Annotated in this window: 61 protein-coding genes, 1 tRNA gene and 1 pseudogene (1 of these 63 running past the window's edge); 42 read left to right on the top strand and 21 right to left on the bottom strand. The window is 57.6% G+C overall.

Annotation, left to right across the window (positions count from 1 at the left end; genetic code table 11):
• Window positions 1–156 carry the final stretch of a S49 family peptidase gene (locus F451_RS0111550; RefSeq protein ID WP_020681527.1) on the top strand. The gene continues 852 nt to the left of window position 1, outside the view, so only the last 156 of its 1,008 coding nucleotides appear in the window; the start codon falls outside the window, past its left edge; it ends in the stop codon at window positions 154–156.
• A 68-nt stretch (window positions 157–224) separates the two neighbouring features.
• On the opposite strand, the gene F451_RS0111545 is transcribed toward F451_RS0111550, so the two are convergent.
• Entirely contained in the window at window positions 225–806 is a 582-nt protein-coding gene (locus tag F451_RS0111545; protein WP_020681526.1) for a Maf family nucleotide pyrophosphatase, read from the bottom strand.
• Window positions 807–929: 123 nt separating this feature from the next.
• Here F451_RS0111545 and F451_RS0111540 point away from each other — a divergent pair, with 123 nt between their 5' ends.
• The 15 genes from F451_RS0111540 (at window position 930) to F451_RS0111470 (ending at window position 13,592) form a co-directional block, all read left to right on the top strand.
• A complete protein-coding gene (locus tag F451_RS0111540; RefSeq protein ID WP_026291707.1) occupies window positions 930–1,454 on the top strand; it encodes a YceD family protein in 525 nt (174 codons plus the stop codon).
• 18 nt (window positions 1,455–1,472) lie between these two features.
• Window positions 1,473–1,655, top strand: coding sequence for a 50S ribosomal protein L32 (gene rpmF / locus F451_RS0111535; protein ID WP_020681524.1), 183 nt, complete (start codon window positions 1,473–1,475; stop codon window positions 1,653–1,655).
• A gap of 2 nt (window positions 1,656–1,657) precedes the next feature.
• Window positions 1,658–2,674 (top strand): phosphate acyltransferase PlsX, encoded by a 1,017-nt coding sequence (plsX, locus tag F451_RS0111530; RefSeq protein WP_020681523.1) that lies wholly within the window; start codon window positions 1,658–1,660, stop codon window positions 2,672–2,674.
• A gap of 144 nt (window positions 2,675–2,818) precedes the next feature.
• On the top strand, window positions 2,819–3,751 hold the full coding sequence (gene fabD, locus F451_RS0111525) for an ACP S-malonyltransferase (RefSeq protein ID WP_020681522.1): 933 nt from the start codon (window positions 2,819–2,821) through the stop codon (window positions 3,749–3,751).
• Window positions 3,752–3,771: 20 nt separating this feature from the next.
• The gene (gene fabG / locus F451_RS0111520) at window positions 3,772–4,515 is read left to right on the top strand and encodes a 3-oxoacyl-ACP reductase FabG (RefSeq protein WP_020681521.1); all 744 of its coding nucleotides are present in this window, start codon (window positions 3,772–3,774) and stop codon (window positions 4,513–4,515) included.
• A gap of 168 nt (window positions 4,516–4,683) precedes the next feature.
• Entirely contained in the window at window positions 4,684–4,917 is a 234-nt protein-coding gene (gene acpP, locus F451_RS0111515) for an acyl carrier protein (protein WP_020681520.1), read from the top strand.
• A gap of 90 nt (window positions 4,918–5,007) precedes the next feature.
• Window positions 5,008–6,246 carry a beta-ketoacyl-ACP synthase II gene (gene fabF / locus F451_RS0111510; protein ID WP_026291706.1) on the top strand — a complete coding sequence of 413 codons (1,239 nt, stop codon included), beginning with the start codon at window positions 5,008–5,010 and terminating at the stop codon, window positions 6,244–6,246.
• 60 nt (window positions 6,247–6,306) lie between these two features.
• Window positions 6,307–7,152: an aminodeoxychorismate lyase gene (gene pabC / locus F451_RS0111505; protein WP_020681518.1), complete on the top strand. Its 846-nt coding sequence runs from the start codon at window positions 6,307–6,309 to the stop codon at window positions 7,150–7,152.
• An 8-nt stretch (window positions 7,153–7,160) separates the two neighbouring features.
• Window positions 7,161–8,180, top strand: coding sequence for an endolytic transglycosylase MltG (mltG, locus tag F451_RS0111500; RefSeq protein WP_020681517.1), 1,020 nt, complete (start codon window positions 7,161–7,163; stop codon window positions 8,178–8,180).
• A 3-nt stretch (window positions 8,181–8,183) separates the two neighbouring features.
• A complete protein-coding gene (gene tmk / locus F451_RS0111495) occupies window positions 8,184–8,825 on the top strand; it encodes a dTMP kinase (protein ID WP_020681516.1) in 642 nt (213 codons plus the stop codon).
• The gene (locus tag F451_RS0111490; RefSeq protein ID WP_020681515.1) at window positions 8,818–9,825 is read left to right on the top strand and encodes a DNA polymerase III subunit delta'; all 1,008 of its coding nucleotides are present in this window, start codon (window positions 8,818–8,820) and stop codon (window positions 9,823–9,825) included. Before tmk ends, F451_RS0111490 begins: the two co-directional genes overlap by 8 nt.
• Window positions 9,826–9,847: 22 nt before the next feature.
• The gene (locus F451_RS0111485; RefSeq protein ID WP_020681514.1) at window positions 9,848–10,198 is read left to right on the top strand and encodes a PilZ domain-containing protein; all 351 of its coding nucleotides are present in this window, start codon (window positions 9,848–9,850) and stop codon (window positions 10,196–10,198) included.
• A gap of 32 nt (window positions 10,199–10,230) precedes the next feature.
• Complete coding sequence (locus F451_RS0111480) at window positions 10,231–11,007, top strand: TatD family hydrolase (protein ID WP_020681513.1); 777 nt, start codon at window positions 10,231–10,233, stop codon at window positions 11,005–11,007.
• A gap of 230 nt (window positions 11,008–11,237) precedes the next feature.
• On the top strand, window positions 11,238–12,338 hold the full coding sequence (locus tag F451_RS0111475) for a malate dehydrogenase (protein WP_020681512.1): 1,101 nt from the start codon (window positions 11,238–11,240) through the stop codon (window positions 12,336–12,338).
• Between the two features lie 219 nt (window positions 12,339–12,557).
• Window positions 12,558–13,592 (top strand): MBL fold metallo-hydrolase, encoded by a 1,035-nt coding sequence (locus F451_RS0111470; RefSeq protein ID WP_020681511.1) that lies wholly within the window; start codon window positions 12,558–12,560, stop codon window positions 13,590–13,592.
• A gap of 222 nt (window positions 13,593–13,814) precedes the next feature.
• Here F451_RS0111470 and F451_RS25430 read toward each other — a convergent pair whose 3' ends face one another.
• The 4 genes from F451_RS25430 to F451_RS0111455 form a co-directional block, all read right to left on the bottom strand.
• Entirely contained in the window at window positions 13,815–14,765 is a 951-nt protein-coding gene (locus F451_RS25430; protein WP_338040029.1) for an MFS transporter, read from the bottom strand.
• A gap of 83 nt (window positions 14,766–14,848) precedes the next feature.
• Window positions 14,849–15,001 (bottom strand): hypothetical protein, encoded by a 153-nt coding sequence (locus F451_RS27740; protein ID WP_020681510.1) that lies wholly within the window; start codon window positions 14,999–15,001, stop codon window positions 14,849–14,851.
• Window position 15,002: 1 nt separating this feature from the next.
• Complete coding sequence (locus tag F451_RS0111460) at window positions 15,003–15,395, bottom strand: carboxymuconolactone decarboxylase family protein (protein WP_020681509.1); 393 nt, start codon at window positions 15,393–15,395, stop codon at window positions 15,003–15,005.
• On the bottom strand, window positions 15,392–16,375 hold the full coding sequence (locus F451_RS0111455; protein WP_020681508.1) for an aldo/keto reductase: 984 nt from the start codon (window positions 16,373–16,375) through the stop codon (window positions 15,392–15,394). Before F451_RS0111455 ends, F451_RS0111460 begins: the two co-directional genes overlap by 4 nt.
• A gap of 97 nt (window positions 16,376–16,472) precedes the next feature.
• Between F451_RS0111455 and F451_RS0111450 the strand changes: the two genes are divergently transcribed.
• The gene (locus tag F451_RS0111450) at window positions 16,473–17,363 is read left to right on the top strand and encodes a LysR family transcriptional regulator (RefSeq protein ID WP_020681507.1); all 891 of its coding nucleotides are present in this window, start codon (window positions 16,473–16,475) and stop codon (window positions 17,361–17,363) included.
• A gap of 36 nt (window positions 17,364–17,399) precedes the next feature.
• Complete coding sequence (locus F451_RS0111445) at window positions 17,400–17,924, top strand: secondary thiamine-phosphate synthase enzyme YjbQ (RefSeq protein WP_020681506.1); 525 nt, start codon at window positions 17,400–17,402, stop codon at window positions 17,922–17,924.
• 30 nt (window positions 17,925–17,954) lie between these two features.
• Here F451_RS0111445 and F451_RS0111440 read toward each other — a convergent pair whose 3' ends face one another.
• Window positions 17,955–18,692, bottom strand: a complete 738-nt coding sequence (locus tag F451_RS0111440; protein ID WP_026291702.1) for a helix-turn-helix domain-containing protein — start codon at window positions 18,690–18,692, stop codon at window positions 17,955–17,957.
• 198 nt (window positions 18,693–18,890) lie between these two features.
• On the opposite strand from F451_RS0111440, the gene F451_RS25425 reads away from it, so the two are divergent.
• Window positions 18,891–19,658, top strand: a complete 768-nt coding sequence (locus F451_RS25425) for a ceramidase domain-containing protein (RefSeq protein WP_020681504.1) — start codon at window positions 18,891–18,893, stop codon at window positions 19,656–19,658.
• Here F451_RS25425 and F451_RS25420 read toward each other — a convergent pair.
• From F451_RS25420 to F451_RS0111405, 6 genes are all read right to left on the bottom strand, one after another.
• The gene (locus F451_RS25420; RefSeq protein WP_020681503.1) at window positions 19,655–20,587 is read right to left on the bottom strand and encodes an NAD(P)-dependent oxidoreductase; all 933 of its coding nucleotides are present in this window, start codon (window positions 20,585–20,587) and stop codon (window positions 19,655–19,657) included. The two genes, F451_RS25425 and F451_RS25420, sit on opposite strands and share 4 nt — an antisense overlap.
• A gap of 54 nt (window positions 20,588–20,641) precedes the next feature.
• Window positions 20,642–20,977 (bottom strand): TusE/DsrC/DsvC family sulfur relay protein, encoded by a 336-nt coding sequence (locus tag F451_RS0111425; RefSeq protein ID WP_020681502.1) that lies wholly within the window; start codon window positions 20,975–20,977, stop codon window positions 20,642–20,644.
• A 1-nt stretch (window position 20,978) separates the two neighbouring features.
• On the bottom strand, window positions 20,979–21,266 hold the full coding sequence (gene tusB, locus F451_RS0111420) for a sulfurtransferase complex subunit TusB (RefSeq protein ID WP_020681501.1): 288 nt from the start codon (window positions 21,264–21,266) through the stop codon (window positions 20,979–20,981).
• A gap of 2 nt (window positions 21,267–21,268) precedes the next feature.
• Window positions 21,269–21,634: a sulfurtransferase complex subunit TusC gene (gene tusC / locus F451_RS0111415; protein WP_020681500.1), complete on the bottom strand. Its 366-nt coding sequence runs from the start codon at window positions 21,632–21,634 to the stop codon at window positions 21,269–21,271.
• A gap of 1 nt (window position 21,635) precedes the next feature.
• The gene (tusD, locus tag F451_RS0111410) at window positions 21,636–22,028 is read right to left on the bottom strand and encodes a sulfurtransferase complex subunit TusD (RefSeq protein WP_020681499.1); all 393 of its coding nucleotides are present in this window, start codon (window positions 22,026–22,028) and stop codon (window positions 21,636–21,638) included.
• A 175-nt stretch (window positions 22,029–22,203) separates the two neighbouring features.
• The gene (locus tag F451_RS0111405; protein WP_020681498.1) at window positions 22,204–22,869 is read right to left on the bottom strand and encodes a Bax inhibitor-1/YccA family protein; all 666 of its coding nucleotides are present in this window, start codon (window positions 22,867–22,869) and stop codon (window positions 22,204–22,206) included.
• A 119-nt stretch (window positions 22,870–22,988) separates the two neighbouring features.
• On the opposite strand from F451_RS0111405, the gene F451_RS0111400 reads away from it, so the two are divergent.
• From F451_RS0111400 to F451_RS0111370, 7 genes are all read left to right on the top strand, one after another.
• A tRNA-Ser gene (locus tag F451_RS0111400) sits at window positions 22,989–23,076 on the top strand.
• A gap of 43 nt (window positions 23,077–23,119) precedes the next feature.
• Window positions 23,120–23,854 carry a pseudouridine synthase gene (locus tag F451_RS0111395; protein ID WP_020681497.1) on the top strand — a complete coding sequence of 245 codons (735 nt, stop codon included), beginning with the start codon at window positions 23,120–23,122 and terminating at the stop codon, window positions 23,852–23,854.
• A gap of 255 nt (window positions 23,855–24,109) precedes the next feature.
• Complete coding sequence (mtnN, locus tag F451_RS0111390) at window positions 24,110–24,868, top strand: 5'-methylthioadenosine/S-adenosylhomocysteine nucleosidase (protein ID WP_020681496.1); 759 nt, start codon at window positions 24,110–24,112, stop codon at window positions 24,866–24,868.
• Window positions 24,869–25,709: 841 nt separating this feature from the next.
• A complete protein-coding gene (locus tag F451_RS0111385) occupies window positions 25,710–27,587 on the top strand; it encodes an ABC transporter ATP-binding protein (RefSeq protein WP_205624008.1) in 1,878 nt (625 codons plus the stop codon).
• The gene (locus tag F451_RS0111380; RefSeq protein WP_020681494.1) at window positions 27,584–29,500 is read left to right on the top strand and encodes an ABC transporter substrate-binding protein; all 1,917 of its coding nucleotides are present in this window, start codon (window positions 27,584–27,586) and stop codon (window positions 29,498–29,500) included. Before F451_RS0111385 ends, F451_RS0111380 begins: the two co-directional genes overlap by 4 nt.
• Before the next feature lie 2 nt (window positions 29,501–29,502).
• Entirely contained in the window at window positions 29,503–30,501 is a 999-nt protein-coding gene (locus F451_RS0111375; protein ID WP_020681493.1) for an ABC transporter permease, read from the top strand.
• Window positions 30,498–31,673 (top strand): ABC transporter permease, encoded by a 1,176-nt coding sequence (locus tag F451_RS0111370; protein WP_020681492.1) that lies wholly within the window; start codon window positions 30,498–30,500, stop codon window positions 31,671–31,673. The genes F451_RS0111375 and F451_RS0111370 overlap by 4 nt, the downstream gene beginning before the upstream one ends.
• A 13-nt stretch (window positions 31,674–31,686) precedes the next feature.
• On the opposite strand, the gene F451_RS0111365 is transcribed toward F451_RS0111370, so the two are convergent.
• The gene (locus F451_RS0111365) at window positions 31,687–32,172 is read right to left on the bottom strand and encodes a TlpA disulfide reductase family protein (RefSeq protein WP_020681491.1); all 486 of its coding nucleotides are present in this window, start codon (window positions 32,170–32,172) and stop codon (window positions 31,687–31,689) included.
• 134 nt (window positions 32,173–32,306) lie between these two features.
• Between F451_RS0111365 and F451_RS0111360 the strand changes: the two genes are divergently transcribed.
• Window positions 32,307–33,170: an NAD(P)-dependent oxidoreductase gene (locus tag F451_RS0111360; RefSeq protein WP_020681490.1), complete on the top strand. Its 864-nt coding sequence runs from the start codon at window positions 32,307–32,309 to the stop codon at window positions 33,168–33,170.
• A 319-nt stretch (window positions 33,171–33,489) separates the two neighbouring features.
• Window positions 33,490–33,642 (top strand): hypothetical protein, encoded by a 153-nt coding sequence (locus tag F451_RS27735; RefSeq protein ID WP_020681489.1) that lies wholly within the window; start codon window positions 33,490–33,492, stop codon window positions 33,640–33,642.
• Between the two features lie 68 nt (window positions 33,643–33,710).
• Here F451_RS27735 and F451_RS0111350 read toward each other — a convergent pair whose 3' ends face one another.
• Window positions 33,711–34,793, bottom strand: a complete 1,083-nt coding sequence (locus F451_RS0111350; protein WP_020681488.1) for an ABC transporter substrate-binding protein — start codon at window positions 34,791–34,793, stop codon at window positions 33,711–33,713.
• Window positions 34,794–34,935: 142 nt separating this feature from the next.
• Here F451_RS0111350 and F451_RS0111345 point away from each other — a divergent pair, with 142 nt between their 5' ends.
• Genes F451_RS0111345 through F451_RS0111335 form a run of 3 tightly spaced genes read left to right on the top strand, consistent with a single transcriptional unit; the run spans window position 34,936 to window position 38,071 of the window.
• On the top strand, window positions 34,936–35,991 hold the full coding sequence (locus F451_RS0111345; protein ID WP_026291698.1) for a FecCD family ABC transporter permease: 1,056 nt from the start codon (window positions 34,936–34,938) through the stop codon (window positions 35,989–35,991).
• A complete protein-coding gene (locus tag F451_RS0111340; RefSeq protein ID WP_020681486.1) occupies window positions 35,991–36,815 on the top strand; it encodes an ABC transporter ATP-binding protein in 825 nt (274 codons plus the stop codon). Before F451_RS0111345 ends, F451_RS0111340 begins: the two co-directional genes overlap by 1 nt.
• Window positions 36,815–38,071 carry an MFS transporter gene (locus tag F451_RS0111335; protein ID WP_020681485.1) on the top strand — a complete coding sequence of 419 codons (1,257 nt, stop codon included), beginning with the start codon at window positions 36,815–36,817 and terminating at the stop codon, window positions 38,069–38,071. The genes F451_RS0111340 and F451_RS0111335 overlap by 1 nt, the downstream gene beginning before the upstream one ends.
• Window positions 38,072–38,136: 65 nt before the next feature.
• Here F451_RS0111335 and F451_RS0111330 read toward each other — a convergent pair whose 3' ends face one another.
• Window positions 38,137–39,204 (bottom strand): 3-deoxy-7-phosphoheptulonate synthase, encoded by a 1,068-nt coding sequence (locus F451_RS0111330; protein WP_026291697.1) that lies wholly within the window; start codon window positions 39,202–39,204, stop codon window positions 38,137–38,139.
• Window positions 39,205–39,462: 258 nt separating this feature from the next.
• Between F451_RS0111330 and dsbD the strand changes: the two genes are divergently transcribed.
• Window positions 39,463–41,373 (top strand): protein-disulfide reductase DsbD, encoded by a 1,911-nt coding sequence (gene dsbD / locus F451_RS0111325; protein WP_156826454.1) that lies wholly within the window; start codon window positions 39,463–39,465, stop codon window positions 41,371–41,373.
• Window positions 41,374–41,430: 57 nt separating this feature from the next.
• Here the strand turns inward: dsbD and F451_RS0111320 are convergent, their stop codons facing one another.
• From F451_RS0111320 to F451_RS0111310, 3 genes are read right to left on the bottom strand one after another with little or no spacing between them, the layout of a single operon-like run.
• Window positions 41,431–41,976, bottom strand: a complete 546-nt coding sequence (locus tag F451_RS0111320; protein WP_020681482.1) for a hydrolase — start codon at window positions 41,974–41,976, stop codon at window positions 41,431–41,433.
• 11 nt (window positions 41,977–41,987) lie between these two features.
• Complete coding sequence (locus F451_RS0111315; protein ID WP_020681481.1) at window positions 41,988–42,422, bottom strand: MaoC family dehydratase; 435 nt, start codon at window positions 42,420–42,422, stop codon at window positions 41,988–41,990.
• Window positions 42,423–42,482: 60 nt separating this feature from the next.
• Window positions 42,483–43,709: an EAL and HDOD domain-containing protein gene (locus tag F451_RS0111310; protein WP_020681480.1), complete on the bottom strand. Its 1,227-nt coding sequence runs from the start codon at window positions 43,707–43,709 to the stop codon at window positions 42,483–42,485.
• Window positions 43,710–43,856: 147 nt separating this feature from the next.
• Here F451_RS0111310 and ylqF point away from each other — a divergent pair, with 147 nt between their 5' ends.
• The 6 genes from ylqF (at window position 43,857) to F451_RS0111280 (ending at window position 47,981) form a co-directional block, all read left to right on the top strand.
• Window positions 43,857–44,768, top strand: a complete 912-nt coding sequence (ylqF, locus tag F451_RS0111305; RefSeq protein ID WP_026291696.1) for a ribosome biogenesis GTPase YlqF — start codon at window positions 43,857–43,859, stop codon at window positions 44,766–44,768.
• Entirely contained in the window at window positions 44,765–45,112 is a 348-nt protein-coding gene (locus F451_RS25415; RefSeq protein WP_020681478.1) for a hypothetical protein, read from the top strand. Before ylqF ends, F451_RS25415 begins: the two co-directional genes overlap by 4 nt.
• 275 nt (window positions 45,113–45,387) lie before the next feature.
• Window positions 45,388–45,666, top strand: coding sequence for a CDGSH iron-sulfur domain-containing protein (locus tag F451_RS0111295; protein ID WP_020681477.1), 279 nt, complete (start codon window positions 45,388–45,390; stop codon window positions 45,664–45,666).
• A gap of 165 nt (window positions 45,667–45,831) precedes the next feature.
• Entirely contained in the window at window positions 45,832–46,962 is a 1,131-nt protein-coding gene (locus F451_RS0111290; RefSeq protein ID WP_051103934.1) for a BaiN/RdsA family NAD(P)/FAD-dependent oxidoreductase, read from the top strand.
• An 88-nt stretch (window positions 46,963–47,050) separates the two neighbouring features.
• The gene (locus F451_RS27730; protein ID WP_156826453.1) at window positions 47,051–47,200 is read left to right on the top strand and encodes a hypothetical protein; all 150 of its coding nucleotides are present in this window, start codon (window positions 47,051–47,053) and stop codon (window positions 47,198–47,200) included.
• Window positions 47,201–47,390: 190 nt separating this feature from the next.
• A complete protein-coding gene (locus tag F451_RS0111280; protein ID WP_020681474.1) occupies window positions 47,391–47,981 on the top strand; it encodes an NADPH-dependent FMN reductase in 591 nt (196 codons plus the stop codon).
• A gap of 527 nt (window positions 47,982–48,508) precedes the next feature.
• Here the strand turns inward: F451_RS0111280 and F451_RS0111275 are convergent.
• Entirely contained in the window at window positions 48,509–49,438 is a 930-nt protein-coding gene (locus F451_RS0111275; RefSeq protein ID WP_020681473.1) for a LysR family transcriptional regulator, read from the bottom strand.
• 178 nt (window positions 49,439–49,616) lie between these two features.
• Between F451_RS0111275 and F451_RS0111270 the strand changes: the two genes are divergently transcribed.
• Window positions 49,617–50,792, top strand: coding sequence for an MFS transporter (locus tag F451_RS0111270; RefSeq protein WP_020681472.1), 1,176 nt, complete (start codon window positions 49,617–49,619; stop codon window positions 50,790–50,792).
• Between the two features lie 936 nt (window positions 50,793–51,728).
• The gene (locus F451_RS0111265) at window positions 51,729–52,484 is read left to right on the top strand and encodes a DUF1571 domain-containing protein (protein ID WP_020681471.1); all 756 of its coding nucleotides are present in this window, start codon (window positions 51,729–51,731) and stop codon (window positions 52,482–52,484) included.
• A 278-nt stretch (window positions 52,485–52,762) separates the two neighbouring features.
• On the opposite strand, the pseudogene F451_RS0111260 reads toward F451_RS0111265, so the two are convergent.
• A pseudogene (locus F451_RS0111260) lies at window positions 52,763–53,053 on the bottom strand (IS110 family transposase); the annotation flags it as partial.
• Window positions 53,054–53,242: 189 nt separating this feature from the next.
• On the opposite strand from F451_RS0111260, the gene F451_RS28830 reads away from it, so the two are divergent.
• Window positions 53,243–53,452, top strand: coding sequence for a GNAT family N-acetyltransferase (locus F451_RS28830; protein WP_169434504.1), 210 nt, complete (start codon window positions 53,243–53,245; stop codon window positions 53,450–53,452).
• Window positions 53,453–53,642: 190 nt separating this feature from the next.
• The gene (locus F451_RS27220; RefSeq protein ID WP_083928414.1) at window positions 53,643–54,131 is read left to right on the top strand and encodes a cupin domain-containing protein; all 489 of its coding nucleotides are present in this window, start codon (window positions 53,643–53,645) and stop codon (window positions 54,129–54,131) included.
• Here F451_RS27220 and F451_RS25410 read toward each other — a convergent pair.
• Window positions 54,054–54,629: IS3 family transposase (locus F451_RS25410; protein ID WP_020681469.1), on the bottom strand; the 576-nt coding region annotated here is incomplete at its 5' end. The two genes, F451_RS27220 and F451_RS25410, sit on opposite strands and share 78 nt — an antisense overlap.

Below are 54,629 nucleotides of genomic sequence, written 5' to 3'. Positions count from 1 at the left end.
AGCATGGTGGCGCGGGATATCGTGGGTGAGGAAGAGCTGGTTCAGTACGGCTCCAAGCTATCGCCACTGGAAAAACTGATCGACCGGCTCGGTGTCAGTTTCTCCAAATCCATGGCCGCCGAGCTGGGGCTTGGGGGCATGGGCGGGCTGCGCTAATCGACAGCCCCCCATCATTGGGGCTATGAGGGAGGCCAGGCCTCCCTTTTTGCTGGCTGCGATTTGATTCAGAGTACCTGGACACCGGCATTTTCCAGCATGCGAACCAGACGTATCAGTGGCAATCCGATCAGGCTGTTGGGGTCATCGCCCTCCAGGCGCTCAAACAGCGCAATACCGAGCCCTTCCGCCTTAAAGCTGCCAGCGCAATGATAGGGCTGTTCCCGTTGCAGATAGTGCTCTATCTGTTGCTCGCTCAAGCGACGAAAGTGCACGTAAAAGTCAATCGCATCGATCTGGCTATGCTGGCTGTTGCTGTTCAGCAGGCACAGGCCCGTGATGAAACGTACGCTGCGACCCGATGCGCGCCGTAACTGCGCGAACGCCCGGTCGTGCGTCAGCGGTTTGCCGATGATGTCTCCATCCAGCACGGCGACCTGATCGGAACCGATGATAAGTGCGTTAGGGGTCGTTTTGGCGACGGCACGGGCTTTGTCCAGCGCCAGGCGCCGTACCAGATTTTCAGCGGACTCGCCGGGGTGGGCGGCTTCGTCAATATCGGGGCTGATGCATTCATAGGGCAGCTGTAATTTGTCGAGCAGGGCGCGCCTGTAGACGGAGCTCGATGCCAGGATCAGTTTATTCATCATTGAATGCCATTTCAGCGTTACAGGGGATTCTATCCGGCGTAGAATACTAACCCGAATTAATCCTGTGGAAGACCCCTGTTTTTCTTTGACAGTCAGGGTTTTGCACCCTAGAATTGCGCGCTTATGTCGTACGGACCATTACCGAAAAGAGTTGACCCGCGAAAGCTTGCCGAACGGGAAGTACGTATCCAGGGGCTTGCCAGCCTGAATGGAATGCCGCGCTTGCAGTCTTATCTCGTTGAGAAAGACGGTGAGATCACCGTGGATCTTCTGTTTTCGCTGGATCCGCAACGTATTCGTACTGTTTCCGGCAGTGCTGAAGGCAGGGTCCAGATGGCGTGTCAGCGTTGTCTGGAGCCCGTCGAGGTTGACGTCGAAGCCAGCTTTAATCTGGCAGTCGCGCCCAGCGAGGAAGTGGCTAAAACATTGCCACGTCATTATGATCCGCTGATCGTTGAGGATGAAGATGTCGAGCTCTGGTCTGTCGTGGAGGAGGAGTTAATCCTCAACCTCCCGGTAGTGCCTTATCATGACGACTGTAGTATTCAGACCTCTTTCGGGGAAGTCGCCCCGGAAGATGTGAAGCCCAAAAAACCTAACCCGTTCAGTGTATTGGCCAAGCTGAAGGCCGACGCTGACAAGAGTTGAACTAGGAGTTATCTCACCATGGCAGTACAGAAGAACAAAAAGTCCCGGTCTAAGCGTGACATGCGTCGTTCCCATGACGCTCTGGGCACCCCGAGTCTTTCTGTTGAAGCCACCACTGGCGAAACTCATATGCGTCACCACGTGAGCGCCGATGGTTTTTACCGTGGTCGTCAGGTTGTTACCAAGCAGGACGAAATCTAAGCTTGTCCGGCTTTTATACCATTGCGGTTGATGCGATGGGTGGGGACTTCGGTCCCCGCGTTACGGTTCCCGCCACCGTTGAGGCGCTAGAGCGATACCCCCGTCTGACCATTAAACTGGTTGGTCAAACTGATTCCTTTACTCCCTACCTGCGTGATATCCCGGCATCCGTGCGCGAACGGCTGCAGTCTGTTCAGGCTGATGGCGTTATTGCCATGGATGAAAAGCCTTCCCATGCGTTGCGCAAAGGACAGAACACGTCTCTTGGTATAGCGTTGCAGCTGGTCGCCGATGGTCAGGCCAATGCCTGTGTCAGTGCCGGTAATACCGGCGCGCTGATGGTCATCGGCCGTCGCGTGCTGCGTATGCTGGAAGGTATCGACCGGCCGGCCATCGTCACTGCTGTGCCTACGCAGGACGGGCACTGCTACATGCTCGACCTGGGTGCCAATGTGGATTGCTGCGCCGAGCATTTGTTGCAGTTTGCCATTATGGGCTCTGTCATGACCCAGGCGGTGGATGGACTTGCCGCGCCCCGTGTTGGATTGCTGAATATCGGTCAGGAGGCAATCAAGGGTAATGAGCAGGTCAAGCTCGCGTCCACGCTGATCAAGGCGTATGGGCGGCTTAACTATATTGGCTATGTGGAAGGTGATGATATTTTCGCCGGGAAAGCCGATGTGGTGGTCTGTGACGGCTTTGTGGGCAATATTGCTCTCAAGAGTAGCGAGGGTGTTTCCCGGCTGGTTGCGCATGGGCTGGGTGCGGCGTTTAGGCGCACTCTTTATCGGCGCATGCTTGCCTGGCTGGCGCGCCCGGTGTTGAAGGAGCTGCAGCAGCAGCTCGATCCGTCTCGGCGTAACGGTGCGAGTTTGCTGGGGCTGCAGGGTATCGTAGTCAAGAGCCATGGTGGGGCGGGCCGTGCCTGCTTTGGTTACGCGATCGATGAAGCGGTGGCCGAAGTAAAGATGGATGTGCCAAGTCGAATCAGCGAGCAGCTTGCTGCGTCTCTCGTCTGAGTGCCTATACTGTGTTCCGATGTGTCGGGTTAAGGCGGCTCGCGGGGCGGTTCGGTCTGCCAAGCATCCGTTATTCATGTAAACTACCGCTCCTTTATGCCCGTAGGGCGGTTATCGCAATAAGATTGCAAAGACGAGGAATCCATGTCGCAGGCGCTTGCTTTTGTTTTCCCCGGACAGGGTTCCCAGCATTTGGGTATGCTGGCTGAACTCTCCGAACAGTATCCTGTTATTCAGGAAACCTTTGCCGAGGCGTCCCAGGCGCTGGGGTATGATCTCTGGGCGCTGGTGCAGCAGGGGCCTGAGGACGAACTTAACAAGACTGAAGTGACCCAGCCGGCGCTGCTGGCTGCCGGCGTCGCATTATGGCGCCTGTGGCAGCAGCAGGGCGGTGCCACGCCCGCGCTGATGGCCGGCCACAGCCTGGGCGAATACACAGCCCTGGTGTGCGCAGGCGTACTCGGTTTTGCAGATGGCGTGCGCCTGGTGCAATTGCGCGGCCGTTTCATGCAGGAAGCTGTACCTGCGGGTACGGGTGCGATGGCAGCCATTCTGGGGCTGGACGATGCGGCCATCGCTAGTGCCTGTGAGGCGGCTGCGCAGGGGCAGGTTGTCTCGCCGGTAAACTTCAATTGCCCGGGGCAGGTTGTCATCGCCGGTGAAAAGGACGCAGTTGAGCGCGGTATGGAAGCCTGCAAGGCGGCGGGCGCCAAGCGTGCGATTCCGCTGCCGGTGAGTGTGCCGTCTCACTGTGAGCTGATGCGTCCTGCTGCCGAGCAGATGGCGCCAGTGCTGGCGGACATTGCCCTGAACGCGCCGCAGATTCCGGTGCTGCAGAACGTTGACGCTGCGAAGCCGGAGACGCTGGAACAGATCCGGGAGAACCTGCTGGCGCAGTTATACAGTCCAGTGCTCTGGACCCGTACGGTGCAGGCCATGGTTGATGCCGGTGTTGAAACGCTGGTCGAGTGTGGTCCTGGCAAGGTATTGTCCGGCTTGAACAAGAAGGTGCACAGGGCATTGAATGTGGTTGCGATTAACGAGCCCGCAGGCCTTGCCAAGGCACTGGGCGAATAAAAATCGATAAGGGACAACAGATGAGTATCGAAGGTAAAGTGGCGCTGGTGACCGGCGCCACACGTGGAATCGGCAAGGCAATTGCGCATGATCTGGGTAGCCAGGGCGCCATCGTGGTGGGTACGGCAACCAGCGAATCCGGTGCCCAGACCATCAGCGCCTACCTCAGTGAAGCAGGCGTCAAAGGCATGGGTCTGGTGCTGGATGTGTCCAGTACCGAGTCAGTTGAGCAGGTTATCAAGCGCATTCAGGATGAGTTTGGTGCGGTTGAGATCCTCGTCAATAATGCCGGTATCACCCGTGATAATCTGATGATGCGCATGAAGGAAGATGAGTGGGATTCGGTGTTGAATACCAATCTCACCTCGGTTTATCGTGTCGTCAAGGCTTGCCTGCGGGGTATGACCAAGGCACGCTGGGGGCGCATTATCAGTGTCAGCTCGGTGGTGGCATCCATGGGTAATGCGGGGCAGGCGAACTATGCCGCGGCCAAGTCCGGTATGGAAGGCTTTACGCGTGCGTTGGCGCGTGAGGTGGGGTCGCGTAATATTACGGTTAACTGCGTCGCGCCGGGCTTTATTGATACCGACATGACCAGTGGCCTGGCGGATGAGCACAAGGCCCATCTGCAGGCGCAGATTCCAATGAATCGTCTCGGTCAGCCCGAGGAGATCGCTGCCGTGGTGGGCTTCCTGGCCGGTCAGGGGGGCGCTTATGTCACTGGTGAGACAATCCAGGTCAATGGCGGGATGTACATGGCCTGAATACGGCTTATGACACAAACAATTGTTTTTTTCGGCAATATGTTGATAATTGGCCGTCAGTTTACGGTGATAATAAACGTCGCCACGCTTGCTAGGGCATGGCGGTATCTATAAAATCCCGTTTCGCATCTACAGGGTGCACGGGTTGAAAAGTATATAGGAAGAGTTATGAGCAACATTGAAGAGCGCGTAAAGAAAATCATCGCAGAACAGCTGGGCGTTAAAGGCGACGAAGTGACCAACGAAGCCTCTTTCGTTGAAGATCTTGGCGCTGACTCCCTGGACACTGTAGAGCTGGTTATGGCTCTTGAAGAAGAATTCGAAACAGAAATTCCTGACGAAGAAGCTGAAAAAATCACCACCGTACAGCTGGCAATCGATTACATCAACGCGCACCAGTAATCGACACGTTTAAGAACAAGCGAAAAGCCGCATCTATCGCAGTATAGTGCGGCTTTTCTTTTTTACGGCCAGAGTAACTGGAGGATCGCAATGTCTCGCAGGAGAGTGGTGGTTACCGGCATCGGAATGCTGACCCCGGTGGGTAATACGGTTAAAGAAACCTGGGACAATATCCTTGCTGGCAAAAGTGGCGCAGCTCCGATTGACCACTTCGATGCATCTGCGTTTGCGACACGCTTTTCGGCCCCGGTTAAGGGGTTTGATGTCAGTCAGTACATGAGTGTCAAAGACGCTCGCAAAATGGACTTGTTCATCCAGTACGGCATGGCCGCGGCCGTTCAGGCGATCGATGACTCTGGTCTGGAAGTGAACGACGAAAATTCACATCGCATCGGTTGTGCGGTGGGCTCGGGCATCGGCGGGTTGTCGATGATCGAGAAAAATCACGACGTTTTAAATGAAAGCGGTCCACGCCGCATTTCGCCATTTTTTGTGCCGGGCAGCATTATCAACATGATTGCCGGAAACCTGGCGATCAAATACGGTCTGCGTGGTCCTAATATCGCCATTACCACGGCCTGCACGACCGGTACGCACAACATTGGACATGCCATGCGCATGATTCAATACGGTGATGCTGATGCGATGATTGCCGGTGGCGCCGAAATGGCCAATACCCCCTTGGGTATCGGTGGTTTTGCCGCCGCCCGCGCGCTCTCGACCCGCAATGACGACCCGACGGCGGCAAGTCGGCCCTGGGATCGCGACCGCGATGGCTTCGTGCTCGGTGATGGTGCCGGCATTGTGGTGCTGGAAGAGTATGAATACGCCAAGGCGCGTGGTGCACGGATTTATGCGGAAATTGTGGGTTTTGGCATGAGCGACGATGCCTATCACATGACCGCTCCGCCAGAGTCTGGCGAGGGTGCCGCACGGGCCATGGAAAACACCCTGCGCGATGCGGGTATGAATCCGGATGAGCTGCATTACATCAATGCCCATGGCACCTCGACGCCGGCGGGCGATATGGCCGAGTCCAATGCAGCCAAGCGAGTGCTCGGCAGTGCCGCCTCTGCGGTGCGCATGAGCTCCACCAAGTCGATGGTGGGGCATTTGCTCGGTGCCGCCGGTGCCGTTGAAGCCATCTTCTGTCTGCTTGCAATCCGTGATCAGGTGGCGCCGCCCACCATCAATCTCGACAACCCGTCTGAGGGGTGCGACCTCAACTATGTGCCAAAGGTCGCCCAGGAATGCCGCATAGACACGGCACTGTCCAACTCCTTCGGCTTTGGTGGTACCAACGGCACTCTTGCGTTCCGCAAGATTTGATCCGCTGTCCTGCATCCCTGCCTTGCAAGGCAGGGGTGCTTTTGGCTTCGGTGTCCGTCTATGAATAAATCTCCCTTCACTCTGGTCAATGGCGTTCCTGCCGACACTGTTGCGGTAACCGATCGTGGTCTGGCATACGGTGATGGCCTGTTCGAAACTGTGCAGTTGCGCGCGGGTCGACCCCTGCTGCTGGATCTGCATCTTGAGCGTCTGCGCCATGGCTGTGAGCGCCTGTCGATCGATACCCGCAGCTTATTCTCTGAGCTTCAAAATGACCTTGAGCGGATTACCAGCCTGTGTGAATTGCAGGACTTCGGTGTACTCAAGATCGTGATCACCCGCGGAGCGGGTGGTCGTGGTTATTTGCCCCAGGCGGGCGTGTCTGCGACCCGTATTCTGCTGCTATCCGCAATGCCGGAGTATCCGGATCAGCCTGCTCAGGCAGGCGTCACCGTGCGTTGGTGTGACATGACACTGGCGCTGAATCCCCGTCTTGCCGGTATCAAGCATTTGAACCGTCTGGAGCAGGTGCTGGCGCGCAGCGAATGGAATGATCCCGCGATTCGCGAGGGCATACTGTGTGACGCCGAAGGCTTTGTCGTCGAGGGTACCATGAGCAACCTGCTCTGGGTCCGTGGTGGAATTCTGTATGCGCCGCTGCTGGATCGCTGTGGCGTGGCGGGGGTGCTGCGTACGCAGTTGCTGTTGCTTGCAGCTCGTGCTGGGATCGAGGTGGTGGAAGGGCGTTTTCACAAAACTGAACTTGAGCAGGCGGATGAAGTCATGCTGTGTAACAGTCTTATCGATATCTGGCCGGTCGTGGCGCTGGGTGCGCAGCACTGGTCGGTAGGACCTGTTACTCGACAGTTGCAGTCGCTGCTAGCAAAGGATTATCTCGCGTGTTGAAAAAGTGTATGACCCTGTTGGTGGCCGGGATGCTGCTGACCCTGCTGCTAGGTGTTTTCGTGTGGCAGCATATCAATGCCTATATCGACAGCCCGTTGCCGGTCGATGGTACTCGCACATTACTGATTGAGCGGGGCCAGGGGTTCAATCAGATCGTGGCTGATCTGGAAGCTGCGACCCTGGTCGAGCGGCCGATTTACCTGCGCATCTACGCCCGTGTTAATGGCCTGGCGCACCGCGTCAAGGCGGGTGAGTATGAAGTGGAACCGGGTTTGTCACTGCGAGCCCTGTTACAAAAAATGGTTGATGGCGACACGCTGCGCCATTTCTTTACCGTGGTCGAGGGCACCAGTTTTGCCCAGCTGCGTGAACAGCTGGCGGCCAATACGGTGCTCTTGCAGACGCTGGGTGAGCTCGATGATAGCGAGATCATGGCACAGCTCGGTGAGCCCGATAAGCACCCTGAAGGCCTGTTCCTGGCTGAAACCTACCAGTTTTTGCGTGGAATGTCGGATCTGGATCTGTTGCGCCGTGCCCGCGCGTCACTGGATGAAACCCTGGCGCGTGCCTGGGAAAAGCGCCAGGCGGAGCTGCCCTATGCATCGGTCTACGAGGCATTGATCATGGCATCAATCATCGAAAAGGAAACTGCCGTACCGCAAGAGCGCCCGCGTATCAGTGGTGTTTTCGTACGCCGGCTGCAGCAAGGTATGCGTCTGCAGACTGACCCGACGGTTATTTATGGCATGGGCGACCAATACAAGGGGAATTTGCGCCGCGCTGATCTGCTGAAACAAACGCCCTATAACACCTATGCGATCGAGGGGCTGCCGCCCACACCCATCGCCATGGTCGGGGAAGAGGCGATCGAGGCTGCCCTTAACCCGGAAGACGGTCCCTGGCTGTTCTTTGTCGCCAAGGGCGATGGCAGTCATCATTTTTCCGCTCGACTCTCCGAGCACAACTCCGCGGTACGACGTTATCAGCTCAAGCGTCGTGAAAACTACCGCTCGACGCCCGGGGGCTGACCCATGACAACGATGCGAGGGCGCTTTATTACTGTCGAGGGTACCGAGGGTGCCGGTAAAAGCAGCAATATTGATTTTATTCGACGCCAGCTTGAGACGCGGGGAATCGACGTTGTGCTCAGCCGGGAACCTGGCGGAACGCCGCTGGCCGAGGAAATTCGAGCACTGCTGCTTCGACCAAGGGAAGAAAGCGTATGCCAGGATGCAGAGCTGCTGCTGATGTTCGCAGCGCGGGCGCAGCATATCGCGGCGCTTATTCTGCCGGCACTGGAGCGGGGCAGCTGGGTGCTGTGTGATCGCTTCACCGATGCCACATTCGCCTACCAGGGCGGCGGGCGCGGGGTCGATGTGGAACGGATTCGAACGCTTGAGACCCTGGTGCAGGGCTCGCTGCGTCCCGATTGCACATTCCTGCTGGACTTGCCGGTTGAACTCGGGCTCGAGCGGGCCCGCAAGCGTTCGGTGCCGGACCGGTTCGAGCAGGAAAAGCAGGCGTTCTTTGAGCGCGTTCGCCGCAGTTATCTGCAGCGCGCCATGGCCGAGCCTGAGCGTTTTGCCGTTATCAATGCAGGCGAGGACATCGAGCAGGTCCAGCACCAGTTGCTGCCCCATCTTGACCGGTTGCAGGCGTTGCGCAATGGATGAGTCTGTACGCGCCCGAGCAGAGATTTATCCGTGGCTGAGCGAGCGCTGGGAGCACCTTGCCCGCTTGCACGTTCAGCAGCGTTTGCCCCATGCGCTGATGATCAGCGGCCCCATGGGAATAGGGAAGCGAGACTTCGCCCAGGCGCTGTCGCGCTACCTGTTATGCCAGGATTCCCGTGCCGATGCGGCTTGTGGTACCTGTCGCAGCTGTGTGCTGTTTGACAGCGGTGGCCATCCGGATCTGTTTCAGCTCTCTCCTGAGGAGGCGGGCAAGCCCATCAAGGTGCAGCAGGTACGCGACCTGACAGGCTTTTTGCACAGCACGGCGCAGCAGGGTGGTTATCGGGTAGTGATTCTGGAACCCGCGGAAGCCATGAATCCATCGTCTGCCAATGCCCTGCTTAAAACGCTGGAGGAACCCGGGCGCGATACTATCCTGTTACTGGTGACACATCGTCTGGGGCAGGTTATGCCGACCATCCGCAGTCGCTGTCAGCGGGTCGACTGTCACTTGCCTGAGCCAGAGCAGGCGACAGCCTGGCTGGCCGGGCAGTTGGCCGTGGAGCCGGAAAAGGCGAGTCAGTTATTGAGTATTTGCCTGGGGTCGCCTCTTCGTGCCCGCGAGTATATCGAGCAGGACCTGATGCAATTGCGGCGTAAATTTATTGAGGGTCTGGCCGATATACTCAAGCAGCGTCGTTCGGCGCTGGAGGTCGCACAGCAGCTTGCCAAAGAAGATCTGGAGCTTTTGCTGGGATGGTTGTATGGTTGGCTATTGGATATTGTGCGGGTTCTGGGAACCGGTGATGAGAGTTGTTTGCGTCATATCGATGCGAATAACATGCTGCGAGCCGTGTCGCGAAAAGCCGATGCTCAAACTGTTTACGCACTTTCTGACCTGGTCCATCAGGAACGGGTCAGCCTGATGCAGCGCTTGAATCCCAACCGTCAATTGCTACTGGAGCGTATATTGTTGAGTTGGTCGGCGCTGGTGAGATAAAACTGAGTGGGAGCTTAGCTCGATGTCCTTAGTGCCGCGCATCAGTCATGGTATTTTGTCCTTGGCCATTCAGACCAAGGAAGAGCTTTACAAAGCGTTCATGCCGTTTGTAACCAACGGCGGACTCTTTATTCCAACGCCCCGGGCTTATCAGCTCGGTGAAGAAGTCTTCATGTTGTTAAGCCTGATGGACGAACCGGACAAGTTGCCGGTAACCGGCAAGGTTATCTGGGTAACGCCACGGGTCGCTCAGGGTGGTCGCGTGCCCGGTATCGGAATTCAGCTGTCGCCGGACGACAATACCCTGGTGCGCAAGGTTGAGACCTATCTTGCGGGCTCGCTGAACTCGGGGCGCCGCACAAACTCCATGTAAAACCCTTTATCCTGCCGAGCTTATCCCGTCTGATGTTTATTGATTCACATTGTCACCTCGATAAAATTGATCTTGCGCCCTACAACAACGATTTTGACGCCATGCTGGCGGCGACCCGCGCCAGTCAGGTCGGTGCGCTGCTCAGCGTATCGGTCAGTATGGAATCCTTCCCCGCGCTTTATCAAAGTATCGAGCCTTACGATGGCATCTTTGCCTCCGTGGGCGTCCATCCGCTGCATTCTGACGAAGGGCTCGTCGAGGTTGAAGCGCTGGTGCGTGAAGCGGCACGTGACAAGGTGATCGCCATCGGTGAAACCGGGCTGGATTACTTTTACAGCGCAGATTCCGCCGAATTGCAAAAAGCCAGTTTTATCCGTCATCTGCAGGCAAGCACTCAAACCGGTCTTCCGCTTATTGTGCATACTCGAGATGCCCGTGCCGATACCCTGGCGCTGATTGAGCAGCATGGCGACCCTAATGTGGGTGGTGTGCTGCACTGCTTTACGGAAAGCTGGGAGATGGCGGTTGCCGCGATGGAGATGAATTATTTTGTCTCGTTTTCCGGCATTGTGACCTTTCGTAACGCTGCAGACCTGCGTGAAGTCGTGCGCAAGATGCCGCTGGAGCGCCTGCTGATAGAAACTGATTCGCCTTATCTGGCTCCGGTGCCTCATCGAGGCAAAAAAAATGAGCCTCGCTTTGTCTCTGAAGTGGCCCGCTGCATTGCCGATATTCGGGGTGTTTCAGTCGAAGAAATTGCCGCCGCCTCGAGCGATAATTTTTACAAATTGTTTCGTCGCGCGGTCTGAGCCGGGTACTGGGTTCCCACACTTCTTTGCACGCTAAATCTTCTGTTCTTCTTGCTGCGGCCGTTTGTTAAATCGGCTGCCATATAGCATCTTGCCTCGGGCCTGGTACAGGCCTTGTGCTGGTTTGTCATAAAAGAGTCGAGGACGTAACTTACATTACGTTTTCGACTTTGGTATTAGTAGTTCTATACAAGATTTTACTAGTCCTGCATTCCAGAACGGAGCTCCCTATGAGAAGACCTGTACGAATTGCCATTACCGGTGCGGCGGGCAGCATAGCCAATAATTTGCTGTTTAAAATTGCCTCCGGGGAAATGATGGGCAAGGACCAGCCGGTCATTTTGCAGCTGATTGAAGTGCCCCAGGCCATGGAAGCGCTGCGTGGTATTGCGATGGAGCTGGAAGACTGTGCCTACTCACTGCTCCACACCATCACGTTGCATGACAATGTCGAGGACGGTTTCAAAAATACGCACTTTGCATTGCTGATCGGTGCCAGGCCGCGTGGTGCCGGAATGGAGCGCAGCGACCTGCTGGAGGTTAATGCCGAGATCTTTACCCGTCAGGGGCGGGCGCTGAATAATTTCGCCAACCGTGATGTGAAAGTATTGGTGGTGGGTAACCCGGCCAACACCAACGCGCTTATTGCAAGCCGTAATGCGCCGGATCTGAGCCCCTCGCAGTTTACATCGTTGACCCGCCTTGATCAGAACCGTGCCCGCGGTATTCTGGCCAATCATACCGGCGCCAGCCCCAGGGATATTCGCCGCGTCGTGATATGGGGCAACCATTCCCCAACGCAGTATCCTGATCTGCACCAGGCGACGATTCTGGATCGCGCGGCCATGGACCAGATCAGTTTCGACTGGTACACGCAGGAATATATTCCCAAAATCCAGTTTCGCGGTGGCGAGATCATCAAGGCCCGTGGCGTGTCGAGTGCGGCATCGGCGGCCCAGGGCATTGTGGATCACATGCGCGACTGGGTGCTGGGAACGGAGCAGGGCGAGTTCGTCAGCATGGGTATCGTCAGCGACGGCAGCTACGGCATCGAGAAGGGTATTTTCTATTCGTTCCCGGTGCGCTGTGACTACGGCCGCTACCAGATCGTGCAGGGGCTTGAAATTAACGCGTTTAGCCGCGAGCGCATGAAGGCGACTGAAGGCGAGTTGCTGGAAGAAAAAGCCATGGTCGAGCATCTGTTGCCAGCGGATACCGCGGCATCCCACGAGAACCTCAATATCTGCCTGCGCTCGGGTGTGACACTCTATGCCGATGGCACCGGCCCGGATGGCGCGAGCAAATATCTCACGACCAACCGCGTCCTCTAACGACGCACGCTTCTATCCATGAGCGCCCGCCTGCAGTCAGGCGGGCGCTTTTGTCTGGCCGCTCACCCGTAACGCAGGTGCAGGGCTTGTTCATTTCATGATGACCGTGACTATCCTGCTCCCGCTATCGGTTTTCGCACCGGGCTCGGTGAGTTGGCCATTGGCGGCGCTGAAGCTAGAGTTGTAGTAACCGCGATTACCACAGGGCAGGGCGCTACGATGATTTTTGAACAGGTTGCAACGGGAGGGTGTCAGTCCTATCTGGTGGGTTGTCCAGACACGCGTTCGGCGGCACTGATCGACCCGGAAATCAGCCAGGTTGACCGTTATCTGGCCATGGCTGCCCAGGATGGCCTGCGCATCCGTTATGTGATCGACACCCATACCCATGCGGATCACTTCTCCGCGACCCGAACCCTTGCGAATATGCTGCACGTACCGGTGGTGATGCATCGGGACAGCCCGGCGCCCTTTGCCGATTTGCGGCTGCAGGACGCCGACTTGCTGCGGGTGGGTAACCTGCGCCTGCAGGCGTTACACACGCCGGGGCATACGGCGGATTCGATGTGCCTTCTGCTGGATGACCGGATATTCACCGGCGATACGCTGCTGATAGGCGGCACCGGCAGGACGGATCTGCCCTCGGGCGATCCATCCGCACTCTACGACAGTCTGTTCAACGGTATTCTCAAGCTGGATCCGGCGTTGCGCGTCTTCCCGGCCCATGACTACCACCAGCGTGGCTCAAGTACCATCGCAGCGGAGCTGGCAGGCAATCCCCGCCTGCAGCAGACCGATCGCATGGCGTTTATCGAAATGATGGAGCATCTGGATTTGAGCGCACCCACGCACCTGACCGAGGCGCTGCGTACCAATATGAGTGGCGGCAAGAGTGTCGCTCAGTTGCTGGCCGAAGCGGCGACTAAAACCCCCTTTGTGTCGCTGCCAGAGCTGCGTGCCCGTATCGTTGCAGGTAGCGCCGACCTGATTGTGCTGGATGTGCGTGAGCGCGATGCCTTTGATGCCGGTCATGTACCGCGCGCCATAAATTTACCGCGGGGCCAGCTGGAGTTGCGCGTCAACGATGTCCTGCCGGACCCGACCCAGCGTATCGTCACCCTGTGTCAGCTAGGCAAGATATCGACATTGGCGGCTGCGACACTGCGCGAGCTGGGTTTTTTGCGCACCTCGGCGCTGGATGGTGGCATGACGGCCTGGCAGGAGGCGGGCTACCCGATTGAGAAAACCCGCTGAGGTCGCGGCGTGTTTATACCGGTGTCCGGGTTGCCCCGGGCTTGCGCATACGCTTGAGTACCGCTTGCGTGCGCGTTTCTGGTTCAGCTGGCCAGGCAACGTCTTTGGTGCGGGGGAAATACTCAAAAGGTTCGCGCGTCTGGCACCGGTGGTGTGAGATGGGGAACAGCACGGCGGGCCTCGGTGAAGCCCGCCGTGCTGCAAGTACGTTCTCAGGCTAGATCACTTTACAGATACGGGTACCGCAGCCGGTGCCGACAGCAGCACGATGGCGATCATACCCAAGGCTGTTGCGGCGGCGGCAACCAGAAAAAATCTGTGCGAGCCCGGCGAGCGACAACACGAATGCACCCAGTACAGCACCCAGTCCGATGACGCCGTTGAATATCGCCACGTAGATCGCCGAAGCCGGCAGGGCATCGGCACCCGTTTCCTTGAGGATCCAGGTCTGGAATCCCACCAGAACCGCGGCGATTGCGCCCCCCACGGGACCAGCATCAGCGTCGTGCCCAGCGTGCCGAGCTCATTCGACAGTGTGGACAGTATAAGCAGCGCGCCCGAAGCCAGGCAAAGTGCAGCCATCAGAACAGATTTGAGGCTGCGGTCGATCAGGCTGCCGGTCAGCACATTCGCTGCCAGTCCAGCGCCCCCAAAGGCAAAAAGCAGCGGTGCAATGGCCGACGGCGCCACGCTGCTTTGTGCGCCCAGGAAGGGCTCGACATAAGTAAACGCCATGAAGTGGGCGGTAATTGTAAGCACAGTAGCGGTGAAAATGCGCTGAAACCGGCGGTTGGACAGCACCCTGCCCATCGCCGCCATACCGACGCCTTCCAGTCCCGGCAGCTTTGGCAAGGTGACAAAACTCACCGCCGCTACAGCGAAGGACAAGGCTGAGGCGCAGGCAAAGGCGACGCGCCAGTTTTCGGAGTTGCCGATAAGGTTAGCCAGGGGTACACCCAGGACACTCGCAGCCGAAACGCCCCCGAAGATGATCGACGTGGCCAAACCAACGCGGTGCGGTGGCACGATCTGCGCCCCGACTGAGCTAATCATTGCCCAGAATGCACCCTGGGCCAGGGCGCCAATGACCCGTGCCCCCATAAGCGAGGTAAAGGTTTCGGACAACGCCGCGGCGAAACTGGACAGTGCCAAGACAACCATCAGTGAAACGATGAGCGGGCGTCAAGGTACAGCTGTCAGCTCGACTGCAGAAAACAACGCCGCGATCACTGCGATCCAGGCATATAGCGTAACGATCAGCCCACCTGGGTGGTGGGCGTTGCGAGGTCGCTGCTGATGGATGAGAGTAACCCGAAGGGGGCAAGTTCGGTGGTGACAATGGTGAAACTGCCGACGCCAAGGGCCGTTACGGCAACCCAGTCGCGCCAGTGGGTGGTTTGAGCAGACATGTTAGCGTCCTTTCTCGATAGACCTGAAGGCGGTCTTGGCCGCCGTGATTGCATTCATTGCCGCAGGAATGCCCGCGTAAACGGCCACCTGAAAAACGATCTCAACGAGTTCCTCACGGGAGACGCCGGTGTTCAAAGCCGCCCGCATGTGAAACTCGAGCTGGCCCGGGGCCGTCCCCATCGCCGCGAGCATTGCGACCGTCAGCATCTCTCGGGTTTTCAACACGATACCGTCGCGTGCGATCACGTCGGTAAATGCGAATCCCAGCAGCAGCTCAATTGCCTCGGCATGAAAGCTATCGAGGTTACCTGCTACTCGGTCGGGCGCGCCCGGCTCAAGGCGTTCCAGCAACGCCAGTGCCTGTGCGCGGCGGTCGAAGGGTGAGGCGCTCATGCGTCGACTCCCTTCATGCCTTCGGCGGTGTAGCGTTCACCGACTACGGGCAGGTGCGTAATCGCCGCCTCTAGTGCCTCCTGTTCATCAGTGCTGAGGGCGACTTGCGTGGCAGCGGCATTTTCCTCCAGATAGCGCAACCGTTTGGTGCCGGGAATCGGCACGATATCGGGGCCCTTCGACAAGAGCCAGGCCAGCGAGAGCTGAGCCGGGGTGCAATTTTTGAGGGTGGCCAGTTCGGCGATCACGTCCGCAATCCGGCGGTTCGAGCCGATTGCTCCTGGATTAAAACGTGGCAGACTGGAGCGAAAATCGCCCTCTTCGAACTCGAAGCCATCCTGAAACCGGCCCGTGAGAAAGCCACGGCCGAGGGGCGAATAGGGTACAAAACCGATGCCCAGCTCGCGGCAGGCGGGCAGCACCTCAAGCTCCACTTCCCGCGACCAGAGTGAGTACTCGGTCTGTACTGCGCTAATTGGATGCACGGCATGCGCACGGCGCAATGTTTGGGCGCTGACCTCGCAGAGTCCAATGTGGGCAATTTTCCCCGCATTGACCAACGGTACGAGGCCTTCGATCGTTTCTTCGATCGGCTGTTCCGGGTTGATCCGATGCACGTAATAGAGATCAATCTGATCAACGCCGAGACGGCGCAGCGAAGCCTCGCAGGCCTCGCGTGCATAGCGGGGGCTGTTGTTCAGGCTGCGTTTGTATTCACCGGGATTGCGGACAATACCGAACTTGGTCGCAATGCGGATGCGGGGGTGGTTACGAGCCATAAAGGCACCCAGCAGTGCTTCGTTGTGATGTGGTCCGTACATGTCCGCTGTGTCGAAGAAGTCGATACCCAGATCGACGGCCCGCGCCAACACGCGCAGGGACTCCTTGTCATCGCGCGGTCCGTAAAACTCGCTCATGCCCATGCAGCCCAGGCCGATGGCGGAGACCGAGAGCCCGGTTCCAAGTTGTCTGCTTTCCATTTCTACCTCCTTGAGTCATCGAGGCGCATCGTGACATACTTCGAAAATGGAAAGAAATAGCGAAACTGGTAAGTTATTTTCCGAAAACGGAAAGTTCATGTCCCGGAATATTGTCTGGGACGACACCCGTGCCTTTCTCGCGGTCGCGCGTCATGGCACGCTCAGCGCTGGCGCCGTGTCGCTCGACATTGGCATCGCCACACTCTCGCGGCGCATCGAAAGGCTCGAGGCTGCGCTGAAGCTACCGCTCTTTGTACGCCAGCAATCGGGCTACCTGCTCACCGAAGAGGGGGCCGATCTGGTGGAGAAGGCTGAGGCTGTCGAAGCTGCGGCACTGGTGTTTGCCTCGGGTGCAGGCGTGCAGAGAAAAATAGCCGGCAAGGTACGCCTGGCTACGGCCGAGAATCTGGCGACCGGACTGATCCTTCCCGCGCTACCCGAGTTCCGTGCACAGCACCCCGAATTGTCAGTGGAAATCGTGACCGATATCTCGACCGTAAACCTGCACCGCCGCGATGCCGACCTCGCGGTGCGCATGGTCAAGCCTGACCGGGGCAATGTTACGCTACGCCGTCTTGGTATGCTGGGGTACGGGCTTTATTGCAGCGCCGGCTATGCTGCCCGGCGTGTAGTCAACCCCGATCTGGGCGGCTTTGATATGGATACCTTCATTAGCTGGACGGAGATGCAGTCCCACCTCCCCGCCGCGCAATGGGTCGAGCGGGTCTTGCGCGGGCGTCAAGCCGCGATCACCACAACATCGCTTTCAACACAGGTGGCTGCCGCCAGGGCCGGGCTTGGGCTCGCGGTGCTGCCGCATTTCATTGCTCTCGATGCCGGGCTGACATGTATTGACGCGGATATCGGCGTGGTCCAGCCGATCTATCTGGTGATCCAGTCGGACCTGGCCCGGTCACGCCGTATCCGCGTGCTGGCAGATTTCCTCAGTGACCTGGTGATTCGCAATCGCGTACGGCTTGGTGGTTGATGGGCGCCTCCAGCCTTCGCGTATAGACTTAGGTGAATGGGCTCACCTCTGGGCCGCAAAGAAGAGTCCAGCCCATATTCTCAAGCGCAGCAGGTTGCCAACGTTAAGCAAGCGGTTCCATTCCAGAAACAGGATTTTGTGATGTGGATGCAACAGGAAATTAGTTTGAAGCCGCGTGCGCGTGGTTTTCACCTCATTACAGACGAGATCGAGCGTGCCATTGCCGATCTTGGGCATATAAAAATCGGCTTGTTGAGCGTCTTTATCAAGCACACGTCGGCGTCGCTGACGATCAATGAAAACGCTGATCCCACGGTACGTGCCGACTTCGAAAGCTTCTTTAGTCGTTCAGTACCTGAAGATCAGCCGTACTACCAGCATACCCTGGAAGGGAGTGACGACCTTCCGGCCCATTTAAAGAGCAGTATCTTGGGGCCTGGGGTACAGATTCCTATAACAAACGGGCGTCTCAATATGGGCACCTGGCAAGGGGTCTATCTCTGCGAACACCGTAACCATGGTGGTAGCAGGCACATCGTGATCACCGTGCAGGGGGAGTAGGTAAAGCAGCTCCTGGCGTCACCAAAAGCGTTATTGTTGCCGGCGCAGTCGTGCAAACGCTTTGGGCTCCCAGGCGCGAATTGCCATGATGAGGCTGGTGCCGGAGCGTTGTTCGAGGGGCCTGCGAGTATCCTCGCGGCTCAGTTCGTCGAACTCGGCAGCCAGTCGTTTCAGTTTGGCCACCAGGGTCGCGGAGGACTCAGCAGACAGCATGCCGGAAACAAACAGCCGCTGCTCGCCGGCACCGTTAAACGATGCATGCAGAAACTCCGACTGAATACCCTGTTCGTAAAATCGCTCGATAGGGCCTCCTGGTTGCCAGCGGAACTGGGGTGAGAGGCGCACCCTGACGCGATTGCCGGGTAGCAGCTCGATAATCTTCATGCGATCGAGTTGCGCCAGCAGGCGAATGCTCTCCAGCGGCGATATCGCGTAGCGGTCGATGATGGTGTCGACATCGAGCCCGCTGATGAGGAAGTGCGCCATCAACAGCAGGCGGATATTCGAGACCAGCGCCGCTTCTGTCTCGAGCGTCAGGCTGCTGGTGAGGTTTAACCGCCGTTCCATTGACCGGATCAGGTCGCCAAATTCCAGGTTGAGGAACTCGCAGAGGCGCTCGAGCCTGTGCAGGCTCAGGTTGCCGGTGGAAAACAGCCGCTTGACACTGGCTTGCGACAAGCCCAGCACCGGGGCGACCTCGGCGTAGGTTTTGTTATGGGCGCGCAATTCTGCCTTGAGGGTGTCGATCAACGCCTTGGTCTGTCGCATCGTATCACTCTGCAATACCGCTGGGTTCATTCTAGGATGCTTGATCGACTTTGGTTGCGCAAATTGCAACCCGGGTCAGAATGGTGGTGAAAACCAGCCGATAGCGGAGGTGAATGTATGCGAAACCTCAGAAGAGACCACTCTGCAGGGGCTGGGGCACAGCGGTTAAGAGCGCGATTCTTCTTAGCCGGCGGCGCAGTGCTGCTGCTTTTGCTGACACCCCCGCTGTCCCAGAGCCTGGACTACCACGACTTCGCCGATCACCGAACCCTGCTGGGTATTGCCAACGCGGTCGATGTACTGACAAACCTGCCATTCGTGCTGGTGGGCCTGGTCGGGCTGCGTCTATTGCAGAAAATAGCACCGGCTGCCGACTCGCCGCTGGCGGGGATGTACCGCGTATTCATGGCGGGGCTGATTCTGGTGGGGGTCGGTTCCGGCTGGTATCACCTGCATCCGGATAACGACAGCCTGTTCTGGGATCGTTTGCCGATGGCGGCCTGCTTTGCGTCCTTCTGTTCGCTGGTCGTCTGCGAGCGGGTCGGTGAAACTGCGGGTCTGCGGCTCTGTGCCTGGCTGATGCCGCTGGCGCTGGCGAGCGTTCAGTACTGGCGCTGGCTGGATGACCTGCGACCGTACCTGCTGATACAGTTCGGGCCCCTGCTGGTTATGCCGTTTGTTCTGTTGTTCAGGCGCGGGCCTGGCACCCTGTGGCTATGGCTGATGTTGCTGTGTTATGGCCTGGCGAAGGTGCTGGAAATGAATGACAGGGCGTTGTTCGAGCTCACTGCAGGCTGGATGAGCGGGCATGGCTTCAAGCACCTGATGGCGGCTGCCGCCGCATCAATGCTGGTTATCAAGCTTCACCTCGTTGGCGTGACCCCACAAGATCCAGGTCCTGAAGCTGGCGGCCGGGTGCGGGTGCGAGCCGCAAAAAATCCGGCTCGCAGCAGGCGTGGGCATTAGTCGGTAATGCTGTCGCCGTCAGGTCGTTGGGTGGGCTTGTCGTTAAGGCGCGCCGGTGCGTTGAGCGCTTCGAGCTGCAGCAGCAATCCACTGTGATCGACGTTGTCCAGTCCGCGCTCGACCAGCTGTGCATACTGGGCGAAGGCCTGTTCGGTCAGCGGCAGCTGCAGATCTTCAGCGCTGGCGGTGTCGAGGACGGTTTGCAGGTCCTTGAGCTGTACGCGGGCGGTTCCGCCTGGCATGAAGCTGCGATCAATCATGCGCTGACCATGCAGTTCAAGTATGCGGCTGCCGGCGAAGCCGCCGAGCAGGGCTTCTCGCACGGCTGCCGGGTCGGCGCCACCCTGTGCGGCCAGCAGCAGTGCTTCGGCAACGGCACCAATGGTAATGCCGACAATTGCCTGATTGGCACACTTCGCGAGTTGGCCAGAACCCGCCGGGCCTATGTAGGTGGCTGCTTTTCCAAGGCAGGCGAACAGCGGTCCCGCGCGTTCGAAGTCCGCCTTGCTGCCGCCCACCATAATGGACAGACTGGCCTGTTCCGCACCGACGGTACCGCCGGATACCGGCGCGTCGAGATAACCATGGTTACGTTCGGCCAACATCCCGCTGTGGCGTTTGGCCATGGCGGGCGGAATTGAACTCATGTCGATAATCAGCGCGCCGGGTTTTAGGGCTGCCAGTGTTGCTGGACTGCAGAGGATCGCATCCACGACAGGGCCATTTTCCAGCATGCTGATAACGATATCGGCGTCCTTTACCGCGTCATGTGTCTGCTTGCAGGGAATGGCGCCGTCGCTGCGCAATGCTTCGGCCTTGCTGTGGGTGCGATTCCAGACATTGAGGGGATAGCCTGCGCGCAGCAGGTTGAGGGCCATCGGGTGGCCCATGAGGCCAATTCCAAGAAATGCGATGCGGGGCTTGTTCATTGTTATTGTCACTGCTGGCTAAAAGTTGGCAACCGGCGTGCTGACGCCATGGCGTTACAGGCAGTTGGTCGGTTTGGGTAGACCGGCAAGCCGTGCCGCAAGCTTGGCCGGGCTGTCGGGGAACAGCTTGAGCAGATAGATGCTGCGGCCTTTTTCCGGGCCCAGGTTCAGGCTTACGGCCTTTACCAGCGGGCGCATGGCCGGTGCATGTTCAAAGCGCTGGTAAAAGTCCCGCAGCAGGTAGAGTACCTCCCAGTGGGCCTCGCTCAGGTGCAGCGGTATCTCGGCGGCCAGTGCTTCCGCGACCTGAGGTGACCACTGAGACAGGTCGCGTAGATAGCCTTCGTTATCCAGCTCAATCCTGTGATCGTTCAGTTCAAGATGTGCCATGTTAATACCAGCTGATGACGCGGGCATGGTCGCAGCAAAGTTGTACGAAGCCGGCGTCATCCACCTGCTTGATGCCAGGGGCAAGGCGGTTGTTGAGGCCTCGCGCTGCGACGTCGGCGGCAAGCACGCAGGCGGCGACACCGGCGGGCAATTGCAATGGCAGGCTGGCCTGGGCGCAATAGGCGCCATCTTCTATCAGCAGCAGGGTGTCTCCGCTGCTGCAGGCGCGCAGGCAGTCGGCCAGCAAGGCTGCGTTGGAGGGGGGGCGGTTCAGCGTATGCAGGGTCATAGTCAAAAACTCAGTACCACATCGTGAGTGCGAATCAGCTGTGCAATGGCGTCGGTATCGAGCAGCTGGACAGGCAACAGGCAGTCGTCGACACCCAGGTTGCGGCTTTGCATAGCATCGCTGCAGGCGTAAAGCTGATCAATATCGTACATGGGCAGGGCACTGAGCGTGGCCCCGAGATTCTTCTGCTGTATGCCGCCAGGCTGTTGAGCCTGCAGCAGTTGGTAAACGCCGTCATCAAGAAACAGCATGCTGACGGGTTGCTCGAATACCGCGGTTGTGAGGGCGGTATCCAGTGCGTCCCGGGCATGGCTGCTGCCATAGGGCGGGCGGCGTGAAATCACCAGAAAGCGTTTGCGTGTGCTCATTTCAGGCTCCGAAAGTGATCATTCGATCGGACACGATTGCCGCTTCGGTCAGCTGGCCCAGGCCGGACAGCTCAAAACCTTCATGCAGGTTATGGCCGGGCTTTTCGTAGCGGTGTGCTTCATTGGCGTCCAGTACGCCGCGGCGCACCGCGGCGGCGATACACACCACCAGATCCAGCCCATGGGTCTGGGCGAGTGTCTGCCAGCGGTCGGGCAGGTTGGGTTCGTCCTGCGGAGGTGTCGCCAGTGCGGAGGCGCCATGAATGCCGTCACCGTAAAAAAACACGCGATGAATACTGTGTCCCTGTGCTAAACAGGCGACGGCAAAGCGATAGGCACTTTCGGCGGCCTGATGGCTGTGGGGGGCCGCATAAACCAGTAGCGAAAAGATCATGTTCAACCTGTCCGGTGGTGCATGTTGAATAGAGCCGACAGCAATTCAAGGGCTGGATAGGCGCGTCAGCCTGAACAAGTTGCTGTTTCTGAATGCAAAAGCCCCGCTATCTTAGCAAAGATAGCGGGGCTTGGCAGTCGCTTTGCCTGTGGCCGGCGTTGGCCGGCGGCAAAAATCAGTCGCTGCTGGTAACGCCGAGGATCTGCAGCAGGCTGACGAAGATGTTGTAAATGGAGACGTACAGCGTCACCGTCGCAGAAATGTAGTTGGTTTCACCGCCACGTACGATCGATTGTGTCGTCAGCAGGATGGCGCCGGCCGAGAACAGGATGAACATCGCACTGATCGCCAGCGACAGTGCCGGCATCTGCAGGAAGATATTGGCGATCACAGCGACAATCAGAACCACGAAACCCGCCAGCATCATGCCGCCCAGGAAGGACAGGTCCCGCTTGGTGGTAAGGGCATAAGCCGAAGTGGTGAAGAAGGTCAGGGCAGTACCACCCAGAGCCATCATGACAATTTCAGAACCGCCACGGGCAAGGACAATATTGATGATCGGACCCAGCGTATAGCCCATAAAGCCAGTCAGCAGGAATACAAACAGCAGCCCCAGGGAGCTGTTGCGGTTTTTCTCGGTCAGGAAGAGCAGGCCGTAAAAGCCCACCAGCGTGATAATCAGGCCCGGACGGGGAAGGGCCATGGCCGCAGCTACGCCTGCGATAATGGCAGACCATGCCAGCGTAATACCCAGCAGAAAGTAGGTGTTGCGCAGGACCTTGTTGGTCGCCAGGGCGGATGAACTGTAAGCATCGTTATTGATGGTACGAACGTTACGCATGGTTTCCCTCGATTGATTTCAGTCCGATAGGCACATCATGCCCTTTATATATGAATTTACAAGCCTTTCTACTGTTTGACTTCCGCTTGATTACACGTACACTATGCGCCGCAAGTCGTGGTGAGGTGGCTGAGTGGCCGAAAGCACCGGTTTCGAAAACCGGCGAGTCGAAAGGCTCCCAGGGTTCAAATCCCTGCCTCACCGCCATTCTCTTGCGTCTCCAGATCCCGCCTGAGCCTGATATAGTACCATGTCCGAGCTGAAGATCCTGTTTGAGGACGAATATCTCGTCGCTATAGACAAGCCTTCGGGTCTGTTGGTTCACCCCAGTTGGATTGCCCCTGCCTATACCCCCAATGCCGTCGCGCAGCTCAGGGAGTACCTGCAGGACACTGTCTACACCGTTCATCGTCTCGATCGCGCCACGTCCGGTGTCATTCTGTTCGCCAAGCAAAAGCAGATTGCCCATGACATGAATCTTGCTTTTGCAGAGCGTCGAGTAAAAAAGACCTATCTGTGTGTCACCCGTGGTTATACGCCGGAAGCCGGCCTGATCGATTACGCACTCAAGCCTATCTTCGACAAGAAGGCGGATCCCTTTGCGGACCCGGACAAGCCAGCCAAGGAGGCGCGAAGCGAGTTTCGTCGTTTGGCGACCATAGAGCTGCCATTCCCGGTCAGTCGTTACCCCAGTGCGCGCTATTCCCTGGTGGAAGTGAAGCCGCACACAGGGCGCAAGCATCAGATACGGCGTCATATGAAGCATATTTTCCATCCACTGGTGGGTGATACCGCCCATGGAGATGGAAAGCACAATCGGCTGTTCCGTGAAAAATTCGATCTGCACCGGTTGCTGTTGATGGCCACTGAGCTCGAGTTCATCCATCCTGTGAGCGGGGCCGCCGTGCACCTGCAGTGTCCGGTTGATGCGGCGTGTGACCGGCTGTTCAGCCGTTTTGGCTGGGATGGCCTTTATCTGCGTTAAGGCAGGGATGCCGCAACTCTTCTGTCCAGGTTCAATTCTGTTTCCTAAAGTTGCATCTAAGGCGACGCCGGTGGCTGGATTCGGCGAGCAAGAACGCAGGTTTTCCGCTTTTTTGTGCCAAACTTCCAATCAGAAAGAGAAATAATCCGTTCTGGCCCCATTAATGTGGCCAGCACTATTCTTTCTGGTGGGTAAATTACGTATTCTTTGCCCGCGAAAAATATAATTCACAGAGAACAACGGTAGTTACGATAGATGAGCACGCGCCTCGCTGACATAATCAAGCAAAAGGATAAATTACGCATCGGTATCATTGGTGCGATGGACCAGGAAGTCGAACTGCTGAAATCTGCCTTGCAGCAGGTTGAAGAGCATCAATACGCGGGTTATTCCTTCTATATCGGACTGATGCACGGGCAGTCCGTAGTGCTGTTGAAATCGGGTATCGGCAAGGTGAATGCGGCGGTCGGTACGGCGTTGCTGCTACAGATATTCAAGCCCGACTGTGTCATCAACACGGGCTCGGCCGGTGGGTTCGATGAAAAGCTCGAAGTGGGTGATATCGTCATCTCCACCGAAGTGCGTCACCACGATGTGGATGTCACGGTGTTTGGTTACGAGCCCGGCCAGGTGCCTGGTTTGCCTGCCGCGTTTGAACCTGATCTGCTGCTGGCGCAGCTTGCCGAGCAGTGTATCGGTCAAATGCAGGGTATGAAAACGGTGCGTGGACTGATCGCCACCGGTGACAGCTTCATGAACTGCTCTGATCGGGTGGCTAAAACCCGCGCACTCTTTCCGACGATGAAAGCGGTGGAAATGGAAGCAGCGGCCATCGCTCAGACCTGCCACAGCTTTGACGTTCCCTTTATCGTGATTCGGGCTCTTTCCGACATTGCCGGAAAGGAATCAAATCTGTCCTTCGATCAGTTCCTTGAAACAGCGGCCACCCATTCTGCGGAAATGGTGATGGCGATCGTCAAGAGTCTGGCTGCCCACGTCACCGCGAAAGCCTGATCCATCCACCGCTGCAGCCCCCAGGATGTGAACTTCATCCTGGGGGCTGCCTTCGGGCCCCCTGTGCGCTCACAAAACAGTTCTCTGCGCATCCTGTTACTCACCCGATGAGCCCTGGATGAAGCAGGGATGCCGAATTATTGGGCCTTCTTCCGGAAAGAGGGCCCAATGCGAGCGCCACCCCTTCCCGCGAAAAAGTCCAGCCTGTGGGCGTACACTGTCGCCCACTCTGTTGGGCTAAGAAGCATGTTGCGTGGCCGCTAGGGCGCATGAACTACAGCGACGTTCTGAGTGCGGCTTATGCAGGAGCGATACGTGTCCATGTGCCTGTGACATGAACGTCAGGGACGATGCAAGCCCTTGCATCGCAGGCGCCAATCAAAAAACGCCCGGACTTCCTGTGCCTAATCGATAGATACAAATACCTGGAAGAATCAGTTTGACCGCCAGCTTAACAGTCGACTGTCGACCGGGCCTCGCCAAGGCTATGCTCGAGTAACGGCGATACTGCTTGAATTTTCCAGGCTGTAGTACATTAATGACGTCTTCGTTCGCTGTGTGCATTTGCTGTTTGGGTGCTACCCGTTATCTTTAGTACAGCATTGAATTGCGCACCGTTATATTCATGGCTTTTGCTGTGACTATTGTGTGTAATACTGTCTCAGTATGGCGACGGATTTTATCTGCTTGATACAATAGGGCTATATAACAAAAACAGCTAGACTTTGATCAGTTTCTGATTAGTGCTCATAGCACCGTTTGCAGGGGTTCAACAGAGCCTGCACCGGTCTTTATTTGGTCAGAATCTCTTTAGTTATGCGGTATATCGAGAGGCCTGATTTTGAGTGATTTATTGACGGTAAAGGATCTTCGCGTTTCGTTCCGTTTGCCGGAAGGCGTGATCGAAGCAGTCAAAGGCGTGTCATTCAGCATAGCGCCAGGGGCGTCTGTGGCGCTGGTTGGCGAGTCGGGTTCGGGCAAGTCGGTGATCAGCCAGGCGATTATGGGCCTGCTTCCCAAAGCCGGTGTGATCGATTCCGGCCAGATTCTGTTTCGTGATCCACAGTCCGGTCAGACTGTCGACATTGCGGCCCTGCATCGCGATAGTGCACAGATGCGCGCGATTCGTGGTGGCTCTATCTCGATTATTTTTCCTGAGCCCAGCACATCGCTGTCGGCACTGCACACGATTGGCGATCAGATCAGTGAAGCCTTGCGCCTGCACCGTAGCGTCGGTAATGCCGAAGCGCAGGAGCTCACCCGCGAAATTCTGCACCTGGCCGGTTTCGCGGATGCGCGCCGAGCCCTCAAAACCTATCCGTTCGAATTGTCAGGCGGCCTTCGTCAGCGGGCCATGATCGCCATGGCGCTGGTCTGTCATCCGTCTTTGCTCATTGCCGACGAGCCCACCACGGCGCTGGATGTCACCATTCAGGCACAGATTCTCAAGCAAATCCGGGATCTGCAGCATGAACTCAAGATGGCGCTGCTCCTGATCACGCATGATCTTGGCGTGGTCGCCAACATGGCAGAGGAAGTCGTGGTGGTATATCACGGTGAACTGATGGAGGCGGGCACCCTGGATCATATTTTCAGGCAACCGTCGCATCCCTATCTGCAGGCGCTGCTCAAGGCGGTGCCGCGTTTTGGTATGCGCCCGGACGAACGTTTGGTGCCCATTCGTGAAATTCGCCCCAACACCGACAACCTGCATACGCCCAAGCACCCACTGCCGGCCACCGCGGATCTCGACAAGCCGATTCTGAGCGTACGCAATATCCGCAAGCAGTTCCGCATTCGTTCTGCGGCGGGGGGGAGTGAATCAAACATTCTGGCGGTGGACAATGTCAGCTTCGATATTAAGCGTGGCGAATGCCTGGGGCTGGTGGGGGAGAGCGGTTGTGGCAAGACCACACTGAGTAAAATTCTGATGCGGGCGTTGAGCCCCGATGAAGGCAGTGTCAGTTTCTATGATGGCTACCGAGATCGGGATTTGCAGTCCCTCGCCGGGCAGGAGTTGCTGGATTTTCGTCAACGCATGCAATTCATGTTTCAGGATCCGTTCTCGTCGCTTAATCCGCGCATGACCATTCTTGATATTATCACCGAGCCTTTGGTTATCCATGGCATTGGCACGCACCTGGAGCGACAGTCTCTGGCGCGTGAGCTGATGGAGCTGGTCGGACTGGATGTGCGTTACCTGCAGCGCTACCCGCACAGTTTTTCGGGTGGGCAGCGTCAGCGAATTGGTATAGCGCGCGCGTTGGCACTGAGCCCTGATCTGATTATTTGCGATGAACCCGTTTCAGCGCTGGATGTTTCTGTCCAGGCCCAGATACTGAATCTGCTCAGGGATCTGCAGGCACAACTGGGCCTGACTTACCTGTTTATCAGCCACAACCTGGCGGTGGTGGATTACATCGCCGACCGTATTGCGGTGATGTGTCGTGGGCAGCTGGTGGAAATCGCACCCAAGGCGCTGCTGTTCAGCCGTCCGTTGCATCCCTATACAAGGACCTTGCTCAGTGCTGTGCCTGATCCCAATCCGGATCACCTGCTAGACTTCGAGCGACTGATGCTTGATCGCGCCTCCTGCCCGGAGAACTGGCCCGTACCGTTCACTCATCATCCGGACGCTCCCGCATCGTTAATTGAATTTGAAAAGGGTCATTTTGTCCGTGTGATGGCCGGAACGCGCCCTGAGGAGCTGGTAGCATGAAATTTTTAAACTGGCGTTGTAGTCTGGTTCTGTTGTCACTGTTTGGCTGCAGCCAGGCGCTAATGGCCGCTGATTATTCGCAGGCGCCCTCGCTGGATGCGCGCGTGGCCAGTGGCGAGCTGCCGCCGGTAGAGGCGCGTTTGCCACAGGTGCCGCTCACGCTGGATTTTACTGGCAATACCCGGCAGTTAGGTCAGTACGGCGGCAAACTGTCGATGTTGATGGGAAAGGAAAAAGACACCCGGCGCATGACGGTGTATGGCTATGCTCGCCTGGTGCGATATAACGAGCAGCTCGACCTGGTGCCGGATATCGTCGAGTCCGTCGACATCGAGCAGGACCGGGTGTTTACCTTCCATTTGCGACCCGGTCATCGCTGGTCCGATGGAGCTCCGTTTACCTCTGACGATTTTCGTTACTGGTGGGAGGATATTGCCAATAACGACCAGCTCTATCCGGTGGGGCCGCCTGCCGAACTGTTGGTAAACGATAAGTTTCCCGAGGTCAGCTTCCCGGATGCTGTCACAGTGCGCTATGCCTGGGCCGCGCCCAACCCTGAATTTCTGGCCCGTCTGGCCTCGGCCACGCCGCTTTATATCTATGCGCCGGCACATTATCTGAAGCAGTTTCACATCAAGTACACTGAAGCCTACGCACTCGCCGAGCGAGTGCTGGACAATGGCAAGCGTGACTGGGCTGCGCTTCATACTGCCATGGGCAGGCTCTACCGCGCTGATAACCCCGATTTGCCCGTGCTGCAGCCCTGGCATCAAACGACTGCAAGCCCGAGCAGCCGCTACCTGTTTGAGCGCAATCCGTTCTTTCACCGTGTTGACCCAGAAGGCCGGCAGCTGCCCTATATCGATACCGTGATTATGGGGATTACGGAGTCCAAGCTTATTCCGGCCAAGGCGGCGACCGGTGAGACGGATTTGCAGGCCCAGTATCTGCGGTTCAATGACTTCACCCTGCTAAAGCGCAATGCGCCGGAATATAACTATCGCGTCACGCTCTGGCCCATCGCCAAGGGGGCGCATCAGGCGCTTTACCCCAACCTGAATCACAACGATCCCGTCTGGCGCGCGCTGTTCCGTGACGTGCGCTTTCGCCGCGCGCTGTCGCTTGGCATCGATCGGCATGAAATCAATCAGGTGATCTATTACGGCATGGCGGTGGAAGGGCAGAATACGGTTCTGGAACGTTCACCCCTTTACAAACCCGAGTACCGTAAAAGCTGGGCGGAGTTCGATCTCAAGCAGGCCAACCAGTTGCTGGACGATATCGGTTTGACCGAGAAGGATCTCGGCGGCATTCGCAAGTTGCCCGATGGCCGGTTGCTGGAAATTATCGTCGAGACGTTTGATGGCACCAGTGAACAGGCCGATGTGCTGCAGCTTATCGCCGATAAATGGCGTCAGCTGGGTATCAAGCTCCATATCAAACCGTCTAATCTCGATAATGTGCGTCGACGTGTCTATGCCGGCGAGACCCTGATGACCATCTCGTCCGGGCTTGAGAACGGCATTGCCACGGCGGCCAATTCACCTGCTGAACTGGCGCCGGTACGCCAGGACTATTATCAGTGGCCAAAGTTTGGCCAGTTCAAGGAAACCCATGGCGCCGCAGGAGTGGCCCCCGACTTTCCCGAGGCCAAGCAGTTGATGACGCTGCTGGATGAGTGGTACCAGGCGGATTCCATAGAACGGCGCCGTGAGATCTGGCATGAAATGCTGCAGATCAACGCCGATAACCTGTTCAGTATTGGTATTCTGGCCGGTGTCATGAACCCCATCGCTATCAATAGCCGCTTGCATAATGTTCCCGACAAGGGCATCTGGAACTGGGATCCCGGTGCTCATTTTGGTCTCTACTCGCCAGATACATTCTGGTTCGAGCAGGGATCGGCGCACTGATTATGCTGAAATACGTCGTTCGCAGAGTCTTCATGATGATTCCCACGCTGCTGGTTATCAGCGTGCTGGTGTTCACCATTATCCAGCTGCCGCCGGGTGACTACCTGACGACCATGGTGAACGAGCTGCAGGCTCAGGGCGAAAACGTCAACCAGGAGCGCGTCGCTTATCTGCGTGAGCAATATGGCATGGATCGCTCGATCGTGGAGCAGTATTTATACTGGGTGTGGGGCATGCTGCATGGCGACATGGGGCATTCTTTCGAGCATGACAAGCCGGTCAACGAGGTGGTGGGGGACCGCATGTACCTGACCATACTTGTGGCGTTCGTCACGACCCTGTTCGTCTATGTGATGTCATTTCCAATCGGTGTCTATTCCGCTGTGCGTCAATACAGCATTGGTGATTTCACGTTGTCCTTTATTGGCTTTATCGGTCTGGCAACGCCCAATTTCCTGCTGGCGCTGATTCTCATGTACATGGCCAAGGCTTATTTCGGTACGGATATCGGTGGTTTGATGGATGCACAGTACATCGATCAGCCCTGGACCATGGACAAGGTGATGTCGGTGCTGGCGCATCTATGGGTGCCCGTGGTGGTGATTGGTACCTCCGGCACCGCCGGCATGATACGGCGCCTGCGGGCCAATTTGCTGGATGAGCTGCACAAGCAGTATGTGGTCACCGCCAAGGCCAAGGGTCTGTCGCCCGTCAAGACGCTGGTCAAGTATCCACTGCGCATGGCGCTCAATCCCTTCATCGCCGATATCGGCAACCTGTTGCCCGAAATGATATCCGGTGCGGTGATTGTATCGGTGGTATTGGGACTTGAAACCACCGGCCCGATGCTACTCAAGGCGCTACAGTCCCAGGATATGTACCTGGCGGGAAGTTTTCTGATGTTCATTTCGTTGCTGACGGTTTTTGGCACCCTGATTTCGGATCTCGCGCTGGCGGTACTGGATCCGCGCATTCGCCTGGAAGGGGGGCAAAGTCGATGAGCCGTGAGCCCTTAAAGCACTATGTTAATCCCGCACCGTTTAATCCCTACGCAGCGCTTGAGCTGACGCCGGAGCAAGAGCGCTATTATATGGCGTCGCAGTGGCGGCTGGTTTGGTGGAAGCTAAAGCGTCACCGCCTGGCGGTCATCAGCGGCAGTTTTCTGACCCTGATGTATTTTGTTGTGGTGTTTGCCGAAGTTATCGCGCCCTATGAACTGGAAGCGCGCCATGTGGATTATCTGTTTGCGCCGCCACAGGATGTGCACTGGTTCGAGGAGGGCGAGTTCCGGGGACCCTTCGTCTACGGTATCGATGTCACCCTGGACATGGAGCGCCTGCAGTGGGTCTATCAGGAAGATCGCTCCCAGGTAAACCCGATTCGCTTTTTCTGTAGTGGCAGTGACTATGCCGGGGCTGAGTACGAGTTCTGGGGCATGGTCAAGGGTGATTTCCATTTGATCTGCCCGTCGCCGAATAGCCCGATGTTCCTGCTTGGCACTGACCGCATGGGGCGGGACATGCTTTCACGTATCGTTTACGGCGCGCGCATATCGCTCACACTGGGGTTGATCGGTATCGCCATCAGCTTTTTCCTGGGTATCACCATCGGTGGTGTGGCCGGTTACTATGGCGGGCTCGTGGACAATATTGTGCAGCGCACGATCGAAGTTATACGTTCATTCCCCATGCTGCCCCTGTTGATGACGTTATCGGCGGTGCTGCCGGTGACCTGGCCGCCAACGCTCATCTTTCTCGGTATTACGGTCCTGCTTGCGTTGCTCGACTGGCCGGGTCTGGCCCGTGCCGTGCGTTCCAAACTGCTGGCGTTGCGTGAAGAGGACTTCTGTGTCGCGGCGCAGCTCATGGGTGCCAAGCCTGGCCGCGTCATCATGAAGCATTTGATGCCGAGTTTTTTGAGTCACTTGATTGCATCGGCCACTCTCTCCATACCCACCATGATTCTGGGTGAAACGGCACTGAGTTTTCTTGGCCTGGGTTTGCGCCCGCCGGTTACCAGTTGGGGCGTTCTGCTGAACGAGGCGCAGAACATTAATTACGTGGTGCTGTACCCCTGGTTGCTGTATCCGGTCATTCCGGTCATTCTGGTCGTGCTCGCCTATCAGTTTCTGGGTGACGGCCTGTTGGATGCCGCCGACCCCTACAAGCATTAGCGCCGGCGGGCGCTCAGGGCTTGAGCCAGGTTTCAATCTGGCTGATGCGTTCCGGCGAGTCCCATTCGTGGCCGCCGGCCACGGTCTCCAGCAGTTGGCCGTCGCGGTCATATAGATAGCTCATTGGCAGTCCAGGGATGCCCAGTTCCCGAAACGCACTGCCTGATTCATCCAGCAACAGCTCAAAGGCCAGTGGTGTACCCAGCTGCTGCCTGAAGCTGGCGATGGCCTCTGGCGTTTCACCGACATTGACGGCCACGACCGCCAGATCAGAGTCATCGAAGTGTTGTTGCAGCCGCGTCATTGAGGGCATTTCACGGATGCAGGGCGGGCACCAGGTGGCCCAGAAATTCAACAACAGAATCTTGCCGCGATACTTCTCCAGTGGAGCCGGATTGCGTTCGAGGTCCGCAAAACTCAGTTGATAGACGGACTCCTGGGCACTGGCGGGCATCAGGCTGGCGATTGTAAGGGCGAGGCCCAGCAGAGCTGATTTCATGGCAGCATTCTTTTTTGTCCTTGGCCTGTGAGCTTATCAGTCCTGTTGTGTGAGGTCACCGCTGTTCTGTGGCTGGCCAGGCAGGGATGATCTGTGGCATAACAGAGGCCCGCAAACAGTGCATAGGACATGACATGAAACTGGCATTTCTGGGATTGGGCACCATGGGATTCCCCATGGCCGGCCACCTGCACGAGGGTGGTCATGAGGTCTGTGTCTACAACCGCACCACGGCGAAAGCGCAGCAGTGGGTCGGGGAGTACGGCGGCGATTTCGGCGAAACGCCGGCGCAGGCGGCGGCCGGCGCCGAGATCGTGTTCTGCTGCGTCGGCAACGACGACGACCTGCGACAGGTGGTGAACGGCGAGCAGGGGGCTTTCGAGGGCATGGCGCCGGGCGCGATCCTGGTCGACCACACCACGGCGTCGGCGGAAGTGGCGCGGGAACTCGATGCCGCGGCCAGGGCGCGCGGACTGCACTTCATTGACGCGCCGGTGTCGGGCGGCCAGGCCGGTGCGCAGAACGGCGCGCTCAGCATCATGTGCGGCGGCGAGGCCGGGGTGTTCGCCCGTATCGAGCCGGTGATCGCGGCCTACGGCAAGTCGTCGAGCCTGCTCGGCGCCGCGGGTAGCGGCCAGCTGGCCAAGATGGTGAACCAGATCTGCGTCGCCGGCGCCGTCCAGGGCCTGGCAGAAGCGGTGCACTTCATCAAGCGCTCGGGCCTCGACGGCCGTGCCGTCTTCGATGTGATCCGTCACGGCGCCGCCGGTTCCTGGCAGATGGATAACCGCCACGAGGCGATGCTGGATGGTGAGTTCGACTTTGGCTTCGCCGTCGACTGGATGCGCAAGGACCTGCGCATCACGCTGGAGGAAGCCCGCAACAACGGTGCCAGCCTGCCGATCACGGCATTGCTGGACCAGTTCTACGCCGACGTCCAGTCGATGGGCGGGGGGCGCTGGGATACCTGCAGCCTGGTCAAGCGGCTTAAGGATTGATACCGGCACCCCGCGGTGCCGTTCGCCTGCAATTGCTCCTGCATGACAGGGTTTCCCGCCATCCATGGCGGTTGCTTCGCTCAGGGCACCCTACAGTACTTTTCCGGCAACGTAGGGCACCTTGAGCGCTAGCGAAACGTGCCGCCCCCCGCTGGTCATTTCTTCGCCTAGCAGTTAGAATCGCTGCCGACTTTCAGGTTGCTCGAGGCAAAGTCCCCTTTGCCGGAAAGCGAAAAAATAAACGCCTGTGGGGGAAGCGGGCCGTGAAATGCGGCCGCCGGATCCGGAGTACGGGCACAGAATTACAAGGTACGGTTCTATGACTTCTATCGATAAGTACAGCCTGGTCTCTTTCGCTCCCAGCGTTCTGATCGTGGCCACCTGTGTGGTGCTCACGGTCGTGGGCGTGCGCTTCCTGCGCAAGAACATCGCCAAGGACGCCGCCGCTGCGGGTGAGGCCAGCAACGGCTGATCGGCGCCCGGCGCAACAAAAAAGGGGCCCGCATTCGCGGGCCCCTTTTTTGTTGTCGGGAATTGAGTTCAGGGGGCGAGAATGAAAGTGCCTTCTGGCATAAACGGCAGATAGTCTCGGTAAAAGTTCTTGTAGGCTTCTTCTGGGTTCAGGTCGCTGAACAGCTTCGGGTACATGGCTTTGGCGTAGAACTGGATCATGGCGCCATCGAGGATGGTACGACATGCACCGTGATAGGCGCCATAGATGCGGTTTTCCCGGACCGCGTTCAGCGTTGACCAGCCCAGGCGTTGCCTGAAGCCTGCCAGGCGCTCTTTGGCTTCCGTTTCGTCGACACCCTGGCCCATGATCATGCCGTCGTCGCTTCCGGCTGTTTCATAGCCGGTGATGACGATGATGTCCGGGTTGGTCGCGATGATCTGTTCCGGGTTCAGCTTGCCCCACCATTCGACGAAAGGCTCGGATATGTTGTCGCCGCCTGCCATCTTGGAAATGGCGCCCCACATGTTCTTGCCGAATGTATAACCGATCTCGTCAACACCGGCCGAACCGAATTCCGTATAAACTTTCGGCATCGGCAGCCCGGCTTCCTCCAGGCGCCCGGCGATGGTTTTGACGTTGCGGGCGTACTCGGCGGCGATTCTGTCCGCACGTTCCTCCTGCCCGGTGATGACGCCAATCAGTCGGGTGCTCTGTACGTGACGCTCCAGGGTCTGGGCGTTGTAATCGACGACCACGACCGCGATACCTGCGCTTTCCAGGCGCTCGACATCGCTCCCCAGCCCCTTGAATTGCCAGTCGGCCAGCATGATCAGGTCCGGTTGCAGACTGATGACCTTTTCGACCGAAAACGTCTTGGTATCGACACGGCCGATACCGGGAATACGGTCGAGGGACGGGCGGTGCTCGAGATACATTTCCCAGTTGGCCTCGCGCGCCTGCCAGATGTACTTGGACATGCCGACCACCCTGTCATAGGCCGCTTCGGTGCCGATCGCCATATAGTCTTCGGGGTAAAAGCCCACCACTACCCGCTGCGCTGGGGCATCGAAGGTCACTTCCCGGTCCAGCACGTCCGTGACAGTGGTCACTTGCGCAAAGCTCATCGACGAATAGATCAGGGCGGTCAGGCCCAGCAGCTTTTTCAGCATGGGGTTTCCTAAATGATTATTTTGAAAGCATAAAAACCGGCGAATGAAGCAATAATTCAAGCCGGAAGGGTTGTCTGGATTTTATATTTAATTAAAATGCGTATGCAAATGATTCGCAATTAATAATTGTTGGCCTGAACTGATGACATCTCTCTCTTTGGCGGAAAGTCTCCGTCTGCAGCGTCATAACGAGCAGCGCCGTATCTGGATGCTGCTTGCGCTGTTTTGTGTTCTGGCTGCGTCCTTTGTGATGGATATCGCCACCGGCCCCTCGATGCTCGGCGTAGAGGAAGTGGTCAATGTATTGTTGCGACTGGTCGGTGTGCCTGTCGGGGTGCAGCCCACCTCTGAGGTCATCGTCATCAGTCTTCGCCTGCCGATCGCGTTGATGGCGCTGATCGTCGGGGGTGTGCTGGGTGTCGGCGGCGCAGAGATGCAGACCCTGCTGAACAATCCCATGGCCAGCCCCTACACTCTGGGCATGGCGGCGGCGGCTGGATTTGGCGCGGCCCTGATGCTGTATGTCGGTTCGCTCGGACTGAGCACGGAGTTCGCTGTGCCGGTGGGGGCATTCGTCTGCTGCATGTTGTCGGCGGGACTGCTGTTCGGTCTGGCGATGATGCGCCATATCACCTCCGGGCAGCTGATTCTGGCGGGCATTGCGCTGCTGTTCCTGTTTCAGTCGCTGCTGTCGCTGGTCCAGTTTGTATCCTCTCCAGAACTCAGTCAGCAGATACTGTTCTGGCTCTTCGGCAGTCTGACCAAGGCAACCTGGACGAATGTCGGCATTACCGCATCGGTTACCCTGGTCTGCATGACGTTGCTGATGCGCGATGCCTGGAAGCTGACTGCGCTGAGGCTCGGGGAGTCACGGGCAAAGAGCCTCGGGGTGAATGTCGCCCGGTTGCGCCTTAAAACCCTGGTGATAGTGGCATTGATGACCGCCACAGTAACCAGCTTTGTCGGCATCATCGGCTTTATTGGCATCGTCGCTCCGAATATCGCCCGTATGCTGGTCGGCGAGGATCAGCGTTATTTTCTGCCGCTGTCGTTCCTGGTGGGTGCCTTTTTGCTGTCCAGTGCTTCCGTGCTGTCGAAAACCATCGTACCGGGCGCACTGTTTCCCATCGGTATCGTCACGGCCATCATTGGCGTGCCGTTTTTCTTCTGGATGATTATCGGCAAGAGGACGCACTGATGCTCGAAGTAAGGGACTTGTCGCTGGCATTCGATGATCTGCTGCTGGCCGACAGGCTCAATTTTCAGCTACAGGCGGGGAAAATCCACGTCATCATCGGGCCGAACGGTACCGGCAAAAGCTCTTTGCTGAAAGTGCTGTTCGGTGATATCAGACCGCAATCCGGCGACGTGCTGTTCGACGGCGAGCGTCTGGATTACCGCCAGACCGGTCACTGGCGTCAGCGCTTCGGCTACATGCCCCAGGATATCAGGCTCGATATCGGGCTGACGGTGCTCGAGGTCGTGCTGCTGGGGCAGCTGGATGCCCTGTCCCTGAAGCTCAGGGACCCGCTGATCGAAGCCGCCCTCAAGGCGCTGGATCAGGTTGGGCTGTTGCAACTTGCCCATCGCGATGTGCGCACCCTGAGCGGCGGCCAGTGCCAGATGGTCCTGTTCGCCCAGGCGCTGATCCGCAATCCGCGTATCCTGATGCTGGATGAGCCGGTCAGTGCCCTCGATCTGCATTTTCAGCAGGTGTTACTGGATCATCTCTATCAGCAGACGCATCGGCAGCACTGGGTGTCGGTCATGGTTCTGCACGATCTGAATCTGGCCGCGCAGTATGCCGATAATCTGCTGGTGCTCAAAGGCGGCCGACTGATCGCGCAAGGTGCGCCCGCTGCGATTCTGAGTCCCGAGCTGGTGCATGAGGTCTACGGCGTCAGTGCCGAGATCGCATACGATCAACAGGGGGTGCCGTTCATACGAACACCGCGTCGTGGCCGTCCCGGGCAGTCGGTTGCCGCTCCCGAGGCGCAGGTCCGGGCGGTGCTGGCCGGCTGATGCGCACCTCTAATCTGTTGCACGACTGGCGCGAGGTCTCGGTCGCGGGGCGTGTTCTGATCGCTAACGGGTTCACCTTCAATCTGGGGTTCTACATGCTGCTGCCGTACCTGGCGGACCATTTGCAGCGAACCCTGGGGCTCAGTCCCTGGTATGCGGGGCTGGTCATCGGGTTGCGGGTTCTGAGCCAGCAGGGTCTGTTTCTGGTCGGCGGAACCCTGGGCGATTATCTCGGTTACAAGCGCCTGATCCTGTTGGGGTGCGTAGTGCGGGTCGGCGGCTTTGCGCTGCTGGCGATCGCGCAGCAGCTTCCGGCTCTGCTGGCGGGGGCGTTTTTGACCGGTCTGGCCGGCGCGCTATTTACGCCCTCAAGCAATGCCTATCTGGCCTATGAAGCGCCCGATGCCGACAGGCGGGACCGGATCTTTGCGCTGCAGAACTGGAGCAGCGAGGCGGGCATGTTCCTGGGGCCGCTGGTCGGCATTGCGCTGTTGCGCTACGACTTCGCGCTGGTCGGTCTTGGCGCCGCACTGCTGTTTCTGATGCTGCTCTGGATGCAGTGGCGATTTCTGCCGGAGCTGACGACCCAGGAAAAGCGCCAGGGCGCCGATTCGCCGTTCTGGCGACAGTGGCAGACGATGCTGTGCAACCCGCGCTTTATGGGGTTCATCGCCTTCGCCTGCGCCTTTCATCTGTTCTTCCATCAGCTGTACCTGTCGCTGCCCGACGAGGTGAAGACGCGGGGCCTGGATGCTGGCGTGATCACGACGGTCTTCGTGATTTCGTCGGTGCTGGGTATCTGTCTGCAGGTGCCGCTTAACCGGCGCGTGCCCGGGCTGCTAGGGCGAAGTCGTACGATGGGGCTGGGCCTTGCGCTGATGGGTAGCGCCTTTCTCTGGTTCCTGACGCATTTTGCCTCCGACGTCCGCCTGAGTTTCGTCGGTTTCGCCGCGACCTTCAGCCTGGGCTCGATGCTGGTGATGCCGCTTCTCGCTGCCAGCGTGCCGCGCTTTTGCGAGCGTTCGGAACTGGGGAGTTACTACGGTCTCTATTCCTGCGTAGGGGGGCTGGCCGCCTTTTCCGGGCACCTGGTGCTGGGGGGGTTGCTTTCGTCGCCCGGCCTGGAACGCGACTGGATCTGGATCGGACTGGCCGCGATCGGTCTGATGGCAGGGTTCGGCCTTTATCGGCAAATGGAAAAGGATCGGCGGACGGAGCAGGCCGTGGCGAATGCGGGGGAGAGGGTTCCGGGATAGTGCCCGGGCCTTTGTTTTGGCGAGCCCCCCGGAACGGGCAGGGCCCGTTTCGGGGGGGGCGTGGATCAGCGCTTGGGCAGAACGTCCTTGAGCTGTGCATGCATTTTCAGCAGGCTCTTTTCGGTGGTGTCCCAGTCGATGCAGGCATCGGTTACCGATACGCCGTATTTCAGTTCGCTCAGATCTGCCGGAATTGACTGGTTGCCCCAACCCAGGTTCGACTCGATCATCAGGCCGACAAGTGACTTGTTGCCTTCCACGATCTGGTTGGCGACGTTTTCGGCCACCAGTGGCTGAAGGGCCGGGTCCTTGTTGGAGTTGGCGTGGCTGCAGTCCACCATGATGTTGCGGGCCAGGCCGTTCTTTTCCAGCGCCTGTTCGCATAGCGTCACATTGACGGAGTCATAGTTGGGCTTGCCGTTGCCGCCGCGCAGTACCACATGGCCGTACTGGTTACCCTTGGTGCGGATAATGGAGACTTCGCCGCCCGGGCTGATGCCAAGGAAATTGTGCGGGTGGCTGACGGACTGAAGCGCATTGATCGCGACGGTCAGGCCGCCGTCGGTACCGTTCTTGAAGCCTACGGCGCAGGACAGGCCAGAGGACATTTCACGGTGTGTTTGGGATTCGGTGGTGCGGGCGCCGATGGCGGACCAGGAGATCAGGTCCTGCAGGTACTGGGGCGAGATCGGGTCGAGCGCTTCGGTTGCCAGCGGCAGGCCCATCTCTGACAGGTCCAGCAGCAATTTGCGGGCAATGTGCAGGCCTTCCTCGATATCGAAGGAGTCATCCATGTGCGGGTCATTGATCAGGCCCTTCCAGCCCACGGTGGTGCGGGGCTTTTCAAAATAGACACGCATGACCAGATAGAGGCTGTCTTTGACCTGTTCGGCGAGCGCCTTGAGACGTTTGCCATATTCGATGGCAGCGACCGGATCGTGGATGGAGCAGGGGCCTATAACGACAAACAGACGGTGGTCTTTTTTGTCCAGAATGTCACGGATGACCTTGCGGCCCGCCATCACTGTTTCGGCCGCGGCATCACTAATCGGCAACTTCTGTTTCAACGCTTCGGGGGTGATAAGCACCGAGTGCGAATCGATATTCAGGTCTTCTACGCGTGTATCGGTCATGGTATTTCCCTGCAACAGCGGCATGCTGCTTCTTTTATTGCATCTTGGCGAATCTTTTTAACACATAAATCAGGAGGTTATAAGCCCAAACGGGCTCCTGTTACTGGGCAATGATACAATATGGGGCACAGCTCCGGTATTGGATGCGAACTCGCAGGCGCCAGTGTGGTCTATTGGCTGCCATTTGGATCAATCTGTGGAATCTGGAATCCCGTGCACTGTTACTTCTCTGTGTTAGTACGTCGCTGTCTGTGGTTTATGCTGCTGTTGCCGCTGGGCTTTACGGTGCAGGCGGGTCTGTTCGACAAGAACCCGTTTGCCGCGCCCGATGGGCCGCTGCAGGTCGACGAGGCCTTCAAGCTCGATGCAGAACAGTTGGGCGACGGCCGGGTCAAGCTGTTGTGGACCATCGCGCCGGATTACTACCTGTACCGCGATCGCATGGCCTTCAACACGAGTGGCCAGCGTTCCGAGGTGGTGGAACGCATTAACGCCCCGGCAGAGGAAAAGGACGACCCGCTGTTTGGCAAGGTCTGGGTGTACCACGAGTTTGCCGAAATCGAGCTGCAACTGGCCAGCCGGGTGGGAGCCAATACCGACGATACCCTGGCGGTCACCTATCAGGGCTGTTGGGAGGGGGGGATCTGTTATCCGCCCGTGACCCGTGACATCAGTCTGAAAGATATCGCCGTACTGGCCGATGCATCTGCCGCACCTGTTGCTGGACAAGAACCTGTGCAATCGGCGCCCAAGGGTGCCGAGGCGCCTGTCGATAGTTCTGTTGATGCTGATGGCGGTGCTGCAGACGCTATCCCTGCGCCCGCCATTACGCGCTACGCGGCCACCGGCAGCGCGCTTGATATGCCGGTCAGTGAGCAGGACCGTTTCGCCGCACTGCTGCGAGACGCCAGCCTCGTGGTCACCCTGGGGGCCTTCTTTCTGGCTGGGCTGGCGCTGGCGTTCACGCCCTGCGTGTTCCCGATGATCCCCATTATTTCCAGCATCATCGCCGGTCATGGCGCGCGTATGACCACGGGGCGCGCATTTAGCCTGTCACTGGTGTATGTGCTCGCGGTAGCCGCCACCTACACGCTGGCGGGTATTCTGGCGGGTCTTTTTGGCGCCAATATCCCGGCGGCTTTCCAGAATCCCTGGATCGTCTCCATCTTCGCGGCCATTTTCGTCCTGCTAGCCCTGTCGATGTTTGGCTTTTACGAACTGCAGGTGCCGGCTCGCTGGCAAACGCGTTTGACGCGCGCCAGCAATAGCGGCAAGCCGGGCAGCCTGCACGGTGTGGCGCTGATGGGGTTGTTGTCGGCGTTGATTGTGGGTCCCTGCATGGCAGCACCGCTGGCGGGCGCCCTGATCTACATTGGCCAGACCGGTGATCCGGTGCTGGGCGGCCTGGCGCTGTTCTTCCTGAGTCTGGGCATGGGGTTCCCGCTGTTGCTGATTGGTGCTTCGGCCGGCAAATTGCTGCCCAGAACCGGTGCCTGGATGGCCTCGGTCAAGGCCGGCTTTGGTGTGTTGCTGCTGCTCATGGCCATCTGGATGCTGGATCGCATCGTGGCGGATCAGATGACCATGGCGCTCACGGCGATCGTACTGATTGTCTCTGCGGTCTACATGAATGCCCTGGACCGTCTGCCCGATGTGCATGACGGCTGGCACCGGCTCTGGAAGGGGGTCGGGCTTTTACTGCTGGTGTACGGTATCGCGCTCATGGTGGGCCTGTTTGCCGGCAGTCGCAGCCTGGTGTATCCGTTGCAGGGACTGGCAAGTGCAAAACCTGCGCTCGCTCAGGGATTGGCGTTTCAAAAGGTGACGTCCATGGAACAGTTGCAGCCATTGCTGGAGCAGGCGCGGCGCAATGGCCAGCCGGTGATGCTGGATTTTTTCGCTGAATGGTGTGTGTCCTGCTACGAACTGGAATACGTGACGTTCAACGATGCCGGTGTACACCAGGCACTGGCCGGGTATCAGCTGATCAGGGTGGATGTCACCGCCAATGACGAGGCGGCACAGGCGCTTAGCCGCGAATACGGTGTCATGGGTCCGCCGGCGCTGTTGTTCTACGGCGCCGATGGTACCCTGGCGCCGCAGCTGACGGTGGTGGGGGTGATGGGGGCAGAGGACTTTGTGCGCCATGTCGCCCGAGTGCCGGGTTAACGCAACATGTATAAGGCCCGTGCCGGCGAGATGCCAAAGCACGGGTGTGTTTCGGCTTTAGCGCAGGTAGTTGCGGCTGATATGCCGAAAGCTGTCGGTGCCGGCTTTTTGCATCCACTCGAACGCCACCATTTCCCGGCTTACAATGTGCACGCCCGCCTGGCGCATGCGTTCAATGGCCAGGGCCTTGTCCTGGGGGTTGCGCGATGCAATGCAGTCGGCCACGACATAGACCTCGCGCCCCTGCTGACGCAGCTCGAGGGCGCTTTGCAGTACGCAGACATGGGCCTCAATGCCAATTAATATCACCTGATCCGGCTGGCGTGCATTGATCGCAGCGCTGCAGGCCGGTTCTGACATGCAGGAAAAATGGTTTTTTTCCACAATGGCGTCAGCCGGAACAAGTTCTCGCAGGCGCGCATCGGTATGCCCGATGCCTTTGGGATACTGCTCGGTGCAGAGTACCGGCACCTTGAGGAAGGTCGCGATCTCCAGGAGCCAGCGGCAGTGTTCTTGCAGTTGTTGCGGTGCCTCAACTGCCGGCAGCAGCTTGTCCTGAACGTCGATGACCAGCAGCAGGGATTTGTCGGGCTGAATCAGCATGGGGCCTTACCTCACACAGCGGGCTTCTTGTCGACCATGACCACGGCTTCGCCCTGGGTTACGCGCTTGCCTGCCACAAAGCATTCGGTGCTAAGGGTGACACGGCCACGGCGCAGATTGATATCGGTTATGGTGACGCGGGTTTCGACTTCATCGCCAAGATAGATCGGCAGGCGGAATTTGAGGCTCTGATCCAGATAGACGGCACCCGGGCCTGGCAAATGCGTACCGATCACCGCGGATATTAGGCCTGCACTGAATATGCCGTGGGCGATGCGGGTCTTGAACTGGGTCTGCGCGGCGAATTCCTCGTCCAGGTGTACCGGGTTGGTATCGCCGGTGATCTCTGCAAACAGGCGGATATCACGGTCGCTGACTGTTTTGAGAACCGATGCGCTCTGGCCTAATTCCAGATCTTCGATGTAAAGGCCGTGGGCCTGGCTCATAGTGTTGCTCCATTAGGTGATGTATGTAACGGCTATCTGGACGATGATGCAGGCGGGTTGTCAGTCCTCGTGGATGGCTTGCATGGATTCCTGTGTCCATTGCAGGCTGGCCCGGTAGGCCCAGTCGTAGACGGCGCTGTTGAAGTCCACCGGCAGGCGGTCCCAGTCACCGTTTTCATAGTTGATGACATTGTTAAGTACTTCGCCAATGGGCCCTTCGCCGCTGCGAATGGCCGCCTTGACGTCATCTCCCAGCGGAACCTGGGACAGCATGGATTCCTGCTGGATATCCAGCATGGCGTGCAAGCCGGACATCATGCCGGCCATGAAATAGCTGTTCGGTGCCGGCCTGCGCTGGGTGACTGCCACCAGTTCGCACATGCGTCCGCGAATCAGCAGCACGCGGGACAGCTCTTCGGGCTTGTCCTTGTTGGCGGACATGGCAATCAGGGTGGCCCACTTTTTGACCTGTTCAAGGCCCAGCAGCACGACCGCCTGGGCAATGGACTCCACCTTGCGCACCAGAGCATAGGCGGCGGAGTTGACGATGCGCAGGAGCTTGAAGGTCAGTACCGGGTCGCGGATGATCAGCGCTTCCAGTTTCTCCGGCGTGGTCGAGGGCTCTTGCAGTTCCTGAATCAGTTGCAGCAGGGTGAACTGCTTGGCGCTGACGCGGCGCTCCTGCAGCAGCTTGGGCTTGCTGAGGAAGCTGCCCTGGTAGAGCTTGAAACCCATATCGATGCAGCGCTCGAGCTGATCGAAACTGTCGATGCCCTCGGCCAGGAAAGCCAGCTTGAACGGGGTCATCAGCCGCATCTGCTGATCGAGTTGCGCCTCGTCAAACTTGCGTACATCCAGTTTGACGATCTGGGCGGCCCGCAGCAGGTTATCGTGCTGTGGGCCGTAACTGAAATTGCACAGCGCCAGGCGATAACCGTCCTTGACCAGCTTGAGCGCCACGCGTTCATAGTCCGGGTCCGGATCAGTGCCGGGTTCGAGTTCGATAACGACCTGTTTGCTGGGAAGATCGGGGAAATAGCCGGACAGCAGCAGTGCGCGGCTTACCGGTACAAATGCCGGTACGCGCCGAACCGCGCCGGCATCGGAAATGCTGGTATAAATGTTGAGGATGATATCGCCATTGGGGGCCGATCCTTCGAGCCGTGTAGCGCCGGCGCCCTCGTTATCGGTCCTGTACAGCAGTTCGTAGGCCACGACTTTCTGATGCTGATCGAAAATTGGCTGGCGGGCCACAAGCAGGCACTGATCATCGGGGTTATTGTCCATTTTCCCGCCATCTCCCTGTTATTGAATTACGACCATCAAGTGTATACGCAAAAAGGCATTTGCGGATAGGCCTGATAGGGGTCACAGGAGTATCCCTTTGGCGCCACAACGCTATAATAGGCGGCCTTCGAACAGGGCAGGGTAAAGATGAGCATTAATTGGTTTCCGGGACACATGCACAAGGCACGCAAAGAGATCGCCAAGACCATGGACGAGATCGATGTGGTGATCGAGGTGCTGGATGCCCGCCTGCCCCAGTCGAGCGAGAATCCGCTGGTGGACTCTTTGCGCAAGGGCAAGCCTGTGATCAAGCTGCTGAACAAGTCGGATCTCGCCGACCCGGATGTAACGGCTCAGTGGCTCGCGTTTTTCAATGCCATGGACGGTGTGCAGGCTCTGGCGCTGGATAATGAGAATCGCAAGCTGATCAAGCGACTGCCTGAACTGTGCAAGCAGCTGGTGCCTTCCCGTGTCGCCCAGGGGCGGCCGGTACGTGCCATGATCATGGGGATCCCCAACGTCGGCAAGTCCACCCTGATCAATGCGCTGGTGGGCAAGCGCATTGCCAAGGTGGGCAATACACCGGCGGTCACGCGGCACCAGCAGCGCTTCATGATGCAAGGTGGCATGGCGTTGTCGGATACTCCGGGCATCCTCTGGCCGAAAATAGTTGACCCTGATTCGGGCTACCGTTTGGCGGCCAGCGGTGCAATCCGTGATACTGCAATTGAGTTGGAAGATGTGGCGCTGTTTGCGGCCGGCTTTATGCTGGCATCGTATCCGCAGCGCCTGATGGAACGATACAGGCTGACGACGTTGGCCGAGATTGCGGACGAGCTGCTTGAGCAGATCGGGCGCAAGCGGGGATGCCTGAAACCCGGCGGCATTGTCGATCGGCACAAGGCATCGGAGATACTGTTAATGGAGTTACGTGGCGGCAAGCTCGGACGCATCAGTTTCGAGACCGTCGCTGAGTGGGATGAGAAACGACGTCAGGCCGCTTTGGAAGAAGCTGAACGGCTGGCGGCAGAAGATGAGCAACAGCAGGATCCGACATGACACGTTTAAAAAAGAAACGCTCCGATGCCAACCGTATCGAGTGGGGTGAATCTGCACCCAGGCGCAGCGAAAAGCTGGCTGACCCTGATAGTTACGAGAGCCGCAAGAAGCGTTCACTGGAAAAGCGCAAGCAGCAGAAGTCCGTGTATGAAAAGCAGCGTGAAAAGGAAGAGCTCGAAGCGCGCCAGCGTCAGATGCAGCAACCGCGCGGCGGTCGTCTGGCCGAGAAAATCCGCCGCCTGAATCGCGAGAAAAGCGCCGCCGATCTTCCGAAGGCAGAGCAAGATTCCGAGCCGGGCGTTGAGGCGCAGCAGGGCACAGATGACGCTCAGTCCGACAAGTAAACAGGCGTCCCTGCCTGTTTAACGGTCGCCCATGAAAACCGGGCGATATTTTGCGATATCCGCTGGTTTTCACGGGCTTGCATTGGGCCATCTTTATCAAAGGAAGGCCCAATGATGCCTCCATGTATCAGGTCGCAATGAACGGTATTTTCATGTCGGCTTATTAAGATGGGGCACCGCGACGTGCGATTTTTACTGCAGGCCGCGGTGCCCGGTTGGCGTTCGTATCGGTGGACTGCTAGCTTTAGGGCATTGCGACAAGCGGAGGCTAGAGCATGTCCCATGCACCGATTCACCGCGCCGGCAATGCACCGGTCAAGGTCGAACTGACAGAAGGCGAGACCTATACCTGGTGCGCCTGCGGGCGCTCCGAAACCCAGCCCTGGTGTGATGGTTCCCATCAGGGCACCGGCATTGATCCCGTCGTTTTTATCGCGGAGCGCACGGGCGCTGTCTGGCTCTGTCTGTGCAAGGCAACCGGGACGCCGCCGTTATGCGACTCGAGCCATAAAAAGCCCGTCCCCGTCCCCGCGCCCAAGACCGATTCCGTCTGATGGCGATTCCATCCTGCCACGCCAGGCCCTGATGATGACCATCTCGGCCCTCTGTGGCGGTTTGTGTTAGCATACGCGCCTTTCCAATACAGCCAGGTAAGCTCTTTGCATTCCCAGGATTTCTCCCGCGATGTGATCATCATTGGCGCTGGCGCCGCAGGCTTGATGTGCGCCGCCACGGCCGGTTATCGCGGCCGTTCGGTGCTGCTGCTCGAACACAGCAACAAGATTGGCCGCAAGATATTGATGTCTGGCGGCGGGCGCTGCAATTTCACCAATCTACACAACAGTCCTTCCAACTACCTGTCGGCCAACCCGCATTTTTGCAAGTCGGCGCTGAGCCGCTACCCGGCGGCGCGCTTTATCGAACTGGTAGAGCGCCATGGTATCGATTACCACGAGAAGACGCTTGGACAGCTGTTCTGCGATGTCTCCAGCAAGGAAATATTGCAGCTGCTGCTGACCGAATGTGACTGGGCCGGGGTGGATATTCGCACCGACAGTACGATATACCGTATCGACAAAAACGCCGACGGCTATCGCGTCAAGACATCCGCCGGCATCTGGCAGTGCCAGTCGCTGGTGATTGCCACCGGAGGCCTGTCGATCCCCAACGGCGGCGCTACACCGTTCGCCTATGAAACGGCAAAACAGTTTGGCCTGAAGGTGTTGCCGTTGCAGGCGGCGCTGGTGCCCTTTACGCTGCAGCCCAAGGATCTGGAAGTGTTCAAGCCGTTGTCGGGCGTCTCGCATCGAATTCGCGCATCCATCAGGGATACGGCGTTCGTTGAGAACCTGCTGTTTACCCACCGTGGCCTCAGCGGTCCGGCCATCCTGCAGATTTCGTCCTACTGGGATCCCGGTGCTGAAGTCGAGATTGACCTGTTTCCGGAACTTGATCTGCTGCAATGGCTGGGCGAGCAGCGCGAAGAGCGTCCCAAGGCCGATATCCGCACCCTGCTGGGCCAGCAAATGCACAAGCGGGTCGTGCAGACGTTCTGTGACCTGTGGTCCTTCGAGGGGCCCATCAACCGCTTCGACAGCCGCCAGCTCGCCGCGGTAGCCGATGCCTTTCACCGCTGGGTGGTCAAGCCCGCCGGCACCGAAGGTTACCGTACCGCGGAAGTCACCCGTGGCGGTATCGACACCGACGAGGTTTCGTCCAAAACCTTCGAGGCCAAAAAGGTCGCGGGGTTGTATTTTATTGGCGAGTGCCTTGATGTTACCGGCCACCTGGGTGGACATAATTTCCAGTTCGCCTGGGCGTGCGGCGATGCCGCCGGTCAGTACGTCTGATCCCCACGCACGACCCCTGCAATTCCCCGCCCTGTGTTCTCAGGCAGAACACAGGACGCTGCTTCAAGCGTCTATCAAGGACTGTGGTTTGGATTTCCCCCGTAGCAGGGCTTTCCTGCCGATGGGTGCACTGTTCCGCGCCATGGTGTCGTTCCTGCTGTCGATGTTCGCCTGCATGCTGATCATCGCGCTGTTCCCGGCCATTTCACTCTGGCTGCCGAGCCTGATGGCCAACTGACGATTTTCCTTTTCAAGCCCCGCAGGCACCTTTGCCTGCGGGGCTTTTTTTCGTCTGACCGCGTGCGTGCAGGTGACGGGCCTGGCCTGTTTCAGGCAAAGCGGGCATTTGTCTTTTAAGCTGGGTAGGGGTGGATGTTGAGCATCCCTGGTTATTTACCCGCAAACGACAGACGCAGGAGACCATGCCCATGAGCATCAAGATCGTCACCATCTGTGGCAGTGTGCGACCCGGCAACTACACCGCCATGGCGCTGGAACTGGCCATCGACGAGCTGAAGAAAACGCCCGGGGTCGAGGTAACGCCGATTCGGCTTGAATCCCTGGACCTGCCACTGCCGGGCCTGGACGCGAAATATCCCGCCGCCATCGAGCAGTTTCAGCAGACTGTGGCATCCGCCACCGGTGTGCTGCTGGCATCCCCTGAATACCATGGCGGCATCAGCAGCCCGATGAAACTGGCCATCGACAATCTCGGCTTCCCCAGCGTACTCGGCGACAAGCCGGTGTCTATCCTGGGTGTGGCCGCCGGTGCAATCGGCGCCATCAAGTCCACCGAGCAGCTGCGCGCCATCTGCGCCCATGTCGGTGCCATGCCACTGCCGCTGGCGGTCTCCATTGCCAAGGTTCAGCAGGTATTCGATTCCGAAGGGCATTGTCTGGATGCGGCGACCGAGAAGTACATCAGGCGTTCGGCCAGCAACCTGGTCGATTACATCAATCATGTTGTCTGCCCGAAAATCAGCCTGGAGGCGATATTGCGGGAGCGCGAGGAGGGGTGAAGTGGAGTCGGGTTGGTCAGGCGGGGAGTTCGTGGCGTTTCTGCGAGTCTGGATTTCGCCTGGCGGCGCTATACCTGCGATCCCCGTAGGAAGCCGTGCCCCGCGGCGAAGGGCTGAAAATGGAGGCTGTGCGTCGGTATCGGCGACGCTTCCTTCAAGATTAACGGCAGGTAGCCAGAGAATGCAGGAGCAATTTTCTTCTCGAAGGGGGATCGAAGCCGTTCTGATGTAATGGTGGTGGTTATTTAACTCTGATGGTTTGGTATCCAATTGTAGGATGGGCAAAGCGGAGCGTGCCCATCGGGAACTGGTTTTTGTAGTGGTTCAATGATTTCGATCACCGCACGGGCGGTGGTGTGTTTTCGGGCACTTTCCGGCACAGAGACCGATCCCGCCAGTGTGCCGGGCATCTCAACTTTTACTCTATCGCAAGCAAGAACCTATCCATGTGCACGCGGTATAAAGGCATACGGCAATGCAGGCGGCTTTCCCGCGTCCGCGAACATCGGCCAATACCCACTATCCTCTTAACCCGCATTAAAACGGTCCTGGCCGCTCCCCACCGTCATTTTCTCAACCAGGTAGTCGACAAAAACCCGCACCCGGGCGGGCATGGTTGTGCCGCCGAAAAATACGGCATGGATGGCTTCGGTGTCGCCAGGGTTAAAGTCGTCGAGCAAACGCACCAGTCGCCCCGATTCAAGATCAGGGGCGATATGGAAGTCGCCAAGCCGCGTGATACCCACCCCCTGCAAGGCCAGTTGTACCAGGGTTTCGCCATTGTTGGCGCGTACGTTGCCATTGATGGGCAACATGACGTTCTCACCGTCTGCCTGAAAGGGCCAGCCCGGTTCGATGCGCTTGAAGCTGAAATCCATGCAGTTGTGATACGCCAGGTCCGCCAGCGTTTGGGGATAGCCGTGGCGTTGCAGGTAGTCCGGCGAGGCGACGACCGAACGGCCGGTTTCGCCCAGTCGACGGGCGCTGAGCAAGCTGTCCGGCAATGGCCCGAAGCGAATGGCAACGTCGATATGGCCCCCTTCCACATCCGATACTTCATCGCTGAGCTGTACCTCGACGGTGATATCCGGATAACGTGCCAGAAATTCCGGCAGCAACGGCACAATGCTCAGACGACCATGCGCCAGGGCGGCACTGACCCGTACCAGCCCTCTGGGGCTGGCTCTGTCGGCAATGGCGGATTCGGTTTGGTCAAGATCCGCCAGTATGCGCCGTGCCGCCAGCGCATAATCCTCCCCCTCGCGGGTTAGCCGCAGACTGCGTGTGGTGCGCACCACCAGTCGCACACCCAGGCGCTGCTCGATACGCGTCACCAGGCGGCTGACTGCCGAGGGCGTGAGGCCCAGTTTTCGGGCCGCGCCACTGAGTGAGCCGGCACAGGCCACGGCCAGGAAGGTTTCCATCTCGGCGGTACGGTCCGTCCTTTTGTTGTCCATGCTGTTCTCTTTTGTTGGCTGCCGACGCCCAGTGTAATGACCAAAATCCTTCCTATCGACACTTTACGCACCCCATTTTTGAATTGAACGCAAAGCTGGTTGACCACGGTGCCCACTTATCGGGAGCGGGTGACTAAATTACACTCCCCGAATGAACAAATTGAGGAGACAGATCACAATGAAGCTTAACCTGCCGCTGCTGGCGCTGGCCCTGGGGGCATTCGGTATCGGTGTTACCGAATTTTCTCCCATGGGCATGTTGTCGGTCATTGCTGGCGATCTGGACGTGAGCATCCCGACCGCCGGTATGCTGATCAGCGCCTATGCCTTTGGTGTGGTGGTCGGTGCGCCGATCATGACACTGGGGTTTGCCAACATGTCGCGCCGCAGTCTGCTGCTGCTGGCGATGAGCATTTTCACCATCGGCAACCTGATCTCGGCACTGTCGGACGGCTACGGCACCCTGCTGATCGGTCGTATCGTTACCTCGTTCAATCACGGTGCGTTTTTTGGCGTGGGCGCCGTTGTCGCCACGCAGCTGGTACCGCCGCACAAGCGTGCAGGCGCGGTGGCCGCGATGTTTTCCGGCCTGACCATTGCCAATATCGGCGGTGTGCCGCTGGCAACCTACGTGGGTGAAACCATCGGCTGGCGAACCGCGTTTATGGGGATGACCGTATTGGGTCTGGTCACCCTGGTCGCGTTACGTGCCTCGCTACCTAAACTGGCCGTGGACGGCCAAACCACCATTGCCAGTGAAATCAGGGTGCTCGGTAAAGGCTCAGTACTGTTTGCACTTCTTCTGACCGTGGTTAGCTCCAGCTCGATGTTTACCGTGTTCAGCTATATCGCACCGATTTTGCAAGATGAGACCCGCGTCGGAACCCTGTTTGTTACCAGCATGCTGGTGCTGTACGGCCTGGGTCTGGCGGTCGGCAACGGGTTGGCGGGCCGCTTTGCCGATCGCAACCTGACCGGCACGCTGGTGATGTCATTACTGGGATCCGTCATTCTGCTGACGCTATTTGCGGCCACCATGCAGCATACCCTGATCGTGCCACCGCTGATTTTCCTCTGGGGCATCGCGAGCTTTGCCATAGTGCCGCCGTTACAGGCGCTGGTTGTACGCGAAGCCGCAGACGCGCCGAATCTTGCGTCGTCAATGAACATTGCCGCGTTCAACCTGGGTAATGCCAGCGGGGCTGCACTGGGAGGCGCGGTGATTCATCTCGAGCTGGGCTTGCCAAGCGTTGCGCTGGCAGGTGCCGCGACATCTGCGGCCGGCCTGGTGCTGGTATTGCTGTTCCAGAAGCATAAAAAAGCGCAAGAAGCGCAGCTTGCCGCCGCTTACTGAGTATCTTGCTTAGGGACCGTTGACCTTTATGGGCATGTACTGCCGAAGGCTGCTTTCGCACCAGAAAAGGCGCGGGATCGTGCATGCTGGGCACGCAATTGCAGCTTGCCGGTCGCAGCGTTGCTGCCGATGCGGCAAGGGGTGCGTTGCTCGGGCGTCAAAAGGTTGCCTTGTCACCCCTGAATTTGCGTGATTACGCAGGTGCAGGGGCGGCAAGCTGAACTATTCTTGGGCATGATGCCTTGGGCACCAACGGATTATCGGTGCCGGATTTGATCGTCAAACAATCAAATCGTCAGCTGAGCAACGGAAGCCAGGCTGGGTGAATTCCTCCCCCTACTCTCAATTCCTCTGTTTTTCTGGCCCTGTCTGTGTTGCATCGCAGGCGGTATTCCGTTGTTGGAAGGGCGGTAGCGTGGTTTCAGGCGCTTTCGGTCAATTCGGCCGGATAAACGGTCTTGCGGGCCAGAATCTCGGTGTGCAGCTAAATATGTGCTAATACCTGTCTAATATCAGAAAGTTACAGCGTTTCGTCATAATGGGGATATGAGGCTTTGCAGCCGGTCGGGCTTAGCCGGTCGTAGCGAGGGGAAGTTTGTTTTGAGGCAGTTTTTGAGCTCTTTTGAGGAGAATAGTGGTTCTATTTAACGACAAAGAGTGCGAAAAATGTCCAAAACGGATTTTCCGCAGTAGGTCAGTGTTAAGTCCGAGTGGTTGCTAACGATCGTTTTGTCGAATTTAGTTTGATAGGGTAGATGACCTGGAAGGCTGATGCTGCCTGGCTTTGTGCCCGTTTTTGACGAAAATTTAGCAGGAAATACTGGCCTCAGGCAAATCGGCCTTCGAGGCTACGATACAAATGTTATATGAATTAACGAAGGCTATTATTTAAATACTATGGCTACCTAAACTGTTTCGGCGGCGGATTTATGAGACATGGACAACATTGCAAACAACCCTTTGTCCCGGATCATCTGTTCAGCGTTGTTCGTAATCCTTGCTATGGCGGCGCACGGCGGTGAAATTGTTGAACCCAATCCTGAGAAGTGGCTCGTGGAGGCAGAGGCCGCCTACGAAAGGGTCGAAAGTTACACCGCCATTTTTCATAAGCAGCAGCGGATAGCGGGCGAACTCCTTGACGAAGAGAACATATTCCTCAAGTTCAGGAAAAAGCCATATTCCCTGTACATGAAGTGGGTGACAGAACCCTACAAGGGGAGCGAGTTACTGTACGTAGTGGGCTGGAATAAGGGCCGCATCAAGGCGCACAGGGGCGGATTTTTCAGCTTTATCGTTCGCAATCTCGCCCCAAATGACCCGAAACTCATGGAAAATGACCTTCGCCCGGTGACCAGTACAGGGGTTGGCTTCCTCCTGCAAACTGTTGCGATCAACATGCGCAAGGCGATCAAAGCTGGTGTGCTCACGTTCACCGATCACGGAAAAGAAAGTGTCTACGGCAGGGACACGCAGGTCATGGTAATAGACATACTACCCAACGAGAATGCGGAGGACTACGACGGTGCGCAGTTTGTTATCAACCAGGATGTCGAGAGCAAGATCCTGATAAGGATCAGAGTCTATGACCGGGACGGCCGGCTCGTCGAGAACTACGGGTACGAGAACCTGAACCTTGACGCGCGTCTGTCAGACGCCGACTTCGACCCAAAGAATCCTGAGTATGACTTCTGAGTTTTATCCATTAAGATCAGAACGAGGACTCTCTATCTGCGTAGCGTCTTCATGGGGAGATTGCACATAACACCTATGAGCCGTCCCCACGTCAATAGGCATTAAAAAATTCTAGGCTTTTTGCCCATGCTTACTTTTTAACAATTTGATCTGCCCGCTTCGTATTTCCGGTCCGTTGACCGCCGATGAATGCGGCAACAAACACCTATCGAGGGTCCCTTATGCACCTGAGGTGCTGCCACTTTCGGGCATCCTGCCACGCACGAGGGATACTAGATAGCCTTGCCGCCATGGATTGCCCGCATATAGAGGGCATGCCCCAGCGCAAACGGCAGGTTGAATTGTTGGCAGAGATCGGAGACCCAGTACCAGCAATGCATACATTCGACCCCGATAACGATGTCTTCGTGAAGGTAGGGCGCCAGCAGGTCGATCAGGTCCATGCTGGTCGCAGGTATATTCCTGTGCACTCGAATCTGATCTTCGGTATCGAGGATGCAGACATAGAGAACCCGGGCATGCAGATCGATACCACAGTAATAGCGGTGATTTTTCGTATAGAATCTCATTAGCCTTCTCCGGTTCGGTTTCGTCACCTCCAGCATAGGCCGCGGTCTATGCTGGGCGGAGAAGGCTCAATCAGTATCAAACGCGTCAATTAGGACGCTCGCAAGCTCGCGCCTATTACGCGGGCGTTAGCTTTCCGAGTTACCTATAATCGTCATCAGTTTTGGGGGCACGGGGTCAGGTCCTGCCTTTTGCCCAGGTCTGTCGGATCTACCGGTCTTGTTGTCGACTCAGAATTTCGTCGCAATGGAATAGCAGAGGCCTTGGTCAAGGCTGCAGAAAAATGGGCATATAAAGAAGGTTTAAACCGAATCGTAGTTAGGTCGAATGCAACACGAAAAGAGTCGCATGTTTTTTATCCTTCAGTTGGTTTCAAACATTCAAAAACATCCTATACTTAGGCGAAGTCACTACATTTTGCATGACAAACTATTCAAGTAGATTCGGTACGCGTGGCATTTTGGGTTTGCATTGAGTTTTGTATTTGCGGGGTAGTGAGTGCCTTTTGCAGTACGTGCCTCACTACTTAACAAGGCATTAGGCAGCTTTAGTTAGTTTCGGCTGTCTTTTTTATAGGTGGTGGGATTTATCATGAATTTGAAAGGAAAGATCGTTACTGTTAGACCAGAAGTAGCCATAGACACGCTGCAAAGACTTCCCAATTATGTAGGCATTTCTGAAAAGTCGGCGGGATCTAGTTCTATTTCCATGAACGTTGTAATAATTCCTGCTGGTGCAAAGGCGCAACCACATTACCATGAAGGCTTTGAAACGGCTATTTATCTGCTAAAGGGGGATGTACAAACTTTTTACGGAGAAAATCTAGCAGAAACATGTATCAACAAGCAGGGTGATTTTATTTATATACCTGCGGGTTTACCACATATGCCTGTCAATTTAAGCGATACCGAAGATGCCATTGCCCTGGTAGCTCGCAATGATGCCAACGAACAAGAAAGTGTTAGAGAATATATATTTACAGATACTGTAAACCTCCCTGTTTTAGTGCCAGCTATTATTAGAGTTCATCCGGTCGTCCTGTTTAGCCAGGAAGGCCCATGGCGACAGGTCGTCCAGTGACTCATGCGGCCTTTCGTCGTTGTATTCGATGAGCCACTTCTCGGTAATATCTCGCACTTCGGTCAGGGTGCTGAAGATATAAAAATCCAACACCTCGTGGCGATAGGTCCGGTTGAAGCGCTCGATATAGGAATTCTGTGTCGGCTTGCCGGGCTCTATAAATTCCAATACAACGTTGTTGTATTCAGCCCATTCAGCCAGCGCCAATGAGATGAATTCCGGCCCGTTGTCTACCCTCACTTTCAGAGGCTTTCCGCGCCAGGCCACAACTCGTTCGAGTGTCCTGATAACACGGGTTGCGGGTAGATTCAGATCGATCTCTATCGCCAGCGCTTCGCGGTTAAAGTCATCCACGACGTTGAACGTCCTGAATTTCCGGCTACAGCGTAGCGCGTCATGCATGAAGTCCATCGACCAGCAGTGGTTGACCTGAACGGGCACCGCCAGCGGCTCAGGTGAGCGGGATGGCAGGCGCTTCTTGCCCTTGCGGCGCAGATT

Origin of the sequence: Marinobacterium rhizophilum DSM 18822 (genome assembly GCF_000378045.1) — a bacterium.
Lineage (GTDB): Bacteria > Pseudomonadota > Gammaproteobacteria > Pseudomonadales > Balneatricaceae > Marinobacterium_A > Marinobacterium_A rhizophilum.
The sequence above is the reverse complement of the archived record's forward strand: the minus strand, read 5'-3'. Positions and strand labels throughout refer to the sequence as shown.

Excerpts from the sequence above, each read along its gene's own strand:
- mltG (WP_020681517.1), top strand. The coding sequence starts at position 7,161 with ATGACCCTGTTGGTGGCCGGGATGCTGCTGACCCTGCTGCTAGGTGTT.
- F451_RS0111405 (WP_020681498.1), bottom strand. The coding sequence starts at position 22,869 with ATGCGTAACGTTCGTACCATCAATAACGATGCTTACAGTTCATCCGCC.
- rpmF (WP_020681524.1), top strand. The coding sequence starts at position 1,473 with ATGGCAGTACAGAAGAACAAAAAGTCCCGGTCTAAGCGTGACATGCGT.
- tusD (WP_020681499.1), bottom strand. The coding sequence starts at position 22,028 with ATGATCTTTTCGCTACTGGTTTATGCGGCCCCCCACAGCCATCAGGCC.
- fabD (WP_020681522.1), top strand. The coding sequence starts at position 2,819 with ATGTCGCAGGCGCTTGCTTTTGTTTTCCCCGGACAGGGTTCCCAGCAT.
- F451_RS0111315 (WP_020681481.1), bottom strand. The coding sequence starts at position 42,422 with ATGAGCCAGGCCCACGGCCTTTACATCGAAGATCTGGAATTAGGCCAG.
- F451_RS0111460 (WP_020681509.1), bottom strand. The coding sequence starts at position 15,395 with ATGAGCGCCTCACCCTTCGACCGCCGCGCACAGGCACTGGCGTTGCTG.
- F451_RS0111350 (WP_020681488.1), bottom strand. The coding sequence starts at position 34,793 with ATGCTGAAAAAGCTGCTGGGCCTGACCGCCCTGATCTATTCGTCGATG.
- F451_RS0111320 (WP_020681482.1), bottom strand. The coding sequence starts at position 41,976 with ATGCTGATTCAGCCCGACAAATCCCTGCTGCTGGTCATCGACGTTCAG.
- mtnN (WP_020681496.1), top strand. The coding sequence starts at position 24,110 with ATGAGCACGCGCCTCGCTGACATAATCAAGCAAAAGGATAAATTACGC.
- F451_RS0111280 (WP_020681474.1), top strand. The coding sequence starts at position 47,391 with ATGAGCATCAAGATCGTCACCATCTGTGGCAGTGTGCGACCCGGCAAC.
- tmk (WP_020681516.1), top strand. The coding sequence starts at position 8,184 with ATGACAACGATGCGAGGGCGCTTTATTACTGTCGAGGGTACCGAGGGT.
- tusC (WP_020681500.1), bottom strand. The coding sequence starts at position 21,634 with ATGAGCACACGCAAACGCTTTCTGGTGATTTCACGCCGCCCGCCCTAT.
- F451_RS0111330 (WP_026291697.1), bottom strand. The coding sequence starts at position 39,204 with ATGACCGATACACGCGTAGAAGACCTGAATATCGATTCGCACTCGGTG.
- F451_RS0111545 (WP_020681526.1), bottom strand. The coding sequence starts at position 806 with ATGATGAATAAACTGATCCTGGCATCGAGCTCCGTCTACAGGCGCGCC.
- F451_RS0111455 (WP_020681508.1), bottom strand. The coding sequence starts at position 16,375 with ATGGAAAGCAGACAACTTGGAACCGGGCTCTCGGTCTCCGCCATCGGC.
- acpP (WP_020681520.1), top strand. The coding sequence starts at position 4,684 with ATGAGCAACATTGAAGAGCGCGTAAAGAAAATCATCGCAGAACAGCTG.
- F451_RS0111360 (WP_020681490.1), top strand. The coding sequence starts at position 32,307 with ATGAAACTGGCATTTCTGGGATTGGGCACCATGGGATTCCCCATGGCC.
- ylqF (WP_026291696.1), top strand. The coding sequence starts at position 43,857 with ATGAGCATTAATTGGTTTCCGGGACACATGCACAAGGCACGCAAAGAG.
- dsbD (WP_156826454.1), top strand. The coding sequence starts at position 39,463 with ATGCTGCTGTTGCCGCTGGGCTTTACGGTGCAGGCGGGTCTGTTCGAC.
- F451_RS0111365 (WP_020681491.1), bottom strand. The coding sequence starts at position 32,172 with ATGAAATCAGCTCTGCTGGGCCTCGCCCTTACAATCGCCAGCCTGATG.
- F451_RS25415 (WP_020681478.1), top strand. The coding sequence starts at position 44,765 with ATGACACGTTTAAAAAAGAAACGCTCCGATGCCAACCGTATCGAGTGG.
- F451_RS27220 (WP_083928414.1), top strand. The coding sequence starts at position 53,643 with ATGAATTTGAAAGGAAAGATCGTTACTGTTAGACCAGAAGTAGCCATA.
- F451_RS0111295 (WP_020681477.1), top strand. The coding sequence starts at position 45,388 with ATGTCCCATGCACCGATTCACCGCGCCGGCAATGCACCGGTCAAGGTC.
- F451_RS0111485 (WP_020681514.1), top strand. The coding sequence starts at position 9,848 with ATGTCCTTAGTGCCGCGCATCAGTCATGGTATTTTGTCCTTGGCCATT.
- F451_RS0111450 (WP_020681507.1), top strand. The coding sequence starts at position 16,473 with ATGTCCCGGAATATTGTCTGGGACGACACCCGTGCCTTTCTCGCGGTC.
- F451_RS0111540 (WP_026291707.1), top strand. The coding sequence starts at position 930 with ATGTCGTACGGACCATTACCGAAAAGAGTTGACCCGCGAAAGCTTGCC.
- F451_RS0111470 (WP_020681511.1), top strand. The coding sequence starts at position 12,558 with ATGATTTTTGAACAGGTTGCAACGGGAGGGTGTCAGTCCTATCTGGTG.
- F451_RS0111445 (WP_020681506.1), top strand. The coding sequence starts at position 17,400 with ATGGGCTCACCTCTGGGCCGCAAAGAAGAGTCCAGCCCATATTCTCAA.
- F451_RS0111335 (WP_020681485.1), top strand. The coding sequence starts at position 36,815 with ATGCGCACCTCTAATCTGTTGCACGACTGGCGCGAGGTCTCGGTCGCG.
- F451_RS0111270 (WP_020681472.1), top strand. The coding sequence starts at position 49,617 with ATGAAGCTTAACCTGCCGCTGCTGGCGCTGGCCCTGGGGGCATTCGGT.
- fabG (WP_020681521.1), top strand. The coding sequence starts at position 3,772 with ATGAGTATCGAAGGTAAAGTGGCGCTGGTGACCGGCGCCACACGTGGA.
- F451_RS25420 (WP_020681503.1), bottom strand. The coding sequence starts at position 20,587 with ATGAACAAGCCCCGCATCGCATTTCTTGGAATTGGCCTCATGGGCCAC.
- F451_RS0111375 (WP_020681493.1), top strand. The coding sequence starts at position 29,503 with ATGCTGAAATACGTCGTTCGCAGAGTCTTCATGATGATTCCCACGCTG.
- F451_RS0111340 (WP_020681486.1), top strand. The coding sequence starts at position 35,991 with ATGCTCGAAGTAAGGGACTTGTCGCTGGCATTCGATGATCTGCTGCTG.
- fabF (WP_026291706.1), top strand. The coding sequence starts at position 5,008 with ATGTCTCGCAGGAGAGTGGTGGTTACCGGCATCGGAATGCTGACCCCG.
- F451_RS0111310 (WP_020681480.1), bottom strand. The coding sequence starts at position 43,709 with ATGGACAATAACCCCGATGATCAGTGCCTGCTTGTGGCCCGCCAGCCA.
- F451_RS0111440 (WP_026291702.1), bottom strand. The coding sequence starts at position 18,692 with ATGCGACAGACCAAGGCGTTGATCGACACCCTCAAGGCAGAATTGCGC.
- F451_RS0111395 (WP_020681497.1), top strand. The coding sequence starts at position 23,120 with ATGTCCGAGCTGAAGATCCTGTTTGAGGACGAATATCTCGTCGCTATA.
- F451_RS27735 (WP_020681489.1), top strand. The coding sequence starts at position 33,490 with ATGACTTCTATCGATAAGTACAGCCTGGTCTCTTTCGCTCCCAGCGTT.
- F451_RS0111475 (WP_020681512.1), top strand. The coding sequence starts at position 11,238 with ATGAGAAGACCTGTACGAATTGCCATTACCGGTGCGGCGGGCAGCATA.
- F451_RS0111380 (WP_020681494.1), top strand. The coding sequence starts at position 27,584 with ATGAAATTTTTAAACTGGCGTTGTAGTCTGGTTCTGTTGTCACTGTTT.
- F451_RS0111290 (WP_051103934.1), top strand. The coding sequence starts at position 45,832 with ATGTGCGCCGCCACGGCCGGTTATCGCGGCCGTTCGGTGCTGCTGCTC.
- F451_RS0111425 (WP_020681502.1), bottom strand. The coding sequence starts at position 20,977 with ATGGCACATCTTGAACTGAACGATCACAGGATTGAGCTGGATAACGAA.
- F451_RS0111370 (WP_020681492.1), top strand. The coding sequence starts at position 30,498 with ATGAGCCGTGAGCCCTTAAAGCACTATGTTAATCCCGCACCGTTTAAT.
- pabC (WP_020681518.1), top strand. The coding sequence starts at position 6,307 with ATGAATAAATCTCCCTTCACTCTGGTCAATGGCGTTCCTGCCGACACT.
- F451_RS0111265 (WP_020681471.1), top strand. The coding sequence starts at position 51,729 with ATGGACAACATTGCAAACAACCCTTTGTCCCGGATCATCTGTTCAGCG.
- F451_RS27740 (WP_020681510.1), bottom strand. The coding sequence starts at position 15,001 with ATGTCTGCTCAAACCACCCACTGGCGCGACTGGGTTGCCGTAACGGCC.
- F451_RS0111275 (WP_020681473.1), bottom strand. The coding sequence starts at position 49,438 with ATGGACAACAAAAGGACGGACCGTACCGCCGAGATGGAAACCTTCCTG.
- F451_RS0111480 (WP_020681513.1), top strand. The coding sequence starts at position 10,231 with ATGTTTATTGATTCACATTGTCACCTCGATAAAATTGATCTTGCGCCC.
- F451_RS0111490 (WP_020681515.1), top strand. The coding sequence starts at position 8,818 with ATGGATGAGTCTGTACGCGCCCGAGCAGAGATTTATCCGTGGCTGAGC.
- F451_RS0111345 (WP_026291698.1), top strand. The coding sequence starts at position 34,936 with ATGACATCTCTCTCTTTGGCGGAAAGTCTCCGTCTGCAGCGTCATAAC.
- tusB (WP_020681501.1), bottom strand. The coding sequence starts at position 21,266 with ATGACCCTGCATACGCTGAACCGCCCCCCCTCCAACGCAGCCTTGCTG.